This is a genomic window from Actinacidiphila sp. bgisy144 (genome assembly GCF_057708105.1).
The window spans coordinates 54,920-112,590 of sequence record NZ_JBYIRM010000009.1; the positions used below are offsets into that span (position 1 = coordinate 54,920).

The window sequence follows — 57,671 nt, forward strand, 5'->3', positions numbered from 1 at the left end:
GACGGCGGCCCCGAGGGCGGCCCGGGCGGCGACGGCCCCGGCGGGGGCGGCGGGGTGCCGCCGCAGCGCGAGGACACCGCGGGCCCCGAGGCCGGCGACTCGGCCCCCGACACCGGCGCCGAACCCGCATCCCCGCAGCCCGGCGCGGGCGCGGGCGCGGCGGCAGGTGCCGAGCAGCCGCCGTCCGCCGCCGGTGAGCCGTACCGGACCCGGGCGCTGACCGTGCCCGGGCTCGGCGAGGGCGCGGCCGGGCGGCGCTCGCGGGCCCGCACCGCGCAGGGGCGGACGACGGGCGCGGAGCTGCCGCACGGCCGGCTCGCGGCGCTGCACCTGACGGCGACGCTGCGCGCGGCGGCGCCGCACCAGCGGGCGCGGGGGCGGGCGGGCGCCGGGCTGGTGGTGCGCCGGGCGGATCTGCGGCAGGCGGTGCGGGAGGGCCGGGAGGGCAACCTCGTGCTGTTCGTGGTCGACGCGTCGGGCTCGATGGCCGCGCGGAAGCGGATGGTGGCGGTGAAGGGCGCGGTGCTGTCGCTGCTGCTCGACGCCTACCAGCGGCGGGACAAGGTCGGCCTGGTCACGTTCCGGGGCGCCGGCGCGGAGTTGGCGCTGCCGCCGACGTCGTCGGTGGACGCGGGCGCGGCGCGGCTGGAGAAGCTGCCGACCGGGGGCCGCACCCCGCTGGCGGCGGGGCTGCTGCGGGCGCACGAGGTGCTGCGGGTGGAGCGGCTGCGGGACGCCTCGCGGCGGCCGCTGCTGGTGGTGGTGACCGACGGGCGCGCCACCGGCGGGCCCGAGCCGCTGCCGCGGGCGGCGCGGGCGGCCCGGCTGCTGGCCGCGTCCGGGGTCGCGTCGGTGGTGGTGGACTGCGAGACGGGCCCGGTCCGGCTGGGCCTGGCCGGGACGCTCGCCCGGGATCTGGGCGCCGCCGCGGTGACATTGGAGGAGCTGCGGGCCGACACGGTGTCCGCGCTGGTCAAGGACGTACGGAGGGCCGCGTAATGCCGCAGGGACAGCCGAGTGTGGTGCCGGACGACGGGCTGACCACGCGCCAGCGCCGCAACCGGCCGCTGACGATCGTGCACACCGGGCCGGGCAAGGGGAAGTCCACGGCCGCCTTCGGGATGGCGCTGCGGGCCTGGAACCAGGGCTGGCCGGTGGGGGTGTTCCAGTTCGTGAAGTCCGCGAAGTGGAAGGTCGGCGAGGAGCGGGCGCTGAAGGTGCTGGGCGCCTCCGGCGAGGGCGGCGAGGTCGTCTGGCACAAGATGGGCGAGGGCTGGTCCTGGGTGCAGCGCGACCCCGCCTCCAGCGAGGAGGCCGCCCGGGAGGGCTGGGAGCAGGTCAAGCGGGACCTGGCGGCCCAGACCTACCGGCTCTACGTGCTGGACGAGTTCGCGTACCCGATGCACTGGGGATGGGTGCCGGTGGCGGAGGTCGTCGAGGTGCTGCGGGACCGCCCGGGCAGCCAGCACGTGGTGGTCACCGGGCGCAACGCGCCGGCCGAACTCCTGGACTTCGCGGACCTGGTGACGGAGATGGCGAAGGTCAAGCACCCGATGGACACCGGGCAGAAGGGGCAGCGGGGGATCGAGTGGTGAGTCCGGCCACCGGTACGGGCGCGGTGCCCGAGCCGCGGGAGACGGTGCCGCAGGGCGCGGTGCCGCGGCTCGCGGTGCCGCGGTTCGTGGTCGCCGCGCCGTCCTCGCGCAGCGGCAAGACGACGGTCGCCACCGGGCTGATGGCCGCGTTCGCCGCGCGCGGCCTGGCCGTCTCCCCGCACAAGGTCGGCCCGGACTACATCGACCCGGGCTACCACGCGCTGGCCACCGGCCGGCCCGGCCGCAACCTCGACCCGTACCTGTGCGGGGTGGAGCGGATGGTGCCGCTGTTCCTGCACGGCGCCGCCGGGGCCGGGCTGGCCGTCGTGGAGGGGGTGATGGGCCTGTTCGACGGCGCCACCGGGCACGGCGAGCTGGCCTCGACCGCGCAGGTCGCCAAGGTGCTGGCCGCGCCCGTGGTGCTGGTGGTGGACGCGTCCGCGCAGGCCCGGTCGGTCGCCGCGCTGGTGCACGGCTTCGCGTCCTTCGACCCGGGGGTGCGGCTGGGCGGCGTGGTGCTCAACAAGGTCGGGTCGGCCCGGCACGAGGAGATCCTGCGCACGGCCCTGGAGGAGGTCGGTATGCCGGTGCTGGGCGCGCTGGGCCGCTCCGACGTGCTGGCGGTGCCGGCCCGCCACCTCGGGCTGGTGCCGGCGGCCGAGCGGCGGGCGGAGGCGCTGGCGTGGGTGCGGGCGGTGGCCGGAAAGGTCGCCGCGGGCTGCGACATGGACGCGCTGTTCGCGCTGGCGCGCACCGCTCCCCCGCTGGCCGGCCCCGCGTGGGACCCGGCCGCCGAAGTCGCCGCCGAAGTGGCCGTCGGCGCCCCCGCCGTACGCGCCGGCCGTACGGCCGCCCGGCCCGTGGTCGCGGTGGCCCGCGGCGCCGCCTTCACCTTCGCCTACCCCGAGCACGAAGAGCTGCTGGCCGCCGCGGGCGCCGACGTCGTCGGCTTCGACCCGCTGACCGACGAGGCGCTGCCGCCCGGCACCCGGGGGGTCGTGATCGGCGGCGGCTTCCCCGAGATGTACGGGCCCGAGCTGTCCGCCAACGGCGCGCTGCGCCGCGAGGTCGCGCGCTTCTCCGGCCCGGTGGCCGCCGAGTGCGCCGGACTGCTGTACCTGGTACGGGAGTTGGACGGGCATCCGATGTGCGGGGTGCTCGACGCGAAGGCGTGGATGGGCGAGCGGCTGACCCTCGGCTACCGCGAGGCGGTGGCCGTCGGCGACAGCGTGCTGGCCGCCGCCGGCACCCGGGTGCGCGGCCACGAGTTCCACCGCACCCGGGTCGAGCCGGGCGCCGGGCCGGCCCCGGCGTGGGGCTTCGTCCGCCCCGAGCGCCGCGTCGAGGGCTTCGCCCACGGCCGGCTGCACGCCTCCTACCTGCACACGCACTGGGCCGCGGCGCCCGCCCTGGCCCGGCGGCTGGTCACCTCCTGCGCGGCCGGGCCGCCCCGGTGACCGCACGGCCGTACCACGTCGGGGTGGGCGCGAGCCGCGCCGCGGACCCGGCCGAGGTGCTGGCACTGGTCCGCGCGGCGCTGGCGGAGGCGGCCGCACTGGCGGAGTCCCCCGGGCCGGTCGCGGCAGCGGGGCCCGCCGCCGCACCAGGGTTGGCGCGCATCGCCACCGTGGCCGGGAAGGAGGGCGCGCCCGCGATCGCCGGTGCGGCGGCCGAACTCGGCGTGGCGGTGGCCGGGTTCGGCCCGGCGGAGCTGGCGCGGGTGGCGGTCCCGACGCCGTCGCCGGTGGTGCTCGGCGCGCTCGGCACCCCGTCGGTGGCCGAGGCCGCGGCGCTCCTGTCCGCCGGTCCAGGCGCCGAACTCGCCCTGCCCAAACGGAAGTCGGCGCACGCCACGGTGGCGGTCGCCCGTGTCCCCCCTGGAGCCGACGACGTGTATCCCGACGGCCACGACCTGCGGCACCACGGCGACGCGGAGGTGGGTGAGGGGCTGGTCGACCTGGCGGTGAACGTCCGCGCGGGCACGCCCCCGGACTGGCTGGTCGAGGTGGTCGGCGCCACGCTGACCGGGCTGGCGGCCTATCCGGACGGGCGGGCGGCACGGCACGCGGTGGCGGTGCGGCACGGGCGGGCGGACGCGGAGGTGCTGCTGACCGCGGGCGCGGCCGAGGCGTTCGTCCTGCTGGCGCGGGTGCTGCGGCCGCGGCGCGCGGTGGTGGTGCACCCGCAGTTCACGGAGCCGGAGGCGGCACTGCGGGCGGCCGGGCACCTGGTCGAGCGAGTACTGCTGGACGCCTCCGACGGCTTCCGGCTCGACCCGGGCAAGGTGCCCGCCGACGCGGACCTGGTGGTGGTCGGCAACCCGACGAACCCCACCTCGGTGCTCCATCCGGCGGCGCTGCTGCGGGAGTTGGCCCGGCCGGGGCGCACCCTGGTGGTGGACGAGGCGTTCATGGACGCGGTGCCGGGCGAGCGGGAGTCCCTGGCGGACGGCGGCGGCGCGGTGCCCGGCCTGGTGGTGCTGCGCAGCCTGACCAAGACCTGGGGCCTGGCCGGCCTGCGGATCGGATACGTGCTGGGCGCTCCGGAGTTGGTGGCCGCGCTGGCCGCCGCGCAGCCGCTGTGGGCGGTGTCGTCACCCGCGCTGGCGGCCGCCGAGGCGTGCGTGTCGCCGGCCGCGGTCGCCGAGGCCGCCGAGGCCGCCCGGCAGGTCGCGGCCGACCGGGCCCACCTGCTGGCGCGGCTGGCCGAGTTGCCGCGGGTCGAGGTCGCCGGGCCGGCCCCCGCGGCGCCGTTCGTCCTGCTGTCCACGCCGGGGGCGGCGGACGTGCGCGCGGCGCTGCGGGCGTCCGGTTACGCGGTGCGCCGCGGCGACACGTTCCCCGGCCTCGGCCCGGACTGGCTGCGGGTGGCGGTACGCGACCGCCGTACCACCGACCGCTTCGCCGACGCGCTGGCCGAGGTGCTCACTTCACGCCCAGCGCGCTGAGGTCGATCTGGCCGAGTACCTGCTGCTGGTAGACGTTGGTCAGCCGCGGGCCGCGGTAGACCAGGTGGCGGTCGTAGACGACGGGCACCGTGGCGGCGTCGGAGAGCACCTGGGCGTCGATCTTCGTCCACGCCTTCTGCGCGGCCGAGGCGCTGGTGAGCGCGTCGGCCTGGTCGACCATGCTGTTCAGGGTGCTGTCGTCGAGGCCCGCGTAGTTGGTCTCCGAGCCGGGGGCGACGAGTTGGCGCAGGAAGCCGCCGCCGGTCGGGTAGTCGGCGACCCAACCGGTGTACACCATGCCCCACTTGGCCGCCTTGAGCTTCGCCGAGGAGAAGAGGGTGTCGTAGAAGTCGGTGCTGTCCACGACCTTGACGGTGACCTTGATGCCGACCTTCGCCAGGGCCGCCTGCATCGCCTCCATCGCCTGCTGGCCCCGGGAGGCGCCGGACAGGCCCACCAGGGTGGTGCTGAAGCCGCCGGGCTTGCCGCACTGGCTCAGTTCGGTCTTGGCGTAGCTGTCCACCGCTCCCCCGGTGGTGGAGGCGTACATGTTCGCCTTCGGGTCGTAGCTGATGTTGGTGGGCGGCAGCATCGTGGTGGCGACGTCACCGCCTTCGTACTGCCCGCCGAGCGCGGCCCGCACCTGCTCGCGGTCGATCGCGTAGGCGACGGCCCGGCGGCAGGCGACGTTGTCGAAAGGCGCCACGTCGGTGCGCAGGCTCAGGTAGCGGGTGGCGCCGGTGTAGGCGAGGTCGGCGTTGGCCTTGTTGGACGGGTCGTTGATGACCTTCGTCTCGGTGTCGTCGTCGAGCAGCGACTCGGTGAAGTCCAGGTCGGCGCTGCCGTCGAGGAGCGCCTGCTCGACGGCCTGCTGGGTGTCGTAGGACTTCAGCTGGTAGCCGGCGGGCAGTTGGGAGCGCACCGGGTCGGTGCTCGCCTGCCACTCGGTGTTGCGCACCAGGTGGAGCGACTTGCCGGGGGTGTAGTCGGCCACCTTGTACGGGCCGCTGGCCACCGGGTGCGCTTCGTAGTCCTTGCCGCCGCCGGTGTCGGCGCTCGGCGGGACCACGGCGCCGTCGGCCATCGCGAGGATGTACGGGAAGTCGGTGTAGGGCTTGGCGAGGGAGAAGACCACGGTGCTGTCGTCGGGGGTGGTGACCGACTTCAGGCCCATCTTGTCCGGGTCGCTGTCGTCGTACGGGCCCGGGTAGTGCTGGCCCTGGTCGAGCAGGTCGGACAGGTAGGTGGAGCCGTTGGGGTGCACCGTCAGGTCGAAGGTGCGCTCGACGCCGTACTTGACGTCCTTGGAGGTGATCGCCGAGCCGTCCTGGAAGCGCAGCCCCTTCTTCAGGTGGAAGGTCCAGGTCCGGCCGTTGTCGCTGACGTCGCCGGTGGTGGTGGCGAGGTCGGGCAGGAGCCGGCGGCCCTTGTCGCCGGGCGCGGGCGCGTAGCTGACCAGGCTGCGGTAGAGCAGCCGCTGGATGTTCCAGGCGCCGGGGTCGTAGGTGTTGGCCGGGTCCAGCAGCGCGTCGGGGAAGTTGGAGGTGGCCAGCTGCACGGTGCCGCCGGTCTGGGTGGAGGGGCGGACGACGCCGTCGTTGCCGCCGTTGAACCCGCTGCCCTCCTTGCCGCCGTGCCGTTTGAGGGCGGCCTGCGTGCCGACGACCGGTCCCGAGGTCGTCGGGTGCGGGTCGGGCGAGGGGCCCGGCTTGCCGCCGCCGCTGAGGGCCCCGGTGGCCAGCACGACCGAGACGGTGATGCCGGCGACGGCGAGTCCGGCCACGCCGGTGAGGACCTTGCGGCGGGTGTTCCAGCGCGGCCCGGGGACCTGCGCCAGGCCGGGGGCGGACGGCGGCGGGGTGCCGTTATTCGCGGGCGGCGGGGTGCCCGGTTGATACGGCGGGGGCAGCGGGACCTGCGGGCTGCGGGAGTAGGCGGGGTGCTCCGGCGGCGGGGTCGGGGACGGCTGCGGGCCGGCCGCGGCGGGCTGGTAGGGGCCGGGTATCTGCGGCGGGGGCGTGCCCTGGCCGGGCGGCGCGGGAAGGACGGGCAGGGCGCCGCCGACGCCGAAGGTGGCGCGCGGGTCGGCGCCGGCCGGCGGCTGGGCGGACGCGGCCGGGTTCGGGGTGGAGGCGGGGCCCGGAGTGGAGGCGGGGGTGGGGGCCGGGTTCGGGGTGGACGCCGGGCCGCTTCTCGGGGCGGGCTTCGCCAGGCCGAAGTCGGCGGTCGGCATCGTGGCCGGGCCGTTCACGGCCGCGGAGCGGGCGGCGGTCAGCCAGGCCCACAGCCGGGCCCGGTAGATCCCGGCGTCGGCCGGGCGGTCCGCGGGCGCCTTCGCGAGCGCGGCCATCACCAGTTCGTCGAGCTCCGGTGTCACCCGCGGGTTGCGGGTGGAGGGCGCGGGCGGCTCGGCGTGGACGTGCCAGTACATCAGGCTCAGCGGGTTGCCGTCGTGGAACGGCGGCTTGCCGGTGAGCAGTTCGGTGAGCACGCAGCCGACCGCGTAGATGTCGCTGCGGGCGTCCACGTCGCTGCCGTTGATCTGCTCGGGCGACATGTAGCTGGGGGTGCCGACGGAGGAGCCGGCGGTGGTCAGCCGCGTGTCGGTGTCCAGCACGCGGGCGATGCCGAAGTCGGCGACCTTGACCGCGCCTTCCTCGGTGACCATGACGTTGGCGGGCTTCACGTCGCGGTGCACGGTGCCGTGGCTGTGCGCGTGGGCGAGCGCGTCGAGGATGTCGCAGACGATCCGCACCGCCCGCTCCGGCTCGAACGGGGCCTGCTCGCGGACGAGTTGGGACAGGGTGCCGCCGCGGACGTACTCCATGACGAGGTACGGCACCACGGTGTCGCCGTCCCGGTACTCGTCCTGGTCGTGCACGGTGACGATGCCGGGGTGGTTCAGCCCGCCCGCGGCGTGCGCCTCGCGGGCGAACCGGCGGCGGGCGTCGGGGTCGAGCGCCAGTTCCGGCATGAGGGTCTTGATCGCCACGATCCGGCCCATCCGGGTGTCACGGGCGCGGTGCACCCGTGCCATGCCGCCGGAGCCGAGCAGCTCCGCGAGTTCGTATCTGCCCGCGAAAAGCCCGTCGCTCATACCTGCCCGCCCTGTCGCCCCACCGTGTCAGTGCCCATGCGGCGATCGTCAGCCGTCCCCGGGCGTGGGGACAGCCTACGGGGGCGGCGCCGGTGCCGGTGCCGCCCCCCGGGCTTGTTACCGCCTTGTGCCGGTCACGCGCCGCCGGTGGACGAACCGGCCGCCTTGCGGCGGCGGTTGGTGACCACGAAGGTGAGCGCGCCCGCGGCCACCAGCGCCGCGGCGCCGCCGGCGAGGTACGGGGTGCTGGAACTGGCGCCGGTCTCGGCGAGGTTGCCGGTGGACGCGGTGTCGGCGACGGTCTGGGTGCGGACCCCGGAGCCGGACGAGCCCGCCGAACCCGACGCGCCGGACGAACCCGCGGAGCCGGAGGAGCCCGACGAACCGGAGGAGCCCGCCGAACCGGCGGACCCGCCGCTGCTGCTCGAACCGCCGTTCGCGGCGCCGCCGTTGCCGGAGCCGCCCGAGGAGTGGCCGCCGGACGTACCGCCGTTGTCCGCGCCGGTGGAGGAACCGCCCGTCGACGAACCGCCGTTGGACGAACCCCCGGTGGAGGAGGTGCTGCCGCCCTTGGGAGTGCGGCAGGTGGCCCGGGCGAGGGTGATGTCCCCGGTGACGTGGGCGACGCCGAGGTTCAGCGGGTCGATGTCGACCCTGAGGTGCAGCGCGGTGGCCGCCGCGGTGCTGGAGGTGGTGACGGCGTCGGTCAGTTGGAGGTCCACCTCGCCGACGCCGGGGACGGCGACCTTGGTGGTGCCGACCGCCGACAGCTCGGTCCGCCGGCCGAGCACGGTCAGGCCGACCAGGTGCGAGGAGGCGGTCGGGCGGTGCCCGACCTGGCAGGTCGCGGTGGACGTCACCGCGTCCAGCTTGACCGCGGACAGCAGCGGCAGGCCGGGCACGTGCAGGTCGGCCCCCGCGATCCGGGCCACGCCCTCGGCCTTGTCCGGGCCGGTGGTGGCGTTCGCGGTGGCGGCGGTGGCGCGCAGCAGGTCGACGGCGCGGCCGGACTCGACGCCGTGGCCGACGGTGACGGTCAGCGCGGTCTTCCTGGCGTCGGCCGGGGCCTGCACGTCGTTGAGCGAGACGTTCAGCGGGACGTCCACGGCGCGGCCCAGCAGGGCCACGTCCAGGCTCGCGCGCAGGTCGGCGGCCGTGGCGGCGCCGGGGTCGTGCGCGGTCGCGGGCGCCGCCTGCACGGTCGGTGCGACGGCGAGCACGGCCACGGCCGCCACCGCCGTCGCGGCGCCGAGAGCGGCGGCCGAACGGCGTGCGGGCAGGCGGAAGTTGATGGTGCGGTACACGGTTGGGAAACCCCCACGTACGGGATGGCGCCCCCGGCGCGCGCTGATTGGGGACAGCCGCCGGGGACATCGACCCGGCAATATTTACGCACTGAGCGTCAACACACGGCTACACGCAGCCAGTTCACTCAGAAGGGTGGTTTCCGCGCGTGTCTTCGATTTCCGGCGTACGGCCGTTCCGTACGGTTCACCGCCGCGGGCGAGCGCGCGCCCTTCCGGGAGCGCGCCGGCGCGCTCCCGGCCTCAGGCGACGGTGCGCCCGCGCAGCACCACCCGGCGCGGCGCGGCCAGGACGCGGACGTCCGCGCGCGGGTCCGCCTCGTAGACGACCAGGTCGGCCGGCGCGCCCTCGGTCAGGCCGTCGCGGCCCAGCCAGCGCCGGGCGCCCCAGGTCGCGGCGGACAGCGCGGCCGTGGCCGGCAGCCCGGCGGCCACCAGCTCGGCCACCTCCGCGGCGACCAGCCCGTGCGGGAGGCTGCCACCCGCGTCGGTGCCCGCGTAGACGGGGACACCGGCGTCGTACGCGTCCCGTACGGTCTGGTAGCGGCGTGCGTGCAGCCGTTCCAGGTGGGCGGACCAGCGGGGGAACTTGGCGGCGCCGCCGGCCGCGAGCCGCGGGAAGGTGGCGATGTTGACCAGGGTGGGCACGATGGCCACGCCCCGCTCGGCGAAGAGCGGGACCGTCTCGGCGGTCAGGCCGGTGGCGTGCTCGACGCAGTCGATCCCGGCGGCCACCAGGTCCGTCAGGGAGTCCTCGGCGAAGCAGTGCGCGGTGACCCGGGCGCCCTCCTCGTGGGCGGCCGCGATCGCCTCGCGCAGCGCGTCCCGCGGCCAGCACGGCGCGAGGTCGCCGATGCCGCGGTCGATCCAGTCGCCGACCAGCTTCACCCAGCCGTCGCCCCGGCGCGCCTCGCGGCGCACGTAGGCGGTGAGGTCGCCGGGCTCGATCTCGTGGGCGTAGTTGCGGATGTAGCGGCGGGTGCGGGCGATGTGGCGGCCGGCGCGGATGATCCGGGGCAGGTCCGCGCGGTCGTCGATCCAGCGGGTGTCGGCAGGGGTGCCGGCGTCGCGCAGCAGCAGGGCGCCCGCCTCGCGCTCGGTCAGCGCCTGCTTCTCGGTGGTGGCCTCGTCCACGGCGCCGTGCGCGTCGAGGCCGACGTGGCAGTGCGCGTCCACCAGCCCGGGCAGCACCCAGCCGGTGGCGGTCGCGGTGACCTCGGCGGCGGGCCGCCGGTAGGTGATCCGGCCGCCGACCACCCAGAGTTCGTCCCTGACCTCCGCGTCGTCCGGGCCGGCCAGCACCCGGCCCCGCACGTGCAGCACCTCGTTCGCTCCGGCTCCCATACGGGCACTGTACGGCCCCGGGCGGCCCCGGCGTCAGGGCGTCACGACGTGAGACGCCAGGGCGTCAGGAGACCGCGTCAGGAGACCAGGGAGGACAGGTCGACGGCGTCGGCCATCGCCAGCATCCCCGCGTCATTGGGGTGCAGGTGGTCGCCGGAGTCGTACGCGGGGGCGAGGGCGCCGGGGTTCGACGGGTCGCGGAGGGCCTGGTCGAAGTCGGCCACCGCGTCGAACGCGCCGCTGGTCCTGATCCACCGGTTGACCTGCTCGCGGATCGCGTTCATCGCGGGGCTGAGCTTGCTGTAGGGCAGGATCGTCGCGCCGATCATCCGGACCCCGGCGGCGTGACCGCTCGCGATGAGGGTGCGATAGCCGTCGATGAGGTCGCGCGCGGTCAGCGGGCCGCCGGTGCTGTTGATGTCGTTGCTCAGGTCGTTGACGCCCTCGAGCACGATGACGTCCTTGACGCCGGGCACGCCGAGCGCGTCGTGGTCGAAGCGCTGGACGCCGCTGGGGCCGCGGTGGATCTGCGGGGCGACGCTCAGCAGGCGGTTGCCCGCGATGCCCGCGTCGGTGACGCCGAGCCGCTGCCCGCCGGGGGCGCTGGACAGCCGCCGGGCGAGCTGGTCGGGCCAGCGGCGGTTGGCGCCCGCGGTCGAGTGGTAGCCGTCGGTGATCGAGTCGCCGAAGGCGACCACGGTCGCGTGCGCGGTCGGCGAGACCACGTCGAGGCCGGACAGGTAGTACCAGGAGCCGCGGGTACGGGCGTAGCCCGCGGCGGAGTCGTCGGCGGCGTGGTCGACGCCGTCGGTGGAGACGTACGTCGTCTCGTACGCCTCGCGGTGGAAGGTGGAGGGGCCGGTCGGGCCCGGCAGGTAGAGGCTGACCAGCAGGTTCTGGTCGGCGTTCACCCGCATCGGGATGACGTCGCTGTAGCGCTCGCCGCCCGCGGCCACCGTGGTGGAGCGCGAGCCGCCGAACGTGACGCGGTGGTGGCTGCCCGCCACGGCGCGGCCGCCGTCGTACTGCTCGGCGACGTCGGCGGCGCCCACCGTCAGCGGGCGGCCGCTGCGCAGGTCGGAGACCTTGATCCGCAGCCCGGAGCCGCCGACGCTGGTGTGCACCACCATCCGGACCGTCTGGCGGCGGAAGGACGGCCCGCCGGCGCTCATGGCGCTCTCCCAGGCGCCGACCCGGCCGGGGTAGGTCGCGGCGCTCTGCCGGCTGCTGGTGGCGGTCGCGGTGGCGGTGGCCTGGCCGCGGCCGTCGTCGTGGCGGCCGCCGTGCGCGTTGGAGACCAGCAGCGCGCCGACCGTGGCGGCGGCGACCACGCCGGCCGCGGGGGCCAGCACCGAGCGGCGCAGCGACCGGCCGCGTGTGCGGAGGCGGGGGGCGCGGCGGGCGGGGGACATGCGGGTTACTCCCAAGGTGGTCGCGTGCGGCCTGCGGTCTGGCGGGTCGGACGCCCCGTGCCGGGCGGCGGAGTTCCGTCGCATGTCTACAGCCCTTCCGAAAGCATATGCGGAGAACTGGTCACGACCACATCAGCGTCCCATGTGCTCAGGCCCTTCACAGCTCCGCACACCCGCACCCGGGGTGCGGCCGTCTCCGTCACCCGTACGGGGACGCGCCGGAGGTCTGTTCCGGTTCCGCCGGCAGTTCCGGCGCGGGCAGCCGCGTGAAGGTGGCGCGGTAGTCGGAGGGGGTGAGCCCCACCCTGCGGACCAGGTGCTGGCGCAGGGAGTCGGCGGTGCCCAGTCCGCTGGCGCGGGCGACCTGGTCGACCGGCAGGGTGGTGGTCTCCAGCAACTCCCGGGCGCGCTCCAGCCGTTGGTGCAGCAGCCACTGCAATGGGCTGAGGCCGGTCTCGGCGTGGAAGCGGCGGCTGAGGGTGCGCACGCTCACGGCGGCGTGCCGCGCGAGGTCGGTGAGGGTCAGCGGGCGGTCGAGCCGGGTCATCGCCCAGGCGCGGGTCCCCGCCAGCGAGGTACCGGTCTCGGCGGGCAGCGGGGTGTCGGTGAACTGCGCCTGGCCGCCCGGCCGTACGGGGGCGACCAGCGCGAGGCGGGAGACGGTGTTGGCGACCGCGGCGCCGTAGTCGGTGCGCACCAGGTGCAGGCACAGGTCGATGCCGGCCGCGTAGCCGGAGGAGGTGAGGATGTGCTCGTCCTGCACGTAGAGCACGTCGGGCTGGATGACCACGTCGGGGTACTTCTCGGCGAACTGCCGGGTGTAGGCCCAGTACGTGGTGGCGTTGCGGCCGTCGAGCAGCCCGGCCTCGGCGAGCAGGAAGGCGCCGGTGCAGATGGAGGCGATCCGCTTGCCGTCCCGCCCGGCCGCCCGCAGGGCGCTCAGCACACGCGGGTCGGGGTGCTCGGCCGCGCCGGTGCCGGCCACGATCACGGTGTCGGCGCGGTCGACCGCGTCCAGGCCGCTGCGGATCACCAGGTCGGCGCCGCCGCTGGTGGTGACGGTGCCGGGGTCGGGCGTGCACATCTCGACCTCGTAGCCGGGCCGGCCGTCCAACTGGACCTTCAGCAGGAGCAGTTCGGGCACGGCGAGGTTGAACAGCGAGACGGGCTCGGAGGCGATGACGGCGACGCGGTGCGGGCGGTGGGAGGTGAAGGGTCCGGCGGCGGGCCGGCGCGCCGCGCCCGCGGGGCCGGGCGCCTCCGGGTCGGCGGTCTCGGGGTGCTCGGCGGCCTCGGGGCGGTCCGCCGTCTCGGGGTGGTCCGCGGTCTTCGGGTGGTCGGCCGTCTCCGGCCCCGCGATCGTCATGGCCAGAACCTCCGGGAGTATGGCATTCAGGCCACTACTGTAGGCGGGCCGCGCTCGGCACGCTGAACGCATGCCACAGGAACGCGTCACCCCCGAGCCGCACCTCCCGTCCTGCCGGGAGCAACCGCTCCCGTCCCCCGCGGCGGCACCCGCCGGCGCGGACCCGTCGCCGGCCGGCTCCTCCCCCCGTCTGACCCTGGTCGCGGCGGTGATCGGGTTCTTCCTGGTCACCCTCGACACGTCCGTGGTCAATGTCGCCCTGCCGGCCATGGGCCGCGAACTGCACGGCGGCCTGTCCGCCCTGCAATGGGTCGTGGACGGCTACACGCTCGCGTTCGCGTCGCTGATGCTGTCCACCGGTGCCCTGTCGGACCGGGTCGGCGCGAGCCGCGCGTTCGCGGTCGGGGCCGCGGTGTTCACCGCCGCGTCCGTGGCGTGCGGCCTGGCGCCGGACCTGGCGCTGCTGGTGGCCGCGCGGGTGGTTCAGGGCAGCGCGGCGGCCGTGGTGCTGCCCTCGTCGCTGGCGCTGGTGCGCCAGGCGTTCCCCGACGCGCGCCGGCGGGCGCGGGCGATCGCGGTGTGGGCGGCGGGCGGGTCGATCGCGGTGGCGCTCGGCCCGGTGGCCGGCGGCGCGCTGACCACGGCGTGGAGCTGGCGGGCGGTCTTCTTCGTCAACCTGCCGGTGGGCGCGGCCGCGCTGGCGCTGTCCACGCGGGTGGCCCGCTCCCCGCGGCGCCCGGCGCCGCTGGACCTGCCGGGGCAGGCCACGGCGGTGGTGGCGCTGGCCGCGCTGACCTACGCGGTGATCGAGGGCGGCGCGGCGGGCGCGGTGGCGGGCGCCGTCGGGGTGCTGGCGCTGGCCGCGTTCCTGCGGGTCGAGGCCCGGCACCCGCACCCGGTGGTGCCGCTCGGGCTGTTCCGGAACGGCGCCGCGGCGACGGCGATCGCCTCGGGCGCGGCGGTGACGTTCGGGTTCTTCGGCGGGGTCTTCGTGCTCAGCTTGTTCTTCCAGCAGGTGCGCGGCGAGTCGGCGCTGACCGCGGGGCTGATGTTCCTGCCGATGACGCTGGTGATCTCGGTGATGAATGTGCTCTCGGGCCGGATCACCGACCGCCACGGGCCCGGGGCGCCGATGCTGGTCGGGCAGGGCGGGGCGGTGGTCGGGCTGCTGGTGCTGCTGCCGGTGGGCGCGGGCACGCCCGCGGTGCTGACCGCGGTCGCGATGGTGCCGCTCAGCCTCGGCGCCGCGCTGGCGGTGCCGGCGTTGACGGCCGCGGCGATGGGGGCGGTGCCGGGTGAGCGGGCCGGGATGGCGGCGGGCGTGCTCAACGCCGGGCGCCAGGTGGCGGGCGCGTTCAGCGTGGCGGTCTTCGGCGCGCTGGTCGGCGACGGCACGCACTTCGTGGCCGGGATGCGCCGGGGGCTGCTGATCGCGGCGGTGCTGCTGGCGGCCGCCGCCCTGGCCACCGCGTACGGGCTGCGCGGCGCGCGGGGCGAGACGTCCGCGGCGGGAGGACGCAAGCTGGGAGGGGGGAGGGAATGAGGCCGGCCGGGCAGCAGGCTTTCGGCCGGGGGTTTCCACCGAGGCCGAGGAGGTCCGCCATGGCGTCCGGCAAGGGGTTCAAGGTGCGCCGGGTCTACGACCCGCCCGAGAAGGACGACGGGGTACGGGTCCTGGTCGACCGGCTGTGGCCGCGCGGGGTGTCCAAGGACGCGGCCGGCATCGACGAGTGGCCGAAATCGGTGACCCCCTCCGCCGACCTGCGCAAGTGGTTCCACGCCCACGAGGACCGGTACGGCGAGTTCACCGACCGCTACCGCGCGGAACTGAGCGCCCCGGACCTGGCGGACGACCTCGCCCACCTGCGCGACCTGGCCGCCTCCCGGCCGGTGACCCTGCTGACGGCGGTCAAGCACCCCGACCACAGCCACGTCCCCGTCCTCCTGGACTCCCTGCGCGACGGCGACGCGTCGTAGCGGCAGGGAGCGGGATCGTACGGGGGCGCGGCTGCCGCGGCGGTCAGGGGCGGCCGGTGACGCGCTGCGGGACGCGGTGGGGGTTGTCGTCACGCAGTTCGGGCGGGAGCAGCGCGGGCGGGGTGTCCTGGTAGGCGACCGGGCGCAGCCAGCGCTCGATGGCGGTGGCGCCGACGGAGGTGGACGTGGAGGTGGTGGCCGGGTAGGGGCCGCCGTGGTGCTGGGCGCCGGTGACTGCGACGCCGGTGGGCCAGCCGTTGACCAGGACCCGGCCGGCCAGTGCGGTCAGCCGGGTGAGCAGTGCGGCAGCCGGGCCGTCGGGGTCGGCCGCCTCGTCGGCGCCGAGGTGCGCGGTGGCGGTGAGGTTGCCCGGCAGGCGGTCGAGCACCGCGTCGAGCTGGCCGGCGCCGTCGTAGCGGACGACCACGGTGAGCGGGCCGAAGCACTCCTCCAGCAGCAGGTCGTACGCGCCGGGGGCGGCGAGTTCCGCGGCGTCGGCCACGACGTAGCCGGGGCGGACGGCGAGCGGGTCGGCGGCGCCGCCCGCGGCGACCGGTGCGGTGACGGCGGGCAGCGCGGCGCGGGCGGCGGTGCCCTTGAGGAAGTTCTCCCGCATCCGCCCGTCGAGCAGGACCCCGGCGGGGGCGCTGTCCGCGGCGGCGGTGAGCGCGGCGACCAGCCGGTCCCCGTCGGCGCCGGCGGGGGTGAGCACCAGGCCGGGCTTGGTGCAGAACTGCCCGCTGCCGAGGGTGAAGGAGCCGGCCAGGCCCGTGCCGATCTGCTCGGCCCGCTCGGCCGCAGCGGCGGGGGTGACCACCACCGGGTTGAGGCTGCCCAGTTCGCCGTGGAAGGGGATCGGGCGGGGGCGGGCGGCGGCCGCGTCGAACAGCGCCCGGCCGCCGCCGACCGACCCGGTGAAGCCGGCCGCGGCCACCAGCGGGTGCTGGACCAGTTCGACGCCGGCGGTGAAGCCGTGCAGCAGCACGACGGTGTCGGCGGGCAGCCCGGCCGCGACCGCGGCCTCGCGCAGCAGCCCCGCGGTCAGCTCGGAGGTGGCCGGGTGGTCCGGGTGGGCCTTGACCACGACCGGGCAGCCCGCGGCGAGCGCGCTCGCGGTGTCGCCGCCGGGGACGGAGAAGGCGAGCGGGAAGTTGCTGGCCGCGTAGACCGCCACCACGCCGAGCGGGATCTTGTAGCGGCGCAGGTCCGGCCGCGGGATGGGCTTGGCGTCCGGGTCCGGGTGGTCGATGATCACGTCGAGGAACGCGCCTTCGTCCACGACGTCGGCGAAGGTGCGCAACTGGAAGGCGGTGCGGGCCAGTTCGCCGGTGAGGCGGGGTGTGCCGAGGGCGGTCTCGGCGTCGGCGGCGGCGATCACCCGCTCGGCGTCGCGCTCCAGCAGGCCGGCGGCCGTCCGCAGCAGCCGGGCCCGTGCGCTACGGTCGGCGAGGCCGGGGAGCGCGGTGGCGGCGGCGCGTACGGCGGCGTCGACGTCGTCGGCCGTGGCCTCGACGGCGACCTGCTCGCGCTGCTTCCCGGTTCGGGGGTCCACGCTCCAGACTGGTACTGCTGCCACCGGATCTCCACCTCCGTGTGTGCGGGCCGGCCGGCTGCCGGGCGAGCCGATCGCCCGCCGGTGCGCCCGGGTTGTTCCCCGGCGCCCGTTGTCCCGACCCGCTCGTTCTCTATACTGAACAACGTCTTCACATGTGAATCTACGCCCGGAGCCTACGTCCACGCGGCCCGGCCGAACAAGAGGGGTCAGACGCGATGGCTGCTGCCGAGGGGGCCGGTTCCCAGGTCAAGTCCGCGGTCCGCACGGTCGAACTGCTGGAGTTCTTCGCGGGCCGCCCCGGCATGCACAGCCTGGCCGCCGTCCAGGAGTCCGTCGGCTACCCCAAGTCGAGCCTGTACATGCTGCTGCGCACCCTGGTCGAGCTGGGGTGGATCGAGACCGACGCGACCGGCACGCGGTACGGCATCGGGGTGCGCGCGCTGCTGGTCGGCACGTCGTACATCGACGGCGACGAGGTGGTGGCCGCCGCCCGGCCCACCCTGGACCGGCTCTCCGACGAGACCAGCGAGACCATCCACATGGCCCGGCTCGACGGCACCAACGTGGTCTACCTCGCCACCCGCCAGTCCCAGCACTACCTGCGGCCCTTCACCCGCGTCGGCCGCCGCCTGCCCGCGCACTCCACCTCGCTGGGCAAGGCGCTGCTGGCCACCTACACCGACGAGCAGGTGCGGGGGCTGCTCCCGGAGACGCTGGAGCCGCTCACCGAACACACCCACACCGACCGCGAGAAGCTGATCGAGGAGCTGGCGGCCATCCGCGAGCAGGGGTACGCGGTGGACCGCGAGGAGAACACCCTCGGGCTGCGCTGCTTCGGCATCGCCATCCCCTACCGCACCCCCGCGCGGGACGCGGTCAGCTGCTCGGTGCCGGTGGCCCGGCTCACCCCCGGGCACGAGCAGATGATCAAGGACACCCTCTTCGACGCCCGCGACCGCCTCCTGCTGGCCACCCGCCGCCTCTGAGGGCCCCGTTGCGGCCCGCAGTCCCCGCAGCGAGGGCGCATCGCCACAGAACTTGCCCCGGTGCACGCGCGATTGCCCGGCGGGGCACGTACGCTACCCGCACGAACGTCCGGCGCGCTCCCGCGTTTCTTGCCGTACCGCGCGCCGGCGGCCGTCCGTGTGACGCACCGAAGGAGTGAGTACGTGCAGGAGCGAAAGCAGGCTGCGAGCGCCGAGCGACACCAGGGAGCCGTACCGCGCAAGCCCACTGCCCTGCCGTCCGCCGAGGGACTGGGGAGGGCCGCCGCCGCTGCCGCCGGGCAGCTGCCGGGCGGGCACTCACCGGCGTCCGTCATCGCCTTGCAGCGCTCGGTCGGCAACGCCCGCGTCGCCCACCTGCTGGAGACCCAGCGCCACACGCACGGCCCGTCCTGCGCGCACCAGCAGGCGGCGCCGGAACCCGAAGGCGGCCCGGTACAGCGGCGGACGGCCGCGCACGACGTGCTGGGCCGTGCCGGGCAGCCGCTGCCGGAGCCTGAACTGCACGACATGCAGGCACGGTTCGGCGGCGCGGACTTCAGCGACGTACGCATCCACGACGACGCGGTGGCCAAGCGGTCGGCGCAGGAGATCGGCGCCCTCGCCTACACCTCCGGCAGCCACATCGTCATCGGCGAGGGCGGCGGGGACCGCCACACGCTCGCCCACGAACTCACGCACGTCCTCCAGCAGCGGCAGGGCCCCGTCGCGGGGACGGACCACGGCAACGGGATGAGGATCTCCGACCCGTCCGACCGCTTCGAGGTCGCCGCCGAGGAGAACGCCCGGCGCGTCATGTCCGGCAGCGCCCCCGCCGCCGAACCGGCCGCCCAGGACGCGACGGCCGGCGACGGGGCCGCGCCCGCCCTGCAACGCCGCAAGCCCTCCGCCGCCGCGCCCACGGAGCACTTCGCGGACCGGGCCCAGGAACACCCCGAATGGGCGGTGTTCCAGAAGATGATGAAGGCCGGCGGCTTCCCCGCGGACGTGATCGAGAGCGCCTGGCAGCTGCTGCTGGGCGGCATCGCCGAGCAGGAGGTGCTGAACCGCAAGTCCGCCGACCCGTCGATCGACTCCGCGGAGCGCCGCAAGATCCGGGCCTCGAACACCTGGTTCCGCGAGCTGGTCAACCTCGTCGGCGACCACCTGCGGATCACCACCCCGACGCTGGCGCTGTGGTCGGGCGGCTTCGACGTGAGCGTCTACGCCCACGGCAAGGGCCACACCTCGCTGGAGTTCACCCGGCTCGGCAAGGTCGTCGACCAACTGGAGCTGCACGCCAACTGGAAGCTCCAGGCGCCCTTGTGGAACGTGCTGTCCACCGCGTTCGTCGAGCGCGCCACGGGCCCGGTGCACGTCTTCCTGCGGGCCTACAACCCCGACAGCGTCCTGATCGCGCAGGAGATCCCCCAACTGCGGATGATCCAGCGGCTCAACCCGGCGGTCACCCTGATGTGGCACCCGCTCTACACCACGCCCGACGGGAAGATCAGGGAGATCTCCGAGCGCCTGGAACTCACCGACAACGCGGAGTACCGCAGCCGCGACAAGTGCGTCGCCGTGATGTACCACTACCTGCTGCGTTTCCACGACGAGAGCAACAGCAAGGCGTCCGTGGCCCATGCGGAGATGAACGAGCTCCTCGCGAAGAACGTCAACCCGAAGGCACCCGCCGTCTAGGACGGGAGCGGTCAGTCGCCCGCCCGGGGGAGCCGGACTCCGGGCGGGGCGCCGTAGATTCGGGGGATGGCTGACGTGAACGCGGGCGGGACCCGCACGGAAGACACCGGCGGCATCGACAAGTTCTCCCCGGAGACGATCGGCAGATTCGCCTCGTCCTTCGGCGCGGCGGCGGCCGCGTACTCCCGGCACCGGCCCGACTACCCGGCCAACGGCGTGCGCTGGGCGCTCCAGCCCGCGCTGGACGCCGGGCTCGGGGCGGCCGACCGCACCCTGGACGTCCTCGACCTCGGCGCGGGCACCGGCAAGCTGAGCGCGGTGCTCGCCGGACTCGGCCACCGGGTGACCGCGGTGGAGCCCGACGGGCAGATGCTCGCCGAACTGCGCGGCTACGCACCCGGGGTGAGGGCGCTCCAGGGCGGCGCGGAGGAGATCCCGCTGCCGGACGCCTCGGTGGACGCGGTGCTCGCCGGGCAGGCCCTGCACTGGTTCGACCAGACCAGGGCGCTGCCGGAGATCGCCCGGGTGCTGCGGCCCGGCGGCGTGCTGGGCGCGCTGTGGAACACCGACGACGAACGGGTCGACTGGGTCGCGGGCCTGGGCACGGTCCTGGCGAGCCGGCTGGGCTTTCGCACCTGGTCCCGGGACCGCTCGATCGGGTCCCACCCCGAGCTGTTCCCGGTCGAGGAGGCGTACTTCCCGCACACCCAGCGGCGTACCGCCGACTCGCTGGCCGCGACGATCGGCACCCACTCGCACGCGCTGACCCGCGAACCGGCCGAGCGGGAGGCGCTGGTCGAGCGGGTGCGCTCGTATCTGGCCGCGCGCCCGGAGACCGCGGAGGGCGAGTTCGAACTGGCCCTGATCACCGTCGTGCAGCGCTCGGTACGGCGGTAAGTCGGCGCTCCCGGCCTCTGCCGCCGGCCCGGACCCCGCTGCTACGCTCGCGCCGCGCCGTAGCGCGGAGGTCCGGGCAGGAAGAGGTGACCGTGGGCATGTCCGTCGAGCACGGCGCCGAGGCCGACGACGCGGCCGCCTTCCACGCGTTCTTCGAACAGCACTACGCCGAACTCGCCCGCCTCGCCCACCTGTTGACGGGTGAGGCGGACACCGCGGACGACCTCGCGGCGGACGCGCTGGTGGCGCTGTGGCGGCACTGGGACCGGGTGCGGGCGGCCGAGCACCCGGTGGCGTACGCGCGGGGGGTGGTGGCCAACCTGGCCCGCTCGCGCATCCGCAGCGCGGTCCGGGAGCGGCGCAGGGTCGCCCTGTTCTGGTCGCAGCGGGCCGAACGGGTCACGGAGCAGCCGGACGTGCCCGCGGTGCTGGACCTGCGGGAGGCGTTGCAGCGGCTGCCGTTCCGCAAGCGGGCGTGCGTGGTGCTGCGGCACGCGTTCGACCTGTCGGAGAAGGACACCGCGGAGGCGTTGGGCATCTCCGTGGGCACCGTGAAGAGCCAGACCTCGCGCGGGGTGGCGGAGTTGGAGCGGCTGCTCGCCCAGCCGGCCGAGCCGCCCCGGACGCCCCGCCCGGCGCCGGCGCCGGCACAGGCACCGGTTGCGACCGCGACCGCCGTACGGGCGGCGCCCGCCCTGGCCAAGGCTCCCGCGCCCGCCCCGGCGCGTCCCCAGGAGGGCGCGAACGCCGTGGACACCGTTGCACGCGCTACCCTCCTTGCGGCGCAACGCCCCACGCAGACCGCCGAGTTGGCGGCTCCCTGCACCGGCGACCGGGGCGGGGAGCCCGAGCCGGAAGGCGACGGCGAGGGCGCCGAGACAGGGCGGCAGGCACGGACGGGGGACAGTACGCCGGTCCGCGGGAGCGCTCCCGCGGCGGGGACCGGCGCAGAACCAGGCGCGGCGGCACCGTTACCGGGATCGGAGCGTCCCACGGCACGCCCGCGTACGCACACCGGACGGGAACTGCGATGACCGAACTGCCGCATCTGCCACGACAACTGCGTGAGGCGGCCGACGCGCACCGCCCGGACCGGGAGCGGATGCTCGCCCGGGTGGAACGTGCGATCGCCGCCCCGGAGTGCGGGCCGGCGCACGCTGCCGCCCCGGACGCGGCGCCCCGGGAGCACTCCCCCGCCCCCTGGATGCGGGTCAGCGCGGCAGCCGCGGCCGTGGCCGCCGCGATCGCCATCGGCGGCCTCGCGGTCGGCGAGGTCAGCGGCGACGGCGGCGCCCCCGGGCACGGCGCGGTGACGTCCGGCGCCGCCAGCGCCACAGCGCCGCGGCCCGCGCCGTCGGACGCCTCCGGGGGCGCGGCCCGGTCCGGCCCGGTCGAGCAGCACAGCGCCCCGCACCCGGGCCGTACGACGCCGAGCGCGCACCCCACCACCCGCGGCCAGGGGAAGGCGCCGACCCGCACACCGTCCGCGGGCGGGGTGGCCGCGGCACCCGACGGCACCGGGCCGTCCACGCCCGCCACCGGGACCGGGACCGGCCACGCGAACGGCGGGGTCACCTCCGGCGGCAGCGTCGACCCGAACAGCAACGCCTACTGGACCGAGGACGACGTCAAGGTGACCAGTACGGTGGCGCTGGCCTCGCTCACCGTGGAACTGCGCGTGTCCGGGCGGTCGGGCGAGGTCGACAGCAACAGCAGCTACACCTCGGCGAGCGGGGTCACCACCTCGGTCTCGACCAGCGGCGGCGACCTGCTCTACCGCTGGACGCTCAACCCGGGCCAGACGCTGCCGCCGGGCACGTACACCTTCGCCGGCCAGTTCGACCACGCCGCCCGCGACCGCGCCACCTCCGCCGACCGCTACACCGTCACCGCCGACGGGCCGGCCGGACCGGCCACCTGCACCGGCGGGTTCTGACCGCGGGCGGGGCAACCGGGCGGGACAACCGGGCAGGACAGCCGACCGGGGCAGCCGACCGGGGTGCCCTCAGCCGCCGGGCGCCGAACCGCCGCCGCTGCCCTCGCCGGTGCCCTCGTCGATGCCGTGGGCGCGCCGCAGCTCCGCGGCTTCCCGTGTGCGGCCGAGCCCGTCCAGCACCCGCGCGGCGGCGCGGACGGCGTTGCGCAGCCGGTCGTCGAACGCGCCCGGGGTCTCCTCGGTCAGCCGCCGGTAGCGGGCGACCGCCTCCTCGGCGGCCCGCAGCGCGTCGTCCTGCTCCCGGCCCGCGCCCGCCCTTACCTGGGCGAAGAGGGTGAGGGCCGCGCCGAGTTCGGGCTCGACGGCGGCCGGGCTCCTGGCACCGGCCGCCCGGTACCACTCCACCGCCTCCCTGGTCACCGCCAGGGCCTGCGCCTCCTGGTCGGTGTCCGCCAGCGCGAGGCCGTGGTTGTGCAGGGCCCGCGCGAGGCCGTCCTCGAAGGCGTGCGGGTTGCTCGCGGCCAGCCGCCGGTACAGCGCGACGGCCTCCTCGGACGGGCCCAGCGCCTCCCGTGCCCGGTCGGCATAGATGAGGTGCAGGGCGAAGTTGCTGAGGAAGGACGCGAAGTTGGGTTCGTACGCCTGCGGGTCGCGCGCGGCCAGCCGCCGGTAGACGTCCACCGCCTCCTGGGCCGGCCCCAGCGCCTCTTCGCCCCGGCCCACCCCGGACAGGTAGATGCCGAGGTTGGCGAGGGAGTCGGCCAGGTCCTCGTCGGCGGCCGCGGGGTCGAACGCGGCCAGCCGGCGGCGCACCGCCACCGCTTCCTCGGTGACCGTCAGGGCCTCCTCCTCACGGCCCACCTCGGCCAGCCGGCTGCCCAGGCTGAGCAGGCAGGTGGCGAGGTCGGCGTCGTAGGGGCCCGGGCGCCGCGAGCGCAGCAGCCGGGCCAGCGCACCGCGGGCGGTGCGGCGCCGGTAGACCGCCACCGCCTGCTCCGTCGCGGCCAGGCCCTCCCGGAGCTGTCCCATCCGCCCGAGGACGTGGCCGTGGTTGTGCAGGGCCCGGGCGAGAGCGATCTCGTAGCCGGCCGGGTCCGTGCCGGCCAGGCGCTCGTAGAGGCGCACCGCCTCCTGCGACGCCGCCAGCGCCTCCTGGTGCAGACCGGCGTCGTTGAGCCGGTAGACCAGGGTGAAGTGGGCGTCCGCGCGGGCGTGCGGGTGGGTCGTCGCCGGGTAGCGCCGGGCCAGGGCCGCCGCGACGGAGGCGATGCCGGTGTCGAGGTCGACATGGCGGTCGGGGAAGCGCGCGGCCAGCGCTTCGAGCAGTCCGGTGTCCAGGTCGAGGCCGGCGAGGGCGGTCAGCGCCGGGCCGCCCGCCTCCAGCGCCAGTCCGGGGTCCGCTGCCAGGATCTGGGACAGGTGGGCCGTCACATGGGGCCAGCGCCCGGCTGCCGCCGTCAGGAAGGTGATGGTGCGGCCGATGTGGCCGGGCGGCGAGCCGTCGGGGGCGGCCCGGCCGAGGGCCTGGGCGACGGGGAACGCCCAGGACCGGGCGGGGTGGCTGGTCGTGGTGTGGCCGGGCAGGGAGAGGGCGATGAAGTCCTCGGCGAGCCGGTCCGGGTACAGCGGCTCCAGGGCCGCGCCGGGCTCGGCGGGCGGGTAGCAGGCGGCGTGGTCGTCGAGCACCCGGCCCGGGGGGAGTTCCAGGTCGAGGCCGCGCACGATGTCCTTGGCCCGCGGCCGGGCAGTGGGACCGGTGAGCGCCGCGGCGAACACCACCCGCGCCATGTCCTCGGGCGGGGTGCGGAAGTCCAGGCCCTCGACCTGGTTCTCGAAGAGCTGGGTCCAGCGGCGCAGTTCGCGGTCCAGGAGGTAGGCGGACAGGCCCGCGGGGTCGGTCGGGGGCCGGCCGCCCCGGACGTGGGAGTCGACGGCGGCCAGCGCGGCCATGTGCAGCGTGAGGACGAGGCCGAAGTCGGCGTGCCGCAGCGGGCCGGGCGGTTCGACGGCCGTCGGGTCGCGGACGCCGTAGCGGTGGGCGAAGCAGTCGCGCGCCACCGTGAACATCCGGCGCCGGGCGGCGTCCGCGGCGGCGCCGGTGCCGCTGCCGCCGGGGCCGCCGTCGTAGCCACTGTCGCTGCCGCCGGGGCCGCCGTCGTAGCCACTGTCGCTGTTGCCACGGCCGCCGTCGCCACTGTCGCCGATGGGCCGGAGCAGGCAGGCGTCGGTGCGGGCCTGGAGCTCGGTCAACGCGGCGCGGATCGGCGGCCACGGGTGGAGCGAGCGGGCGAGGAGCAGCAACCGGGTCGGGAGGTCGCGGTGCAGCAGTTTGTTGCTGAACAGCCAGGTCAGGTGAGTCAGCGGCCAGCGGTCGGCGTAGTCGACGACCAGCAGGATGCCGGGGGCGGCGCCAGGTTCCAGGGCGTGGCTGCCCGGGGGTGGCGCGGCCGTGCCGGGGCCGTGCGTCACACTGACGACCTTCCACCCGGCGGCCGCGCTCTGCTCGGCGAACTCGGCGGCCAGCCGCGTCTTGCCCTGGCCGCCGGGCCCGTGCAGCCACCGGGCCGCCAGCCGCGGCCCGTCCGCGTCGCGCCAGGCCGCCAACTCGGCCTGCTCCCGCGCCCGTCCGGTGAACTCCACCAGCCGGAAGCGGGCGTTGAGCAGCCGGCTGGGCTGGGCCAGCAGCCAGTGCGGGTCCGGCTGCGCGGTGGCGCGGTGCTCACCGAGCAGGTAGACCGGGCCCCGGTCCGGTAAGACGTGCAGGTCGGCACCGACCACGCCGTAGCCGAAGCCGCTTTCGACCTGGACGACCTGGCGGTCGCCCCCGGTGTCAGGGGGCGGGGTCGCCGGCGGTGCCACCGCCGGTCACCGCCGATCCGCTGCGGGGCCGGCGCCGGGCCCGGGTGCGCCCGGCGGGTTCTCCGGCGCCTGGTGCACGATGACGTCGCCGCCCTGGGCGGCGAACACCCGGCCGTTGTCGCGGGCGACGTTCATCTGGACCTGGGCCCGCCGGTCCTCGGGCAGCGCGGAGCGGATCTCGCTCAGCAGGACGCGCAACTCGTCCGCGGCCTCGGGGTGTTCGCGCAGGAAGCCCTCCAAGTGCAGCTGCCACACCGGGACCAGGGCCGCCCGCACGCGCTCGGCGTCCTCGGCCTGCGCCACAAGGGCCGCGTTTCCCTCCAACTGGGCGTCGAGGGATGCCTGCTGGGCGCCGCCGGAGCGTCCGAACAGCCGGGCCAGCCGGTCACGGGCGCCCGCCCACGCGTCGGTCGCCATCGCCGCCACCACGGTCGTCGCGCCCGACAGGGCCAGGTCCGCGGCTGCTTCCAGCATGCATCCTCCTCGAGGTCCGGGGCTGCGGCGCTCCTTTCGCGTGTGTCCATCATGCCGCGCCGGCCGGCCCGCGTCAGGGGAAGCGCGTAGGCCGGCCGGCGTGCCGGGCGCCGGCGCCGCAGGGCCATCGGCACCCTCTTCCGGCGGCTTCGGGAAATATTTGCGCCGCCACGGCAACCCCTCGCGCCCCGGTGGCGACATGGGTACGCACCGACCCTCCCGCCCCGGCGGGGGCGGAGGAGCCGGGGCGCGGCGGTACCCCCATGATCGCCGCGCCCCGGGGTGCTCCGGCAGGAGAGGGCCTGCGGCGCCTGGGGGAAGCTTTCGCTCGCTGCGCCCGCCGCCGCTTGCCGAGGACCACGCCGGGGTCGGCCGGCGGGCGGGGAACCGGGTGGCTGGGGGCGGGGTGGCCGAAGGGGCCGGCGTCACCGGGCTGCCGGGCCGGAGGTGAAGAACGCGACCATGTGCTCCAGGCCCCGCTCGCCGAACATGCTGTCCAGGCTGGCGGCGGACTCGGCGGCGGACGCCTCGCTGCGCGGGAACAGCGCCTCCTCGTACGCGGCCAGAGCGGCCTCGGTGTCGCCGGGATGCGCGGCGACGGCCAGGGCGAGTTCGGCGCCGTCGAACATGGCCAGGTTGGCGCCCTCCCCGGCGAAGGGGGACATCAGGTGGGCGGCGTCACCGAGCAGCGTCACACCCGGGGTGCGGTCCCAGCGGTGCCCGACGGGCAGGGCGTGGATACGGCGCGGGGTGATCGTGTCCGCGTCGGCGACCAGGGCGCGCAGGCCCTCGTCCCAGCCCTCGAAGCGGGCGAGGACCGCGGCCTTGGCGGCGGCGTGGTCGGTGAAGTCGACCGTGTCCAGCCAGTCTTCGCCGGCCTTGAGCGCCGTGTAGACGTGGAGGCTGCCGTCGCTCTCCCGGTGCGCGAGGACACCTCGCTCGCCTCCCAGCGCGATGAAGAACCCGCCGCCGACGACCTCGGCGCTGCATGGGTGGCGGGTGGCGGCGTCGAACAGGTCGGTCTCGACGAACGAGATGCCGGTGTAGGCGGGACGGGCGCTGGAGACCAGCGGCCGGATGCGGGACCAGGCGCCGTCCGCGCCGATCAGGAGATCGGTGGTGATGGCCGAGCCGTCGGCGAACGTCACCTCGTGGCGCCCGTCGTCCAGCGCCCGGGCCCCGGTGGCCTTCCGTCCCCAGTGGATGGTGCCGTCGGGCAGGGAGCCCAGCAGCAGGTCCCGCAGGTCACCGCGGTCCACCTCCGGCCGGCCGCCGGTGCCGTCGTCCTCCTCGGCCACGCGCACCGTGCCGTCGGGGCCGAGCAGGCGCATGGCCTGACCGCCCTCGTGGACGATCTTGAGGAAGCCGTCGTGGAGGCCGGCGGCGCGCAGGGCCTTCTGCCCGTCGTCCTCGTGGATGTCGAGCATCCCGCCCTGCGTACGGGCCGCCGCCGACGCCTCCCGTTCGAAGATCGCCGAACCGATGCCGTTGACGTGCAGGACACGGGCGGCGGTCAGGCCGCCGAGGCCCGCGCCGATGATCGCGATCGGGACGTGGCTGGTGCTCATGGGGCCTCCGAAAGCAGTAAGGGAACACCTCGGTGCGCGGGTCGTCAGCGCACGGCTGCTCGCACGGGCGGTTGCGCGGCGAGGAGGAGGGATGCCGCGTTCACTCCGTCCACGGTAACGAACATGTTCGTTGCGAACAAGTTCGACTCGCCGCGGCAAGAGACGGCGGGGAGGCTGCCGCGTCCCGGCGACCTCGTCGCCGGAGCCGGTCACCCCGCCCGGGATCAGTCCCCTGCTTCCGGCAGCGGTGTGCGCGTGATGCCGTTGACGAGGACGTCGAAGCTCCAGCGCATCCTGGCCGGCACCGAGCCGCCGATCAGCGCGGGCATGTGCGCGGCGATCGCCGGATGCGTCGCGCCGTCCACGGCGTGCAGCGCACGCGCCGTGGCGTTCCACTCGTCCGCGGAGGAAGGGTCGTGCTCACGCGTCGCGTGCTCGGCAGCGGTGGCCGTCGCGTCCTGGAGCAGCTTGTCCACCCCCCAGGCGACCTGCTCGCGACCGGCGCCGCTGTGCGAGAGGAGATCGAGGACGCGCTCCAACAGCCGCAGGTAGTGCTCGCCGCTCGGACGGGCGACGAGCGCGGCCCGCGCCAACTGCGGGTACGCGAACAGCACCCGGGTGTAGGACGCCATGACGGCACGAAGCTGCTCGCGCCAGTCCTCACCGCCGTCCCGCCCGGTCAGGTCGACCTCGCCGAGCAGGGAGTCCAGCACGGCCGCGTGCAGTTCGGCGGTGTTGGCGATGTAGACGTACAGCGACGCCGGGCCGGTATCCAACTCCTGCGCCAGGCGGCGCATCGTGACCTTTCCCAGGCCCTCTTCCCGCATGATCCGCACGGCGGTGTCCACGATCCAGCGCCGGGACAGGGCGGGCTTCGCCGGACGCTCCCGGCGGCTGATCGGCTCTCTTCTCGCGGTCATCACCCGATCGTAACGAACATGTTCGGGCCGCACCGGCGGGTCGTCCGGCCCCCTCTCGTCCCCGCCGCGAACGACGGTTGCCGCGAACGATCCGTTGGCGGAGCGGGATCGGCGAGGGGCCGCCGGACCCGCGTCGGTCTCGTTTCGGCCGCAGGCACCATGGCCAGCCCCCGGCGGAGGCCCGCCCCCACGCCGAAGAGCGGGCCCGCGCCGTCGGCGGGGACGTCCTCCGGGCCGCATGGCGGGGGGAGGGGCTTTGCGGAGGCGGCTATGGGCGCAGGGCGGTGCGGAGGGCGGCGAGGTCGGCGTCGCTCGCCAGGCCCGCGTGGTAGAGGCGCAGTTCGGTGGCGCCGAGGGCGGCGGCGTGGGCCGCGTCGGCGGCGAGGGTGCCGGGGCTGCCGCCCATGCCGGACACGACCGTGAAGTTCGCGGCGAGCACGGTGCCGTCGCGGCGGTGCGCGGCGAGCGGCGCGAGGACCGCCTCGCGGACGGCCGATCCGCCGGTGCAGGGCAGCACCAGGCCGTCGGCGTGGCCGAGGATGTGCGCGGGGTCCACCCCGGCGTTCGCGCCGCAGCGGTAGGGCAGCGGGTCGGCGTGCATGAGCACCTGGAACCCGGGGGCGGCCGCGGCCCGGACCGCGGCGATCGCCTCGGCCTGGAGCGAACCGGCGGTGCGGGTGCGCCAGTCGAAGGTCAGGGCGGTCGCTTCCGCGCCGAGCAGCCGCTCGATGCCGTCGCGGCCCGCCGCCCGCTCCCCGCCGCCCGCGGCGCCGGCCCAGACGGGTCCGAGGGCGGCGCGCACGTCGGCGGCGAGGCGGTCGGGGTCGGCGCCGAGCCCGGCGTAGCCCGCGCGGCAGTGCGGGCAGAAGCAGAGCGACATCAGGTAGGTGGCGGCGTCGCCGAGCGGCACCCCGCCGATCTTGTCGTGGGCGTGCAGGTGGGCCAGGCCGTACCAGCCGAGGGACTCCAACTCGGTGCCGAGGGCGCCGGGTCGGGGGGCGGCTTCGGCGGCCAGCTCCACCAGGTGGGCGCGGACGGCGGGTTGGGCGATGCACGGCGCCCACGGGTAGCGGTCGCCGTAGGCGTTGACCACGCTGGTGTCCGGATGCTCGGCGCCCATCCGGGAGTTGTGGGCGAGCACCACCCAGCTGTGCACGTCCAGGCCCGCGGCGGCGAGCGCTGCCGCGGCCGTACCGTAGGCGTCGGGGTCGCCGCCGGTCCAGGCGCCCGCGGGGTAGGGGCGCAGGGCATGCGGCTGCCAGCGGGCGGGGTCGGGCGGGTAGAGGACGGCGGCGTACTCGGCGGTGACCACGCGGCGGGCGGGGTGGCGCGGGGTCAGCGCGCGGGTGGAGTGGTAGGCGGCGGCGAGGGTGACCTGCTGCACGCCGAGGGCGGCGACGCGGTCGGCGGCCGCGGGGTCGCCGAGGACGTCCCAGGGGTAGAGGAAGGCGGAGGTCCGCAGGGGGGCGGGTGCGCCGGAGACGTCTGCGCCGGAAGGCCGGCCGGTGGCCATGTCAGCGCCCGCCGGCCAGCGCGAGGCCGCGCTCGATGAGTTCGCCGAGCTCCTTGACGTGGGCCGCGGTGGGCTCCGACAGCGGCGGCCGCACCTCGCCGACGTCCAGCCCGCGCAGCCGCACCCCGGCCTTGACCAGCGAGACGGCGTAACCGCGGCCCTGGTTGCGGAGGTTGACCAGCGGGAGGTAGAAGCCGTCGAGCAGTGCGCGCACGGTGTCGTCGTCGCCGGCGGTGAGCGCGCGGTGGAAGGCGAGCGCGATCTCGGGCGAGAAGGCGTACACCGCCGAGGAGTAGAGGGTGACGCCGATGCCGCGGTAGGCGAGGCCGGTGAGTTCGGCGGTGGGCAGGCCGTTGAAGTACAGGAAGGGGTGGCCGGGCAGTTCGGCGCGGACGGTGCTGATGATCCGCTGCATGAGGTCGAGGTCGCCGACGCCGTCCTTGAGGCCGATGATGTTCGGCACCTTCGCCAGGGCGACGACCGTCTCGGGGGTGAAGACGGCGTTGTCGCGCTGGTAGACGATGACGTCCAGGCCGGTGCCCGCGGCGAGCGCGGTGTAGTGGCGCAGCAGGCCCTGCTGGTCGGCGACCACGAGGTAGGGGGGCATGGCGAGCAGGCCGTCGGCGCCCGCCCGTTCGGCCACGGCGGCGTACTGGAGGGCGAGCGCGGTGCCGTATCCGGCGCCTGCCACCACCGGGACCCGGCCGGCCGCCTCCTCGACGGCCGCGGCCACGCACGCGCCGAACTCCTCGGGGGTCAGCGCGTGGAACTCGCCGGTGCCGCAGCAGACGAACGCGGCCGCGGCGCCGGCCTCGATGCCCCGCCGGACGTGCGTGCGGAAGGCGTCGAGGTCGAGCGCGCCGTCGGAGTCGAACGCCGTCACGGGAAAGAACAGCAGACCGTCAAGTCGCTCGGCGAGCGCGGGCGAGGTCATCGGGTGTCCCCCTCGGAGCTGTGCGGCGCGTCGTGCGCCCTTGTGATTCACGTCCATACTTATGAACGCTGCCACGCTAGGCGAGGCCCCGGGCACGGGTCAAGCGGACGGACTTTCCCCGGCGCCCCCGGCGCCCCCTCCCCATTGTCCATGTATCTGAATACGCTGCGGGTCTGCATACGCTGCACGGGCCCACTCGGCCGTCGAACCAGTCGAACCCGTCGAACCAGGAGGCATCTCCATGACCGCTCCTCGCACCGTCCTGCTCACCGGCGCCGCCGGCGGGCTGGGCACCTTGATGCGCGGGCTGCTGCCGTCGTACGGATACGACCTGCGGCTGCTGGACGTACGGCCGGTCGAGCCGCTGCCGGGCGAGGCGGACCGCGACCCGGCCGGCGCACCCGAGGCGATCACCGCCGACCTCGCCGACCGGGACGCGCTGCGCGAGGCGGTCCGCGGAGTGGACGCGGTGCTGCACCTGGCGGGCATCTCCGTGGAGTCCACCTTCGACAAGATCCTCGCGGCCAACATCCAGGGCACCTACCACCTTTACGAGGCGGTCCGCGAGGAGGGCGTCCGCACCGGGGGCGCGCCCCCGCGGGTGGTCTTCGCCTCCAGCAACCACGCGGTCGGCTTCACCCCGCGCCCGCAGGGCGACGACCCGCTGATCCCGATCGGCACCCCGCACCGCCCCGACACCTTCTACGGGCTGTCCAAGGGCTTCGGGGAGGACCTGGCGCAGTTCTACGCCGACAAGCACGGGGTCGACACCGTCTCGGTCCGGATCGGCTCCTGCTTCCCCGAGCCGTCGAACGTGCGGATGCTGTCGGTCTGGATGAGCCCCGCCGACGGCGCCCAGCTCTTCCACGCCGCGCTGAGCGCGGGCACCACCGGGCACACCGTCGTCTACGGCTCCTCCGCGAACACCCGGCTGTGGTGGGACCTCACCTCGGCGCGGGCGCTGGGCTACGAACCGCAGGACGACTCCGAGGTGTTCGCCGCACAACTGATCGCCGAGCAGGGCGAGTTGGACCCGGACAACCCCGCCCACGCGAACCTCGGCGGCGCGTTCTGCACCGACCCGCCGATCTGGCCGTACTGACGGACAGCACGTGTCGACAGCCGGACGGCAGTCGTACGGCGGGGGCGGGCGCACGGCGGGAAGGGCGGCGGGCGGGCCGGGGCGAAGGCGGCGGAAAGGGCGCGGACAGGCCGCGGACAGGCTGTGTCGCCAGCCGGACAGGCCCGGGCGAAGGGACGGCGCGTTTGGTTAGGCTCACCTAACTTGCCGACGTCGAAGGAGCCCCGCCCGTGAACGCCCGCCCCCGCACCACCGCCAAGGCCCCTGTCCCCGCCTCGCGGCGCGGCGTCCTGTTCGCGGGGGCCGCGCTGGCCTCGGGCGCCGCCCTGACGCTGACGGGCTGCGGCTCCGACACGAAGAACGCCCCGAAGGACAGCGCCAAGAGCAGCACGGGCACGGCCGGCGGCTTCCCGGTGACGGTGCCGGGCCAACCCGGCCCGCTCACCGTGAAGTCGGCGCCGAAGCGCGTGGTGGCGTACGGCAACGGCCGCGACACCGACCTCGCGCTCGCACTCGGCGCGAGCCTGGTCCTCGCCAACCGCAACGGCAGCTTCGCCGACGGGCGTTCACCCTGGGCCCGCCCCGGCAGCGACGTCACCCTCGTCGACAGCACCGCCGGGCTGCCGCTGGAGAAGATCGCCGCCGCCCGCCCCGACCTGATCCTGGCCGCCGACGACTACGCCCTCCAGGACGACTTCGCGAAGCTCAAGGCGATCGCCCCCACGCTCGGCGTCAAGTCGGGCATCGGCAAGGACACCTGGGACGTGATGGCGCAACGCGCCGGGCAGGCGCTGGGGCAGAAGGCGAAGGCGGACCACCTGGTCGCCCAGGTCAAGGCGAAGATCGCCGGGGTCCGCACCGACCACCCCGAACTCGCCGGCAAGACCTTCACGTTCGGCCCGGTCACGGCCGGCCAGGTCTACACGATCAGCAGCCCCACCGACGCCTCGGCGGTCTTCTTCAGCCAGATCGGCATGGAACTCGCCCCGCAGGTCACCAAGTTGCCCGCGAGCAGCACCCCGGGCCGCTCCCAGATCTCCGCCGAGCGGCTGGACCTGCTGGAGGCCGACGTACTGATCCTCACCTACCCCACCCCCAAGGACCAGGCCGCCTTCGAGAAGGGCGCGCTCTTCCGCAACCTCAAGGCGGTCAAGCGCGGCTCGTACATCGCCCTGGACTTCAAGACCGCGATCGCCGTCGCCTTCCCGTCCGTGCTGAGCATCCCCTACGGGCTGGACAGCACGGTGCCGCAGCTCGTCAAGGCCGTGGCGGCCGCCTGATGCGCCGGACACAGCGGCAGGGCGGGACGCAGGACGCGGCGAAGGCGGCGCAGGAGACGCGGGAGGCCGAGGCGCGGGCCGACCTCGCGGACATCCAGCGGCCGGTACGGGGGCGGGTGACGGCCGCCGCCGTCATGGAGGCGCTGGCGGCCGCACTCGCGGTGGCGCCGATGGTGGCCGTCGTCGAGCTGGCCCGGCGGCTGCTCGCCGGGGTGGACGCGCACGGCCGGTGGAGCGGCGACGCCGGCGGGCTGTGGACGGTCACCTGGTGGGCGGCCGGGCTGCTCGCCGCGCGGCTGGTGCTGTCGCTGCTGGCCGCGCTGGTCAGCCACCTCGCCGACGCGGACCTGGCGATCGCGCTGCGCCGCGCGCTCGAAGACCACCTCGCGGTGCTGCCGCTGCGCTGGTTCGCCGGCGGGGTCTCGGCACAGGTCAAGACCGTGGTGCAGGACGACGTGGCCGCGCTGCACCACGCCGTGGCCCACGCCAGGGGCGACCTCGCGGCCGCCGTCGCGGGCCCGGCCGTCATCGTCGGCTACCTGCTGTGGGCGGACTGGCGGCTGGCGCTGCTCACCGTGGCGCTGGTCGGCGGCGCGCAGACGATCCGGATGCGGCTGGCCGCGAAGACCGCGGAGCCGCTGCGGCGGATCGGCGCCGCCCGGCTCGAACTGTCCGCCGCCACCATCGAGTTGGTGCGCGGCATCGCGGTCGCGAAAGCGTTCGGCGGGCAGGGCGCGCCGCGCCGCTTCACCGCGGCCGCGGCGGAGTACGCCGACGCGGGCGAGGCGGCGCAGGCCGGGTTCGCCAAGCAGCGCGGCCTGACCCGGGCGACGGTCGCCCCGACCACGGTGCTGCTGCTCGTCACCGGGTGCGGCATCGCGCTGGTCGGCGCGGGCTGGACCGACCCGGTGCGGGTGATCGCGTTCGTCCTGCTGGGCCTGGGCCTGTTCGAGCAGCTCACCCCGATCTACGCCGCCCGCGACCAGGCCCGCCGGGCCCGTGCGGCCGCGCACCGCGTCGCGGGGCTGCTGCGCGAACCGGCCGAGGCGGTGCCCGAGCACCCCGCGGTGCTCGCGCCCGCCCCCGGTACGGCGCCCACGCTCACCTTCGACGCGGTGCGCTTCGGCTACACCGAGGACCGCGAGGTGCTGCACGGTGTGGACGCGGTGCTGCGGCCCGGCACCGTCACGGCCGTGGTCGGACCGTCGGGCGCGGGCAAGTCCACGCTGGGGATGCTGCCCGCCCGCTTCCATGACGTGACCGGCGGCGCGGTACGGCTGGACGGCGTCGACATCCGCGAGTTGGACCGGGCCGAACTCCACCGCCACGTCGGGTTCGTCTTCCAGGACGTGGTGCTGCTGCGGCAGTCCGTCCGCGACAACATCGCGCTCGGCGACCCCGGGGCGAGCCGGGAGCGGGTCGAGGCCGCCGCCCGCGCCGCAGCGATCCACGACCGCGTCTGCCGGCTGCCGCGCGGCTACGACTCGGTGGTGGGCGAGGACGCGCGGCTGTCCGGCGGCGAGGCGCAGCGGGTCTCCATCGCCCGCGCGCTGCTCGCCGACACCTCGATCGTGGTCCTGGACGAGGCGAGCGCCTTCGCCGACCCCGAGTCCGAGGCCGCCGTCCAGGACGCCGTGGCCCGCCTGGCCGCCGGCCGCACCCTCCTGGTCATCGCGCACCGGCTGCGCACCGTCGTGGACGCCGACCAGATCCTCGTCCTCGACGCCGGCGAGATCGTCGAACGCGGCACCCACGAAGCGCTGTTGGCCGCCGACGGACCCTACGCCCGCATGTGGCGCGCCCAGCACCCGCCCGCCCCGAAGGCCGAGGCCGCCGCGGCCTCACCGGCGAAGTCCTCCGCCAACTCCGGGGCGGTGGCGGCAGGTTCGGCCGCCGGGACGAGGGGCGTGACCGCCCCGATCCCCCCGAACGGCGACGAGCCAGCCGCCGACCCGGCCCCCTCCGACCGCCCTGACGCTTCCAACGCCCTTGCACCGGCGAGCGGTTCGGCCCCTGAGGCGAGGACCGCGACCGCGACCGGCACCGCGGCGCCCATCGCACCGACCGATAGCACCACCACCGACACGCCACACACCGACCGCCCTGACCACACCAACGCCCCCACACCGGCGAGCAGTTCGGCTCCCGAGGCGAAACCCGCGACCGCCACCCCGGCCAACGACACCGCCTCCGCCATCGCACCGCCCCGGCACACCGCTGCCGCCGGCACGGCAGCCTCTGGCCGTCCGGCCGGAAAAGCCGCCCCGCAGGGGCTTCTGGGGATGTTGGGGCGGGTGCTGGGCGACGGGCGGCGGCGGCTGGTCGCGGGGCACCTGGCGGCCACCGCGGTGTACGCGGTGAGCGAGGGCGCCGCGTTCGGCCTGCTCGTACCGCTGCTGACCGCGCTGCTGTCCGGGGACGCGGGCCGGGCCGCGCTGTGGCTGCCGGCCGAGGCCGCGGCGGTGGTGGTCGGCTGGTTCGCGCACTACGCGATGGAGATGCGCGCGCTGCGGCTGTCGGCGGCCTGGCAGCGCGGCCTGTACGCGAAGCTCGGCGCGCACGTGGTGCGGCTGCCGCTGGGCTGGTTCGACGAGCGCAGGACGGGCGAGCTCCCCCGGCTGATCGGCCCCGGCGTGGAGACGGTGACGCTCGGCGTGCGGCTCGCGCAGGTGCTGGTCGGCGCACTGCTGACGCCGGCCGTGATCTTCCTTTTCCTGCTCTGCTACGACTGGCGGATCGCGCTGTCGGTGCTGGTCACCGTCCCGGTGGTGCTCGCGGTGTTCGCGGTCGCCCGGCGGGTGACGGACCGTACGGAGGCCGAGCACGACGCGGCGGCGGCCGAGGCGGGCACGCGGCTGGTGGAGTTCGCGGGCGCGCAGCCGGTCCTGCGGGCGTACGGGCGCGGCGCGGCCGGCCGCGGGCTGCTGGGCGGGGCGCTGGAGGCGCAGCACCGGGCGGCGCGGCGCGAGGTGCTGGGCGCCCTGCCCGGCCAGAACCTCGGCCGGCTGGCGATCCAACTCGCCTTCACCGCCGTGCTGGTGGTGGGGATGCGGCTGGCGACCGGCGGGGACGTGGGGGCGGCGCGGCTGGTGGCGCTGCTGGTGCTGGGTGTGCACTTCCTCCAGCCGTTCTCGGTGGTGGCGGGCGCCGCGAGCGGGCTGCGCGCCTGCCGGGCGGCGGTCGCGCGGGTGGCCGCCGTCCTGGACACGGCGCCGCTGCCGGAGCCGGCGCAGCCCGCGCCGCTGCGGGCGGCGGACCGCCCGGGCCCGCCCTCGGTCCGGCTGTCCGGTGTCCGCTTCGGCTACGGCGACGCCTCCGCGCCGGGGTACCGGCCGGTGCTCGACGGCGTGGACCTGGAGGTGCCGGCCGGCCGCACCGTGGCGCTGGTGGGGCCGTCGGGCGCGGGCAAGACCACCGTCACCAAGCTGGTCGCGCGCTTCTTCGACGTGGACGGCGGCCGGGTGGAGGTCGGCGGCCTCGACGTGCGGGACGTGGCGTCGGCGGAGCTGACCAGGGCGGTGTCGCTGGTCTTCCAGGACGTGTACCTCACCGACGGCACGATCGAGGAGAACATCCGGCTCGGGCGGCCCGACGCGACCGGCGAGGAGGTGCGGGCCGCTGCTCGGCGGGGCCGGGTGGAGCCGATCGCGGAGCGGCTGCCGGACGGCTGGGCGAGCCGGGTCGGCGAGGGCGGGCGCCTGCTGTCGGGCGGTGAGCGGCAGCGGGTGGCGATCGCGCGGGCGCTGCTGAAGGACGCGCCGATCGTGCTGCTGGACGAGGCGACCTCGGCGCTCGACGCGGAGAACGAGGCGGCGGTCCACGAGGCGCTGGCCGAACTCGGCGCCGGGCGCACCCTGTTGATGGTCGCGCACCGCCTGACCACGGTCGCGGGCGCCGATCTGATCGCGGTGCTGGACGGCGGCCGGGTGGTGGAGAGCGGTACGCACCCGGAGCTGCTGGCGCGCGGGGGACGCTACGCGGAGCTGTGGGCGCAGTACGAGCGGGCGCGGGGGTGGCGGATCGCCGCGGTCCCGGCGCCGGCCCCGGAAGCGGGCGCGGACGCCACGCCGGACCCGAAGGCAGGGCCGGATGCCACGCCGAACCCGGAAGCAGGCCCGGACGCCACGCCGGACCCGAAGGCAGGCTCGGGCTCCGACGCCGACTCGGCCTCCGGCTCGGGTGCCGGCCCGGCCGGGGGTACCGCCGCCGATACCCCTGCGGCCGCTGGTGCGGGTGGACCGGCGGCCCGGTCCGTGCCCCGCGGGGTGGAACCGTGACGCCCGATCTGTCGTTACCTACAGCATGACCGCAATGACGCCTGGCTCGAATGTGCCGCTCTCCGTACCCCGAGTGGTGGTCGACGTCACCGCCCCGGTGCGGCTCGACGTGTCGGGCCTGCTCCTCACCGCCGACGGCAAGGTGCGCTCCGACGACGACTTCGTCTTCTACAACCAGCCGCAGGGCCCCGGGGTGAGCCACCACTCCGGCGGCCGGTCGGCGCCGGACTCGATCGAGGTGGACACCGCGGCGGTGCCCGCCGAGATCGACAAGATCGTGGTGACCGCCAGCATCGACGGCGGCGGCGTCTTCGCCGGCACCACCCCGACCGCGACCCTCCGCGGCACCGACGGCTCGGTGGTCGCCACCTTCGCGCCCGCCGGGCTCGGGCCGGAGACGGCGCTGGTGGTCGTGGAGATCTACCGGCGGGGCGGCGCGTGGAAGGTCCGCGCGGTCGGGCAGGGGTACGCCAACGGGCTGGCCGGGATCGCCACCGACTTCGGGGTGAGCGTCGAGGAGCCCGCGGCCCCGGCCGCGCCGCCGGTGGCGCCGCCCGCGGCCACGCCTCCGCCGCCTCCGGCCCCGCCCGCCGCTCCCCCGGCGGCGCCGTTCTCGGCGCCCCCGTCCGGGCCGCCGGCCACGCACCTGCCGCCGCCCCCGCAGGGCGCACCCGCCGCGCAGTTCCCGCCGCCCCCGGCCGCGGCCGCGCCCGGCACCGGCACCGGCACCGGCACCGGCACCGGCACCGGCACCGGCAAGATCAGCCTCGACAAGGGCCGGGTGAACCTCCAGAAGAACCAGACGGTCTCGCTCGTCAAGGGCGGCCGCCCGGTGCTGACCCGGGTGAAGATGGGCCTGGGCTGGGAGCCCGCCTGGGGCGGCCGCTCGATCGACCTGGACGCCTCGGTTCTGGTCTACGGGCCGCAGCGCGAGCACATCACCAGCTGCTACTTCGGCCGGCTCACCGTGCTCAACGGAGCGATCCAGCACTCCGGCGACAACCTGACCGGGGCCGGCTCGGGCGACGACGAGGTCATCACCATCGACCTCGGCGCCCTCCCGCCGAACGCCACCGGCCTGGTCTTCACCGTCAACTCCTACAGCGGCCAGAAGCTGAACAAGGTCGCCAAGGCGTACTGCCGGCTCTTCGACGCGAGCACCAACGAGGAGATGGTCCGCTTCGACCTCACCAACGGCGAGGCCAAGCGCGGTGTCCTGATGGCGAAACTGATCCGCCAGAACTCCGGCGAGTGGGACATGACCGCCCTGGGTACCTTCGCCGACGGCCGCACCGCGCGCGACATGGTCAACCCGGGCGCCGCCGCCCTCTGACCCGCCCGCCACCCGCCGCCCGTTCGAACAAGCGGCCCGGTTCCCGTACGGGACCGGGCCGTTGGCATGCCGACACCGAACAAAATGTCATGGTCACCTAAAATTTACCGTTGACTGTCTACCCGCATAGACCTGAGGACGGGACGCTGGACGGGCAACCCCCCGACACCTTCCGACCCTCTAGTCACGGGAGCGCTCAGCCATGCCCAAAACCCGTCTCCTGCGCGGCCTCTGCGCGTCAGCCGGGGCAGCCCTGCTCACGGCCACCCTCCTGCTCACCAGCAGCGGTACGGCCCAGGCCGCGCTGCCCACACCCATCGCCGCCTCCACCGCGCGGACGTACCTCTCGGGGATGACCGCGACGCCCGAGACGCACGCGTCCACCTACGACCGGGACCTGTTCCCGACCTGGATCACGATCTCCGGGACCTGCGACACCCGCGAGTACGTCATCAAGCGGGACGGCTCGAACGTCGTCACCGACAGCTCCTGCAAGGCGACTTCGGGGAGCTGGACCAGCCCGTACGACGGCGTCACCACCACCGACCCGTCGACCTTCGACATCGACCACCTGGTGCCGCTCTCCGAGGCGTGGGACTCCGGCGCGTGGGCGTGGACCACCGCGCAGCGCCAGGCGTTCGCCAACGACACCACCCGGCCCCAGCTCCTCGCGGTCTCCGCGCACTCCAACCGCTCCAAGGGTGACGACGACCCGGCGGAGTGGCTGCCCCAGGCGTCCTACCAGTGCACCTACGCGCGTGCCTACGTGCAGGTCAAGCACTACTACGGTCTGACCGTGGACAGCGCCGAGAAGTCCGCGCTCAGCTCGGTGCTGAGCGGCTGCTAGCGGAAACGATCCCTCGCCGGAAAGCGGCGCCCCGGCCCCGGGTGGGCGGCCCCCTTCGCCGCCCACCCGCGCCGCGTCGCACGGTCAGGGGCGGGAGCGGGCCTTGAAGGCGGCTTTGCGGGAGGCCTTGGCGGTGGGGCGGTCGGGGTGGAGGCGGCCGATGGCTTCGAGGACCGCGGCGGTGGCCGGGTGGTCGACGCGCCAGGCGTCGGCGAAGAACTCCTCGTGGCGCGCGACGAGTTCGGTGACGAGGGAGGCGAGTTCGTCGCTGTCGCCGTCGGCGGCGAGCTGGGCCGCGATGGTGTCGATGGTCAGCCAGTACACCATGTCGGTGGTGGGCGCGGGCACGTCGGACGCGCCGCGCTCGGTGAGCCAGACACGGGCGAGCCCGCCGAGCCGGGGGTCGTCGAGGACGTCGCGCACCGCGGTCTCCGCCTGGGCGCCGATCAGCGCCAGCACCTGCTGGCAGACCAGCCGCCGGGTCGGCCCGTCGGCGCCGTCGTCCTGCGCGGCGGCGAGCAACTCCGCAGCTGCCTTGGCCGGTTCGCGCCGGTCGAGCCACAACTCCGCCTCGGCCCGCAGCCCGTGGTCGGGGTAGCCGCCGAGCGCGCCGAGCAGGTCGTCCGCGCTCACCCCGGCGAGGTCGCCGAGCACCGGCGCGTACGCCCCGGCGTCCGTCAGCCGCTCGCGGACGCCGTACGTACCCAGCGCGGTGAGCCGGACCGCGCCGTAGCGGGCGATCTCGTCGTCGTCCGGCTCGTCGGGGCCGCCGCCGAGCGCGGCCACCTCGTCGTCGGTCTCCTCGATCAGCGCGTCGTCCATCGGCGTGTACGCGACCAGGCCGGTGCCTTCCAGCAGCCGGAAGTGCCCGTCCAGCCGGAGCATCACGGCGGTGACCTCCTCGAGGACCTCCTCGCTCGGCTGCTCCGCCTCCTCCTCGGGCAGCACCAGGGAGGCGGCGAGCACCGGCAGCGGGACCGCCGGGCCGCCGCCGTCCGCTTCCTGCTCCGCTGCGCCGGCCGCCGCCTCGCCGTCCTCCATCGCGGACAGCGCGTACAGGTTGACCAGCGCCGCGTCGAGGAGCTCGGCCTCCGCCTCGGCCTCCCGGTCCGCCTCCTCGACGCTCACCGGAAGGCCGTCGCCGCCCAGGTCACCAGCCAAGTCGCCGTCCAGGTCGCCCGGCAGGTTGTCGAAGTCCGGCGCGGTGGACTCGGCGAGCGCGCACTCCAGCATGCCCAGCCACAGGTCGAGCACGTCGTGCGGATCGGCCCCCGCGGCGCCCTCGGCCCCTCCCGCGCCCTCCGCGGCGGCGACGCCGGCGCCGATCCGCGCGTACAGCTCGCCGGGGACCGCCCGCCCGGCCGCCTCGCCGGGCGGCGTGGACTCCTCGGCCTCCTCCTCGATCTCCAGCACGAGCAGCCCGGTGTCCACCGCGATGCCCCACGCCTGCGCGGCGTCGGCCTGCCCCTCGCCACCGGTCAGGCCCAACTCCTCGGCCGCGGCCACGAGTTCGTCGTCCAGCAGCTCGCCCATGCCGTCGACGCGCCGTTCCTGTCCGGCCCATCGGGTCAGCCGCAGCGCGCGGTCGAGCAGCGGCGCGGCCAGCGCCCGCCCGGCGAGCACGTCCACGGACAGCAGCCGTACCGGCGGCAGGGCAAGGGGACTTGCGGACATGGTGCGGGCTCCCATTCGGCTTCAGGAGGCGAGGATACGGTCAAGGCGGCGGCTCCACGGACCGCCGCAGCCGCCCGCGGCGGCGGCCACCGGCGCCCGGTGGCAGCGACGGCGGCGCACAACGGCCGCTGCGGACCAGCCTATTGCCGTCGCGGCACATCCCCGGAGCCACCACCCGGCGGATCGGGTGCGGCCCGCAGTATTCATCCATCCGCAGGACGCCGTTCACTCCGCGCCGCGCGCCCCGGCGCGTACGCTACGTGCCGCCCCGGGGTAGGAAGTCCGCACGGGCGGGCCCGGGAGAGGGCGGCCGGCGGCGGACGGGGCGGGTGACATGAGCGAGGACGGCGGCATGGACGGCGACGGCGTGCACGGGTCGACCGGACCGGACGGACTGGACGTGCTGGACGGATCGACCGGGCTGGACGGGCCGAACGGGCCGGACGCGTCGGTAATGGCGGCCGGCACCGGGCTGGCGGTCGCGGCCCACGGCGTGGGTCGGCGGGTGCGGGGCGGCCGGGACATCCTCAGCGGCATCCATCTGGCCGTCGCTCCGGGCGAGTTGCTGGCGCTGGCCGGCGGCAGCGGCTCGGGCAAGACCACCCTGCTGGAGATCCTCGCCGGGGTCCGGCCGCCCTCGCGCGGCCGGGTGCTGCATGACGGCGCCGACCCGGCCGGGCTGCGGTCCGCGCTGGGCTACCTGCCGCACGGCAACCTGATGCACGAGGACCTCCCGCTGGTGCGGGCGCTGTCCTACGCGGCGCGGCTGCGGATGCCCGCGGGCACCGGCAGGGAGCGGCGGGCCGCCGCGGTGGACGGCGCGATGGCCGCGGTCGGGCTGTCCGCGCGGGCCACCCAGCGGGTGCGCACCCTCAGCGAGGGCGAGCGGCGCCGGGCGTGCATCGCGGTGGAGCTGCTGACCCGGCCGCGGGTGCTGTTCCTCGACGAGCCGACCACCGGGCTCGACCCGGCCACCGGCGCCGGGCTCATGCGGACCCTGCGGGACCTGGCCGGCGAGGGGGTGACGGTGGTGCTCACGACGCACGCGCCCGCCGACCTCGCCCGCTGCGACCGGGTGCTCTTCCTCACCCCGGACGGCCGCCCCGGCTACCTCGGCCGCCCGAAGGACCTGACCACGGCGTTCGCGGTGCCGAGCGTCGAGGAAGTGTACGCGGCGGTGGCCTGCCGGGGCGCCCGCGACCTTCCGGAACTGCCCGAGCCCGACCCGACGCCGGCCCCGGCGCCGGAAGTGGCACCGGACGTGGCACCGGACGGTCCGGAGCGTCAAAGCATCTCCCCGCAGCGGCCGTTGGGCGCGGTCGGCCAGTGGTGGCTGCTCACCCGCCGCAGCACCGAGTTGATGCTGCGCAGCCGGCTGACCGCGGCCGTCGTGGTCGGCTCGCCGGTGGTGATCGCCGCGATGTTCGCGCTGCTCTTCCGCCCGGGCGCCTTCGACCCGGCCGCGCCCAGCCCGGGTTCGGCGGCGATGATCCTGTTCTGGATCGCGTTCGGCGGCTTCTTCTTCGGGCTGACCTACGGCCTGCTCCAGGTCAGCGCCGAACTGCCGGTGGTGCGCCGGGAGCGGCTGACCGCGCTGCGGCTGGGCCCTTACCTGCTGTCGAAGGCGGCGCTGCTGCTGCCGGTGCTGGCCGGGGCGGACGCGCTGCTGCTCGCGGTGCTGCGCGGCCTGGACCGGCTGCCGGCCGCCGGGTGGGGCACGTACGGGTCGCTGTTCACCACGGTGCTGCTGGCGTCGGCGGCGGCGCTGGCCCTGGGGCTGCTGGCGTCCTCGTCGGTGGCCGAGCCGCAGCAGGCGACGCTGATGCTGCCGCTGCTGTGCTTCCCGCAGGTGCTCTTCTCCGGTGCGTTCGTGCCGGTGCCGCAGATGGCGTGGGCGGGGCGGGTGCTGAGCGCGGCGATGACCAACCGGTGGGCGTTCGAGGCGCTGGGCGGCGGGATCGGGCTGCCCCGGCTGTGGGCGCACGGCGCCTCGCCGCTGGGGCCGCCGCTGCTGGCGTCCTACGGCGACTCGTTCGGGCGGGCGGTGTGGGTGGACTGGCTGCTGCTGGCGGGGTTCGCCGCGCTGTTCCTCGCGGCGGCGTGGGCGGTGCTGGCCGGGCGGTGCCGTACGGTCGGCCGGCCCGCGCGGAGCACCGGGGCCGGGGCCGGGAAGGGCGCCCGGGCGGCAGCGGTCAGCACACCAGCCGCGGGCTGAGCCCGGCCGGGTCCGGGGTGCGGTCGCGGTAGGTGGCGGCCGCGAAGTCCAGGAAGGCGGTGACGTCGGCGCGGTTGGAGGGCAGGCCGAGGGAGACCCGGACCGCGCCGCCGGAGGGCAGGCCGAGGCGGCCCAGGTAGTCGTCGATGGTGCCGGTGGCGGTGCGCACCGCGCCGTCCAGGGTGCGCCGGTCGATCGCGAAGGCGGCCTCTCCGGTGCCCGGGTTGCAGAAGCAGCCGGTGCGCAGCGAGATGGTGCGGGCGGCGCTGTCGCGCGCGACGATCCGCTCGTCGATGACGGCGCCGGACGGGTCGAGCAGGTTGAGTGCCACGGTGCCGCCGCGGCCGTCGGTGCCGGGCGGGCCGTAGACGCGGGCCAGCGGCGCGCCCGAGGAGTGCCGCAGCCCGGCCAGTCCGGTGAGCAACTGGTCGGTGAGCGCGGTGACATGGCGGTGTATCGCGTCGATGCCGACCGACTCGACCCAGTCCAGGCCGACTTCGACGTCGGGGATGCTCAGGTAGTTGACGGTGCCGTCCTCGAACGCGGCTTCCCCGTCGGCCATGTGGTGCCACTGGCCCTGGGCGCTGGCGACGTGGATGGTGCCGCCGGAGAACCAGGGGCGGCGCAGCCGGGCCAGTGCGTCCCGGCGGGCGAGCAGGCAGCCGACGCCGGTCGGGTAGCCGAACACCTTGTACCAGCTCACCGCCACGAAGTCCGGTCGCAGCTCGGACAGTTCGAGCCGGTTGGCCGGCACGTAGGCGGCCGCGTCCAGCAGCACGTCCCACCCGGCCGCCTTCGCCCGGGTGATCCACGCGAGCGAGTGGCGTACGCCGCTGAAGTTGCTCTGCGCCGGGTAGGCCAGCAGGCCGCCGCCCGGCGGCGGGTCGGCCAGCACCGCGTCCATCGCGTCCTCGTCCACGCCGAGCAGGGGCGCGCGCAGCGGTACGTACACGGTGTCGGCGCCGCGGCTCCTGGCGTACTCCCGCAGGCCGTTGACGGAGTTGTGGTTGTCCAGGGTGAGGACCAGCCGGGTGCCCGGCGCGAAGGGGTACGCCTCGCCGACGAGCCGGCAGGCGCCGGTGGCGTTGGCGGTGAACACCACCGCGTACTGCGCCGGGTCGGCGTCGAAGTGGGCGAGCACCCGGCGGCGGGCGCGCTCCACCAGCTCGCCCGAGGCCGCGGAGGCGGGGCTGACGGAGTGCGGGTTGCCGTAGCAGCCGGCGGTCACGCGCGCGGCGTGCGCCCGCAGTTGGGCCCTCGCGGGCAGTCCCGCGCCGGTGAAGTCGAGGTAGACGTGGCCGCCCTCGTCCAGGTAGCGGTATCCGTCCGCCGCGGCGCGCAGTGCGTCGATGGTCCGCATCCCAGGCTCACCGCCCTTCGCTCCCCCGAGCAGTTCCTCCCCCAGCATGCCCCCGGGCCCGTGACGCGCGGAAGGGTGGCGCCTGTTCGGGGTCGTGTTCGTCCGGCCGCCCGTCCCCGCAGCGCGATTTCACGTCCGCGGATGTGGTTATCACGTGCGGATATCACCAGGGGGGCGCCGGCGACAAGAGGGCGTCAGGCGGGTGGTTCGGGTGTTCGAGGCCCCCGTGGAGGCGGCCGTACGCGGCTATTGACACCCGTCACAGGGGGATCATAGTCTCCACGCCACAGAATGGCCGTTAGTTTTCACATCCACGATGATCGTCTTCACGCGTCAGATGGTGTGGAAGGAGGACGTGCCGGTGACCGCACTGCGGCCGTACGCCCTGCGGTGCGACCACCGCACCACTCCCCTCGGCATCGACGACGGCGCCCCGCTGCTGTCCTGGCGCCTCGCGTCGGACCTGCGCGGCGACGCCCCGGCCGCCTACCGGGTGGTGGTCGCCGAACAGCCCCTGGACGACGAGCGGAACGGCGAGCAGCCGGACCCGGCGGGCGCCCCGCAATGGGACAGCGGCCGGGTCGAGGACGCGGGCGCGATCGCCGCGGTGTACGCGGGCGGGCCGCTGCGCGCACGGACCCGCTACCACTGGCGCGTGCAGGTGTGGGCGGCGGCGGGCGGGCCGCCGGCGGCCGCGTCCTCCTGGTTCGAGACGGGCATGGCGATGCGCCCGCCCGGCGGCGCGCCCGGGTCGGGCCCGCCGCAGTGGCGCGCCTCCTGGATCACCCACGACCCGAACCCGGTCGACGTCATGGACGCGCCCACCGAGGGCGAACTCGCGCTGGACGACTACGGGTTGTCGCCCTGTCCGCTGCTGCGCCGCGCCTTCCCCGGCCCGGCCGGCACCCCGGGCGCCTCCCCGCTCGCCCGCGCCCGCCTGTACGTCACCGCCCGCGGCCTGTACGAGGTGCACCTCAACGGCACCCGGGTCGGCGACGCCCAACTGGACCCCGGTTGGACCGACTACACCCGCCGCGTCCAGTACCGGACCTACGACGTCACGGAGCTGGTCGTCCCCGGCGAGAACGTCCTGGCCGCCACCCTCGCCGACGGCTGGTGGAGCGGCTTCGTCGGCTTCGAGCCGCGCCGGGCCGGCGCGCACTACGGCACCCGCCCGCAGTTCCTCGCCGAACTGCACCTCACCGCCGCCGACGGCACCGTGCGCACCGTGGTCACCGACCGCACATGGCGCACCCGCACCGGCGCGATCCGGTACGCCGACCTGCTCAAGGGCGAGTGCCACGACCTGCGGCGGGCCGCGGACGGCTGGGAGCTGCCGGGCTACGACGCGGGCCGCTGGGCGCCGGCCCTGGTGGTGGACGCCGACCACCGCACCCTGGTCGCCGCCGTCGACGAACCCGTGCGGGCCATGGCGGAGCTGCCGCCGGCCGCCATCACCCGGGTCGGACCGGACACCCACATCGTGGACTTCGGGCAGAACCTCGCCGGGCGGGTCCGGCTGACCGTCAACCGCCTCGCCGAAGGCGCCCGGTTGGTCGTCCGGCACGCCGAAGTCCTCGATGGGCAGCGCCTGTACACCGCCAACCTGCGCACGGCCGCGGCCACCGACGTCCTGGTCGGCGACGGCCGCGACCGGGTCGAGTTCGAGCCGCGCTTCACCTACCACGGCTTCCGCTACGCCGAGATCAGCGGCCTGCCGGAGCTGTCGGCGACCGACGTGGTGGCCGTCGCCCTGCACAGCGACACCGCCTGGTCGGGCTCCTTCGACTGCTCCGACCCGGAGGTGCGCCGGCTGCACTCCTGCGTCGAGTGGGGCCAGCGCTCCAACTTCGTGAGCGTGCCCACCGACTGCCCGCAGCGCGACGAGCGGCTGGGCTGGACCGCCGACGCGCAGGTCTTCCTGCCCACGGCGGCGCTCAACGCGGATGTCGCGGCCTTCTTCACCAAGTGGCTGGACGACGTCGCCGACGCCCGCACCCCCGACGGCGGGTTCCCCAACGTGGCGCCGCGGCTGGCCGGCGTCGCCGACGAGGGCGCGCCCGGCTGGGCCGACGCGGGCGTCATCGTGCCCTGGCACCTGTACCGGACGTACGGCGACCGGCGGTTCCTGAGCCGGGCGCTGGACGCGATGCGGGCCTGGGTCGCCCTCGTCCACCGGCACAACCCCGACCTGGTGTGGCGCAACCGGGTGGGCCCGCACTTCGCGGACTGGCTCGCGCCCGGCACGCCGACCCCGCGCGAGGTCGTCGCCACCGCGTACTTCGCGCACAGCGCCCACCTCACCGCGCTGGCCGCGCAGGAGCTGGGCCGGCACGACGTCGCCGCCGAGCACCACGGGCTGGCCGCCGCCGTACGAGCCGCGTTCACCGCCCGCTTCGTCACCACGGAACCGCACGGCGGCGCTGACGGCGGCATCGCCCACGACAGCGACGGCGGCGGCCCGCGGCAGGTGCGGATCGCGGGCGACACCCAGACCGGCTACCTGCTGGCACTCGCCTTCGGCCTGCTGCCCGCGCGCCTCGCGGCCCCCGCCGCCCGCCGGCTCGCCGAACTCGTCGAGGCGGCCGGGCCCGCCCTGCACACCGGCTTCCTCGGGGTGGCGCTCGCCGCGCCCGTCCTCGACGCGTACGGCCGCGCCGACCTCGCCCACGCGCTGCTGCGCCGCACCGACGTCCCGTCCTGGCGCTATCCGCTGCGGCACGGCGCCACCACGATCTGGGAGCGCTGGGACGGCTGGACCCCCGAGGCGGGCTTCCGGGCACCGGCGATGAACTCCTTCAACCACTACGCGCTCGGCTCCGTCGGGGAGTGGCTCTACCGCGGTGTCGCGGGCCTGGACCAGCACCCGGACTCCGTGGCGTACCGGCGGCTGCTGGTCCGGCCCCGCCCGGGCGCCTTCGACCACGCCGGCGCCCGGTACGAGTCCGCGCGCGGCACCGTCGACGTGCGGTGGCGGCGCGAGGGCGGCCGGATCAGCCTGCGCGTGCAGGTGCCGCCGGGCGCCACCGCCGACGTGTACGTGCCCACCACCGATCCGGACTCGGTCCGCGAGAGCGCCGAGCCGTCCCGCACGCCGGGCCGCCGCCCGGAACCCGTACCCGTACCCGCAGCCGGGCCCGGGTCCGCGCCGGCCCCGCCACCCGCACCCGGGCCCAGCCCCGCACCCGACCCCTCCCCCGTCCCCGGTCACGTCCACCGCCACGTCGCCTCCGGCACCTACCACTTCACCGCCGTGTACCGCCCGGCGGCGGCACTCCCGCCCGCCGGCCACCCTGAGGAGGACACAGCATGAGCACGGGTTCCCGCAGCCTGCCCGGCCAGGGCGCAGTCAGCCGCCGAGGACTGCTGCGGACCGGTGGCGGTGTCGCGGCCGCGGCCGCGCTGTCCCCGGTCCTTGCGGCCTGCTCCGGGTCGGGCGGCTCGGGCGGCAAGGTGCGGGTCGTCGGGGTGGCCGACGAGCAGCAGCCGGTCACCGAGCTGATCGCCGCCTACCGCAAGAGCCGCCCGGGTGTCTCCTTCAGCACCTCCTTCGCGCCCACCGACCAGGTGCAGACGGTGGTCCGCACCCAGCTCGCCGGCGGCAACGCCCCCGACGTGCATGTGCTCTACCCCGGCAGCGGCAGCGCGATGTCCATGGTGGAGCTGGCCAAGGCGGGGCTGCTGGCGGACCTGGACGACCAGGCGTGGACCAAGACCATCCCGAAGAACTTCGACGCCGCCTACCGCAGGGACGGCCACACGTACCTGTACTCGGCGGGCAGCAGCGTCATCGGCGCCATCTACAACAAGCAGGCGTTCGCCGACGCCGGGGTGGAGCCGCCCGGCACCTGGTCCGAACTGCTGGACGTGTGCGGCAAGTTGAAGGCCAAGGGCACGATCCCGATCGCCCTCGGCGCGCAGACGCCCTGGGTCACCCAGCTCATCACCTACGCGCTGGTGCCCAACGCCGTGTACGCGAAGGACCCGCACTTCGACGACGAGATGGCCGCGGGGAAGGCGACGTTCGCCGGCTCGGGCTGGGCCGACGCGATGGGCCGCTACCTGGAGCTGCAGAAGCGCGGCTTCTTCAACGACCACCCCGACGGCACCACGTACGAGCAGCAGACCTCGATGGTGGCAACCGGCAAGGCGGCCATGGCCGTTCAGGTCACCTCGGTGCTCGCCAACTTCCGGCAGGCCGCGAAGTCCCCCGACGACCTCGGCATGTTCCCCTTCCCCGGCGGCGACGACGCGTCGAAGCTGTGGATACCGGCGGGCATCGTCGTCGGGCTCGGGGTCTCCGCGCGGGCGAGGAACGCCGCCAAGGCCAAGCAGTTCGTCGCGTTCCTCGGCGAGCAGAAGAACCTCAACGCCTGGGCGTCGGCGGTGTCCGCCATCCCCTTCTCGCGGGACGCGACCACCAAGCTCGACCCGGTGCTGTCGCCGTTCCTGCCGATCATCGACGCGGGGCGCGCCGTGCCGTTCATGGACCAGCGCTGGCCCAACGCCGAGGTGCAGCCCGCCCACTTCGCCGCCGTGCAGGACCTGCTCGCCGGCCGCACCGACGTCAAGGGCGCGCTGGCGCAGATGGACAAGGCGTACAGGAAGGCGTCGTGAAGCGGGCGGCCGCCGTGAAGCCCGCCGTCCGGCTGCGCCGGCGCGACCCCACGGTGCCGCCGTGGGTCTTCGTGCTGCCCGCGCTGGCGGTGTACGCGCTCGTGGTGCTGTACCCGAGCGTGGCGGGCGTGGTCTACGCGTTCACCGACTGGTCGGGCATCGGGTCGTTCTCCTTCGTCGGCCTGGCCAACTTCCACACCCTGCTGCACAACGACCGGGCCGTGCAGTCGATCGGCAACACGCTGCTGCTCACCGTGGCGATCGTGGTGGTGCAGAACCTCGTCGGGCTGCTGCTGGCGCTCGGTGTCAACGCCAACATCCGCTCCAGGACGCTGCTGCGGGTGGTCTTCTTCGCGCCCGCCGTGGTCAGCCCGGTGATGGTGGCGTTCCTGTGGAAGTACGTCTACAACCCCGACAGCGGCGCCGGGCTCAACGGCGTGCTCGGCGCGGTCGGGCTCGGCGGGCTGCGGCAGGACTGGCTGGGCGACCCGTCGCTGACGCTGTGGTCGGTGGCGGCGATGGTGGTCTGGCAGTACGCCGGCTACTCGATGGTGATCTTCCTGGCCGGGCTCCAGGACGTGCCGCCCGAGCTCCAGGAGGCGGCGCGGATCGACGGCGCCGGGACCTGGCAGCGGTTCCGCTACGTCACCTGGCCGCTGCTGGCGCCCGCGCTGACGGTGAACCTGATGCTGTCGACCATCGGCGGCCTCAAGCTCTTCGACCAGGTGTACGCCGCGACCGACGGCGGTCCCGGCACGTCGAGCGAGACGCTGTCCACGGTGCTGTACAAGGAGGCGTTCGTGTACGGGAAGTTCGGCTACAGCACGGCAGTGGCGCTGGTGCTCGCGCTGTTCGTGGCCGCGGTCTCCCTGGTCCAGCTGCACTACCTGCGGGCCCGGGAGGTCGCCGCGTGACCGCCGCGACGGCCGGACCGGTCGGCGCGGACGCCGGCGGCGCCGGGCGCCCGGTGGCCGCGCCCGGCCGCCGGCGCCGACGGCCGGGCTACGGGCGCTACCTGCTGGAGCTGGCGATGGTCGCGGCCGCCGTCGCGTTCCTCTTCCCGGTGTACGCCCTGGTGACGCTGGCGCTGAAGAACCCGCAGCAGATCGCCGACTCGCCGCTGTCGCCGCCGACGTCGCCGACATTCGGCAACTTCGGCGACGCCTGGTCGTCGGCGTCGCTCGGCTCGGCGCTGGTCAACAGCGCGGTCATCACCGCGGCGAGCCTGGTGCTGCTGGTCGTCGTCGGCTCCACCGGCGCCTACTACCTCGCGCGGTGCGCGAGCGGCCTCGGCTACGGGCTGTACGTGCTGTTCCTGCTCGGGATCGTGCTGCCCTTCCAGCTCGGCATGATCCCGCTGTACAAGCTGGTCGACGACCTCGGCTGGCTCGGCACCTACCAGGGCATGATCCTCTTCTACACCGGCATCCAGATGCCGTTCACCGTCTTCCTCTACACCGGCTTCATCCGGGCGCTGCCCCGGGACTACGCGCAGGCCGCGCTGATCGACGGCTGCGACCACCGGCAGGCGTTCACCCGGGTCGTCTTCCCGCTGCTGCGGCCGGTCACCGGCACCGTGATCATCCTCAACGCGGTCTTCGTCTGGAACGACTTCTTCACCCCGCTGCTGTACCTGGGCGGTTCGGGCAAGCAGACCGTGCCGGTGGCGGTCTTCTCCTTCGTCGGGCAGTACGTCTCCGACTACGGCCTGGTCTTCGCCGGACTGGTCCTCGCCGCGCTGCCGGTGCTCGTGGTCTTCCTGCTGCTCCAGCGCTACGTGATCAAGGGGTTCGCCGGTGGCCTCAAGGGCTGACGGCCCGCCCGCCGGGCCCGCGGTCCCCGCGGAGATCGCCGCGGTCATGGCCGACCCGCCGCGCGCCTTCTCGCCGGCCGCGCTGTGGTGGTGGAGCGGGGAGCGGCTGGAGCGGGCCCGGCTGCGGGCGCAGCTCGAACGCTTCGCCGAGGGCGGGGTGTTCCACCTCGTCATCCTCAACCTGGCACCGTCCGGGCCGCTGTTCGGGTCCGACGCCGACGACCCGCCCTTCATGTCGGCCGCCTGGTGGGAACTGCTCGACGGGGTGTGCGAGGACGCCGCCGCCCTGGGCGTCTTCCTGTGGTTCTACGACCAGTTGGGCTTCTCCGGCGCCGACCTCCAGGCCCGGCTGGTCGACGAGCGGCCGGACTACGGCGGACGCGCGCTGGAACGCGTCCGCGCCGACGTGGACGGCACCGGTGTGCTGCGCTGCCCCGCGCACGGGCAGCCCGTCGCCGGCCACGCCGTACCGCTGTCCGCCGCCGGCCGCCCGGCCGGTCCCGCGGTGTACCTCCCCGTCGACGGCCGGGCGGTGCGGCCGCCGGGCCCGGGGCGCTGGCGGCTGACGCTCCACCACCATGTGGCGCGCGGCTTCGACTACCTCGGCGCGCAGGCGTGCGCGGCGCTCCTGGACCGGGTGCACGGCGCGTTCGAGCGGCACCTCGGCGACCGGCTCGGCAGCGTGGTCGTCGGCTCCTTCCAGGACGAACTGCCGTCCCTGCCCACCTGGTCGGCGGACTTCGCCGAGGAGTTCGCGCGCCGGCGCGGGTACGACCTGCGGCCGCATCTGCCCGCCCTGTACGACGACGGCGGCACCCCTCGTACGAGCGCCGGCCCCACTGCCGCAGATCCCGCCGGCACCGGCCCGGGCGTCGCCCAGGTGCGGCACGACTACCAGCTCACCCGGGCGGAGCTGGCCGAGGCCGCGTTCTTCCGCCCGCTCGCCGCCTGGCACGAACGGCACGGGCTGCTCGTCGGCTGCGACCAGCAGGACCCGGCCCGCGCCGGCCACCCCGTCGGCGGCGTCCAGCTCTACGCCGACTACGCCCGCACCCACCGCTGGTTCTCCGCGCCGGGCAGCGACCACCACGGCGACGCCCGCGTGCACTCCTCGCTCGCCCACCTCTACGGCCGCCGCCGCACCTGGATCGAGGCGTTCCACTCCACCGGGTGGGGCGGCACCCTGGAGGAGACCTACGACTGGCTGCTGCCGTGGCTGCGCGCCGGCGCGACGCTGTACAACCCGCACGCGGTGTACAGCACCACCAAGGGCGGCTGGTGGGAGTGGGCGCCGCCGGGCACCGACTGGCGCCAGCCGTACTGGCGCCACTACCGGGTCTTCGCCGCCGCCGTCACCCGGCTGTGCGCGGTGCTCGGCCTGGGCCGCCACCTGTGCGACACCGCGGTGCTCGCGCCCACCACCACCGCGCAGGCCGGCACCGCGCTGGACGGCGTCTCGGCGGCAGCGGCCCGCGCCCAGGAGACGTATCTCGAACTCGTCGGCGACATGGCCTGGTTCCGCACCCGGCCCGGCGTGCTCGACCGGCTCGGCCGCGACGCCGACGTGATCGACGACGACTCCCTGGCGCGGGCGGAGGTACACGGCGGCGCGCCCGCGGACGGATCGTCGGCCGGTTCGGGCGGCGGATCGGGGGACGGATCGGGGGACGGGCCGCGGCTGTGCGTCGCCGAGGAGCGCTACGCGACGGTCCTGCTGCCCGCGTGCACCGTCCTCACCGCGGACACCGCCCGCCGGCTGGCGCAGTTCGCGACCGCCGGCGGCCGGGTCGTCGCGGTGGGCGCGCTGCCCGAGGAGGCGGTCGGCGCGGACGGCGCCGAGGCCCTCGGCGCGCTGCGGGCGTGCTTCTCCGACGGGCGGGCCGCCTTCGTCGCCTCGGCCGGCCGGCTGACGGACGCCACCGCCGGACCGCGGCCGCGCGTCGAGGCGACGGTGCCCGCGCTCGTCCGGCAGGTCGCCGACACCACGGTCGTGTTCCTGACGGCGGCCTCCCCCCGCGCGACCCGCGCCCGCGTCGCCGCCCCCGACGCGCGCGGCGCCGCCCTCGGCTGGCTCGACGCCCGCTACGACTTCGACCCGGCCCGCTACGCCCCCACCGCCCGCGTGCGCGTACGCACCGGGCCCGCGCCCGGCCCCGCCCTCCTCCTCGACCCGTTCGGCGCCGCCCCCCGCACCCTGACCCCCACCCCCGCCCCGGACTCCCCCGGACACCACGACATCGAGGTCCCCTTCGACGCCGGCCCCGCCGCGCTCCTGCTCCTCCTCCCGCCGGCCGCCGGTGCGGACCCGGTGGGCGGCCCCGCGCGGTACAGCATCCCCGCCGCCCCCGTCCACGTGACCACGCTGCCTCCCGGCACCGCGTGGGAGTCGGTGCTGGTGCCGACCGCCGACAACTCCTGGGGCGACTTCGACCGTCCGGCAGGCAATCGGCCCGAACAGCCCGGGCTGGTCCGCACCGAGGTGCACACGTTCCGGCACCGGGTGGAGGCGGCCGGGGAGGACGGCGTGCGGGACGGATGGGCCGAGGCAGGCAGCGGCGCGGTGCCGGACGCGGTGGGCGTGCACGCCACGTTCGGGCCGCACGCGGTGCTGCGGGGCGCGGCCGGGGAGGCGGTGCGGGTGCTGGAGTGGTCGCAAACGCGCGGCATCCGGAAGGACCCGGTGCACCGGGCGGTGCTCGGCCCGAAGGGCCACGTGCCGGAGGAGTTCGTGCACGTCGGTCCGACGCCCGCGGGCACGACCCGGCGGGTGGCCGCGGACCTGCTGCTTCCGGCGCCGTTCGAGGGGCACCTCGCGGTCGGCGCCGCCGCGGCGAAGGCGGTGCGGCTGGCCGGGCGGCCGGTCGAGTTGGCGGACGGCGGCCATCTCGCCCTCGGCCGGGTGCGGTTGGCACCCGGCCGTATCCCGCTGGAGCTGGACCTGACGCCGGATCAGGACACGGACCTGCGGGTGCACATGGCGCTGGTCCGGGACGCGGCACGCTACCGCCGCCCGGAGTGGATCACCGCGACTCCCCCGCCTGATGAGGCTGTTGAAGGAGCCGTACGTGTGGGAACCTCCGTGACGTTGGCGCGGCGGCCCGCGCGCGCCGTGGTGCAGGTCGCCGCCCTCGGCCGGTGCGTGCTGCGGGTCAACGGCGAAGTGGTCGGCCGCCAGGGCGGGTTCGACCCGTACGTGGAGCACGCGGTGCCGCGGGTGCGGCGGCACGAGGTGGCCGCGGCGCTGCGGGCGGGCCGCAACGAGATCGTGGTGGAGGGCGCGGGCGGCGACGGCCTGGCGGTGCTGGTGGACGCGCGCTGCCACGACGCCGCCGGAGCCGTGGCCGCGGCCTTCCACAGCGACGGCCGCTGGTGGGCGGAGCGCGGCGGCGTACGGGTGCCGCCGGTGGTGCGGCGCGCGCCCGAGGGCGACCCGGCGGCCCTCCACCTGTGGCGGCGGCCGCACCCGCTGCCGGGCGCGGCCTGGCTGGACCCGGACGCCGACGACGGCACCGTGCTGCCCGCGGGGTTCGCGGTGCCGGGGCGGGCCCGGCCCCGGGTGGAGTGGCTGTGGTGCGAACTGCCGCCCGGCGCCGTACGGGTGGCGGTCGACGTGTACGGCGGCGGCACGCTGTTCGTCGACGGCGAGGAGCGCGGCCGTACGCCCGGCGCCCGCGGACGGCAGACGTTGTCCGCGTGCCTGGCCGCCGGAGCGGACCTGCCGGGTGTGCGCCGGGCCGCGCTGCGGCTGGTCCCGGAGCCGGGGTGCGAGGGCGGCGCCGCCCTGGCCGGGCCGCTGCGCTGCGAGGTCGGCCCGGGCCGGATCGCGGTCGGCGACTGGGAGGACCGCGGCCTGGCCGGGTACAGCGGCGGGGTCCGCTACCGGCGGGTCTTCCACGTGCCGGCCGCGGCCGGGCGGGTGCGTCTGGACCTCGGCCGGGTCCGCGGCACCGCGGAGGTGGCGGTCGGCGGTGTCCCGGCGGGGGTGCGGATCTGCGGCCCGTACGTCTTCGACCTGACCGGGCTGGTGGCGCCGGGCCCGAACACGGTGGACGTCACGGTGTTCGGCACCCTCGCGCCGTGGCTGGACGCCACCAGCCCCACGCACTTCGTCTTCCCCGGCCAGCGCGTCTCGGGCCTGCTCGGCCCGGTCCGGCTGCTCACCGACGCCCCGCCGCCCTCCGCCGGTGGCGGCTGCCGCGGCGCCTGACCCGCCCCGGCGCGTGCCGCGCCCACCGCACGGGGCGACACCTCGCCGACCGCACGCCAGGGCCGTGGCGTGCGGCTCAGGGGCGGCTGGACTGCGGGCCCCGCCAGCGGTCCCGGGCGCAGCCGACCCTGAACAGGTAGTCGGCGTAGCCCTGTTCGTAGTGGGCGACGGCGGCGGGGTCGGGGTCGACCACGGCCTCGGGCGCGGTCCAGGCGGCCGTGTCCACCGCCCGTCCGATCGCGGCGCCGTGGGCGGCCAGGCCGGCCAGCACCGCGCCGCGCGCGCCGGGCTCGGGGCCGCGCGCGACCCGCAGCGGGCGGCCCAGCACATCGGCGAAGAGCCGCAGCCACCCGGAGTTGCGGGCGCCGCCGCCGCAGACCGCCAACTGCCCGGTGAGCCCCGCCGCTTCGAGGCAGTGCCGGGCGGCGAACGCGATCGCCTCGCACATCGCGCGGACCACGTCCGCGGAGGTGGACCGCAGGTCGAGCCCGGTGAACTCCGCGCGCGCGGCCGGGTCGACGAAGGGCGCGCGCTCGCCCGACGGCGACAGGTAGGGCAGCGCGGCCACGCCGCGGGCCCCGGGCGGGGAGGCGTCGAGCAGGTCGGAGAGCTGGTCGTGGGTCGTGCCGGTCAGCCCGAGCACCCACTCCAGCGCCGCGGTCCCGGTCATCGCCGGCAGCGCCCGCAGGTGGCGGTCGGGGCGGGCCGTGGCGAGGTGGAAGCCCACCGGGTCGCCGTCGAGGTCGACGTCCGCCACGACCACCTGGCAGGCGAGCGTGGTGCCCACGATGAGCAGCCCGTCACCGGGTTCGGTGACCCCGGCGCCCGTCGCGCAGGCCGGCAGGTCGTAGGGGCCGCCGGTGACGGGGGTGCCGTCCGGCAGGCCCGCGGTGCCCGCCCGGGCCTGCCCGTACGGCAGGGTGGCGGCGATCGGCGGCAGCAGCCCGGCGCGGTGGGCGACGCCGAGCGCGGCGAGCGCGTCGGGGGCGTAGGTGCGGGTGCGCGGGTCGAGGAAGGGCACCGACGCGTCGGACAGGTCGGTGCCGCGTTCGCCGGTCAGCCGCAGGTGGATGACGTCCTTGCAGCAGGCGGCGGTGGCCGCCGCGTCCAGGGCGTGCGGTTCGTGGCGGTCCAGCCAGGCGAGCAGCGGCCCGGGCGAGCCGGGGAAGAGCACGTTGCCCGTGCGGTGGTAGAGCCGGTCGGCGGTGCCGTCGGCCATCCACTCGGCGACGAGGCCGCCGGCCCGCCCGTCCATCCACGACATCGCCGGGCGCACCGCCCGGCCCCGGTCGTCCACCAGCCACAGGCCGTCGCCCTGGCCGGTGACGGCGACCAGCGCGGGCCGCTGCCCGCCCGTGACCGCGCCGATCACGGCGGTCGCGGCGCGCGCGACCTCCTCGACGTCCTGCTCGACGGCCTCGCCGTGCCCGCCGGGCGCGATCGGCACCGACTCCACGCGCAGGGTCGTGCCGTCCTCGGCGAAGGCCGCCGCCTTCGCGACGGATGTCCCCATGTCCACTCCGACGAACACCGTGCGTTCCTTCCCTCGGCTGGAAGACCTTCGGCTGAACCACGTGCACAGGGCGCGAACGCCGCTTGCGGGTGAGGCGGGAGGTACGGCGGGAGCAGGCGGCGCGCCTACGCCACGCGGTGGGCCAGCGGCTCGCCGCGCAGGAAGCGGCCGACCTCCGCCGCGGCGATCCGGGCGGCGTTGTGGGCGACGGAGGTGTTCGCGCCGGCCAGGTGCGGGGTCATGACCAGGCGCGGGGCGGTGCGCAGCCGGGAGTGCGGCGGCGGGGGCTCGACCGCGAAGACGTCGAGCGCGGCGGCGGCGAGGTGCCCGGTCTCCAGGCCGTCGCACAGGGCGTCCTCGTCCAGCAGCGCGCCGCGGGCGCAGTTGACGACGACCGCGCCGTCCGGCAGCAGCGCCAGCTCGCGGGCCCCGAGCATCCCGCGGGTCCGCGGTGTCAGCCGCGCGTGCAGGGACACCACGTCGGACTCGCGCAGCAACGCGTCGAGGTCGGCGACGGGTTCGCCGGCCGCGCGCAGCACCTGCTCGTCGGCGTACGGGTCGTACACCCGCACCCTGGCGCCGAACGCGGTCAGGGCGCGGGCCACCCTGCTGCCGACCGCGCCGCAGCCGATCAGCCCGACCCGGGCGCCGTCCAGGCCCGGGCCGCAGTTGTCGTAGGTGTAGAACTCGCCGGCCCAGCGGCCGGCGGCCAGCGCCGCGGACGTCTCGGGGACGCGGCGCATCGCGGCGAGCATCATGCCGACGGTGTACTCGGCGGTGGCGGCGGCGTTGCGGCCGGGGGTGTTGCAGACCTGGACGCCGTGCTCCCTGGCGGCCTCCAGGTTGACGTTGACCGGGCCGCCGCGGCCGACGACCACCAGCCGCAGGTCGGGGGCGCCGTCCAGGACCCTGCGGGTCACCGGGCCCATCTGGGTGACGCACACCTCCGCCCCGCCCAGTGCGGCGAGCATGGTGTCCTCGTCGCCGGACGCCTCGTCGACCTCGGCGACCGGGCCGAACGGGGTGAGCGGCCACGGCAGCCGCAGGTGCTCGACGCTGTGGCCGGCGCCGA

37 protein-coding genes and 1 pseudogene (2 of these 38 running past the window's edge) are annotated in these 57,671 nt (G+C 75.8%); 22 read left to right on the plus strand and 16 right to left on the minus strand.

From position 1 onward, the window contains the following. The 4 genes in view from AC3EVP_RS13160 to cobC are tightly spaced (at most 59 nt apart) and all read left to right on the plus strand, a layout consistent with a single transcriptional unit that may run on beyond the window. Positions 1 to 999, plus strand: the 3' end of a protein-coding gene (locus AC3EVP_RS13160; RefSeq protein WP_435129545.1) for a putative cobaltochelatase. It extends 1,107 nt beyond the left edge of the window; only the last 999 of its 2,106 coding nucleotides appear in the window; its start codon lies off the left edge, out of view; its stop codon occupies positions 997 to 999. Continuing rightward, complete coding sequence (cobO, locus tag AC3EVP_RS13165; RefSeq protein ID WP_435129548.1) at positions 999 to 1,595, plus strand: cob(I)yrinic acid a,c-diamide adenosyltransferase; 597 nt, start codon at positions 999 to 1,001, stop codon at positions 1,593 to 1,595. Before AC3EVP_RS13160 ends, cobO begins: the two co-directional genes overlap by 1 nt. 59 nt (positions 1,596 to 1,654) lie before the next feature. Beyond that, the gene (locus AC3EVP_RS13170) at positions 1,655 to 3,052 is read left to right on the plus strand and encodes a cobyrinic acid a,c-diamide synthase CobB (protein WP_435129802.1); all 1,398 of its coding nucleotides are present in this window, start codon (positions 1,655 to 1,657) and stop codon (positions 3,050 to 3,052) included. Positions 3,053 to 3,075: 23 nt separating this feature from the next. Further along, positions 3,076 to 4,542, plus strand: coding sequence for an Rv2231c family histidinol phosphate aminotransferase CobC (gene cobC / locus AC3EVP_RS13175; protein WP_435129551.1), 1,467 nt, complete (start codon positions 3,076 to 3,078; stop codon positions 4,540 to 4,542). Here cobC and AC3EVP_RS13180 read toward each other — a convergent pair. The 5 genes from AC3EVP_RS13180 to AC3EVP_RS13200 form a co-directional block, all read right to left on the minus strand. Beyond that, the gene (locus AC3EVP_RS13180) at positions 4,520 to 7,639 is read right to left on the minus strand and encodes an ABC transporter substrate-binding protein (protein ID WP_435129554.1); all 3,120 of its coding nucleotides are present in this window, start codon (positions 7,637 to 7,639) and stop codon (positions 4,520 to 4,522) included. The two genes, cobC and AC3EVP_RS13180, sit on opposite strands and share 23 nt — an antisense overlap. A gap of 134 nt (positions 7,640 to 7,773) precedes the next feature. Further along, the gene (locus tag AC3EVP_RS13185; RefSeq protein ID WP_435129557.1) at positions 7,774 to 8,943 is read right to left on the minus strand and encodes an SCO1860 family LAETG-anchored protein; all 1,170 of its coding nucleotides are present in this window, start codon (positions 8,941 to 8,943) and stop codon (positions 7,774 to 7,776) included. Positions 8,944 to 9,186: 243 nt separating this feature from the next. Continuing rightward, positions 9,187 to 10,287: an amidohydrolase family protein gene (locus AC3EVP_RS13190; RefSeq protein WP_335973300.1), complete on the minus strand. Its 1,101-nt coding sequence runs from the start codon at positions 10,285 to 10,287 to the stop codon at positions 9,187 to 9,189. 77 nt (positions 10,288 to 10,364) lie between these two features. Next, entirely contained in the window at positions 10,365 to 11,699 is a 1,335-nt protein-coding gene (locus AC3EVP_RS13195) for an SGNH/GDSL hydrolase family protein (RefSeq protein WP_435129561.1), read from the minus strand. Between the two features lie 199 nt (positions 11,700 to 11,898). Further along, on the minus strand, positions 11,899 to 13,065 hold the full coding sequence (locus AC3EVP_RS13200) for a GlxA family transcriptional regulator (RefSeq protein WP_435129564.1): 1,167 nt from the start codon (positions 13,063 to 13,065) through the stop codon (positions 11,899 to 11,901). Between the two features lie 70 nt (positions 13,066 to 13,135). On the opposite strand from AC3EVP_RS13200, the gene AC3EVP_RS13205 reads away from it, so the two are divergent. Together AC3EVP_RS13205 and AC3EVP_RS13210 are read left to right on the plus strand one after the other, a co-directional pair. Further along, positions 13,136 to 14,608 (plus strand): MFS transporter, encoded by a 1,473-nt coding sequence (locus AC3EVP_RS13205; protein WP_435129567.1) that lies wholly within the window; start codon positions 13,136 to 13,138, stop codon positions 14,606 to 14,608. 59 nt (positions 14,609 to 14,667) lie between these two features. Continuing rightward, positions 14,668 to 15,042: a DUF488 domain-containing protein gene (locus AC3EVP_RS13210; protein WP_435129570.1), complete on the plus strand. Its 375-nt coding sequence runs from the start codon at positions 14,668 to 14,670 to the stop codon at positions 15,040 to 15,042. A gap of 43 nt (positions 15,043 to 15,085) precedes the next feature. Here the strand turns inward: AC3EVP_RS13210 and AC3EVP_RS13215 are convergent, their stop codons facing one another. Further along, positions 15,086 to 16,618: an aldehyde dehydrogenase (NADP(+)) gene (locus AC3EVP_RS13215; RefSeq protein ID WP_435129573.1), complete on the minus strand. Its 1,533-nt coding sequence runs from the start codon at positions 16,616 to 16,618 to the stop codon at positions 15,086 to 15,088. A gap of 194 nt (positions 16,619 to 16,812) precedes the next feature. Between AC3EVP_RS13215 and AC3EVP_RS13220 the strand changes: the two genes are divergently transcribed. From AC3EVP_RS13220 to AC3EVP_RS13240, 5 genes and pseudogenes are all read left to right on the plus strand, one after another. Continuing rightward, a complete protein-coding gene (locus AC3EVP_RS13220; RefSeq protein WP_335973326.1) occupies positions 16,813 to 17,583 on the plus strand; it encodes an IclR family transcriptional regulator in 771 nt (256 codons plus the stop codon). A gap of 183 nt (positions 17,584 to 17,766) precedes the next feature. After that, entirely contained in the window at positions 17,767 to 19,281 is a 1,515-nt protein-coding gene (locus AC3EVP_RS13225; RefSeq protein ID WP_435129576.1) for an eCIS core domain-containing protein, read from the plus strand. Between the two features lie 66 nt (positions 19,282 to 19,347). Further along, positions 19,348 to 20,178, plus strand: a complete 831-nt coding sequence (locus AC3EVP_RS13230; protein ID WP_335973328.1) for a class I SAM-dependent methyltransferase — start codon at positions 19,348 to 19,350, stop codon at positions 20,176 to 20,178. A 98-nt stretch (positions 20,179 to 20,276) separates the two neighbouring features. Continuing rightward, a pseudogene (locus AC3EVP_RS13235) lies at positions 20,277 to 20,798 on the plus strand (SigE family RNA polymerase sigma factor); the annotation flags it as partial. A 410-nt stretch (positions 20,799 to 21,208) separates the two neighbouring features. Continuing rightward, the gene (locus tag AC3EVP_RS13240) at positions 21,209 to 22,114 is read left to right on the plus strand and encodes a hypothetical protein (protein WP_435129579.1); all 906 of its coding nucleotides are present in this window, start codon (positions 21,209 to 21,211) and stop codon (positions 22,112 to 22,114) included. A gap of 69 nt (positions 22,115 to 22,183) precedes the next feature. On the opposite strand, the gene AC3EVP_RS13245 is transcribed toward AC3EVP_RS13240, so the two are convergent. From AC3EVP_RS13245 to AC3EVP_RS13270, 6 genes are all read right to left on the minus strand, one after another. Continuing rightward, positions 22,184 to 24,973, minus strand: coding sequence for a tetratricopeptide repeat protein (locus tag AC3EVP_RS13245; protein WP_435129582.1), 2,790 nt, complete (start codon positions 24,971 to 24,973; stop codon positions 22,184 to 22,186). 6 nt (positions 24,974 to 24,979) lie between these two features. Further along, on the minus strand, positions 24,980 to 25,447 hold the full coding sequence (locus AC3EVP_RS13250; protein WP_335973340.1) for a hypothetical protein: 468 nt from the start codon (positions 25,445 to 25,447) through the stop codon (positions 24,980 to 24,982). Between the two features lie 425 nt (positions 25,448 to 25,872). After that, entirely contained in the window at positions 25,873 to 27,015 is a 1,143-nt protein-coding gene (locus AC3EVP_RS13255; RefSeq protein WP_435129586.1) for an FAD-dependent oxidoreductase, read from the minus strand. Between the two features lie 224 nt (positions 27,016 to 27,239). Continuing rightward, on the minus strand, positions 27,240 to 27,935 hold the full coding sequence (locus AC3EVP_RS13260) for a TetR/AcrR family transcriptional regulator (RefSeq protein ID WP_435129589.1): 696 nt from the start codon (positions 27,933 to 27,935) through the stop codon (positions 27,240 to 27,242). 268 nt (positions 27,936 to 28,203) lie between these two features. Further along, positions 28,204 to 29,397 (minus strand): hypothetical protein, encoded by a 1,194-nt coding sequence (locus AC3EVP_RS13265; protein WP_435129805.1) that lies wholly within the window; start codon positions 29,395 to 29,397, stop codon positions 28,204 to 28,206. A gap of 52 nt (positions 29,398 to 29,449) precedes the next feature. After that, positions 29,450 to 30,382: a 5-dehydro-4-deoxyglucarate dehydratase gene (locus AC3EVP_RS13270; protein ID WP_435129592.1), complete on the minus strand. Its 933-nt coding sequence runs from the start codon at positions 30,380 to 30,382 to the stop codon at positions 29,450 to 29,452. Between the two features lie 241 nt (positions 30,383 to 30,623). On the opposite strand from AC3EVP_RS13270, the gene AC3EVP_RS13275 reads away from it, so the two are divergent. The 5 genes from AC3EVP_RS13275 (at position 30,624) to AC3EVP_RS13295 (ending at position 39,200) form a co-directional block, all read left to right on the plus strand. Further along, the gene (locus tag AC3EVP_RS13275) at positions 30,624 to 31,484 is read left to right on the plus strand and encodes an NAD-dependent epimerase/dehydratase family protein (protein ID WP_435129595.1); all 861 of its coding nucleotides are present in this window, start codon (positions 30,624 to 30,626) and stop codon (positions 31,482 to 31,484) included. Positions 31,485 to 31,693: 209 nt separating this feature from the next. Further along, entirely contained in the window at positions 31,694 to 32,743 is a 1,050-nt protein-coding gene (locus tag AC3EVP_RS13280) for an ABC transporter substrate-binding protein (protein WP_435129598.1), read from the plus strand. Next, positions 32,743 to 37,020, plus strand: a complete 4,278-nt coding sequence (locus AC3EVP_RS13285) for an ABC transporter ATP-binding protein (RefSeq protein WP_435129601.1) — start codon at positions 32,743 to 32,745, stop codon at positions 37,018 to 37,020. Before AC3EVP_RS13280 ends, AC3EVP_RS13285 begins: the two co-directional genes overlap by 1 nt. A gap of 34 nt (positions 37,021 to 37,054) precedes the next feature. Further along, positions 37,055 to 38,353: a TerD family protein gene (locus AC3EVP_RS13290; RefSeq protein WP_435129604.1), complete on the plus strand. Its 1,299-nt coding sequence runs from the start codon at positions 37,055 to 37,057 to the stop codon at positions 38,351 to 38,353. Between the two features lie 202 nt (positions 38,354 to 38,555). Further along, positions 38,556 to 39,200: an HNH endonuclease family protein gene (locus AC3EVP_RS13295; RefSeq protein ID WP_335973364.1), complete on the plus strand. Its 645-nt coding sequence runs from the start codon at positions 38,556 to 38,558 to the stop codon at positions 39,198 to 39,200. 84 nt (positions 39,201 to 39,284) lie between these two features. Here the strand turns inward: AC3EVP_RS13295 and AC3EVP_RS13300 are convergent, their stop codons facing one another. After that, positions 39,285 to 40,874, minus strand: coding sequence for a hypothetical protein (locus AC3EVP_RS13300; RefSeq protein ID WP_435129608.1), 1,590 nt, complete (start codon positions 40,872 to 40,874; stop codon positions 39,285 to 39,287). 334 nt (positions 40,875 to 41,208) lie between these two features. Here AC3EVP_RS13300 and AC3EVP_RS13305 point away from each other — a divergent pair, with 334 nt between their 5' ends. Continuing rightward, positions 41,209 to 43,089 (plus strand): ATP-binding cassette domain-containing protein, encoded by a 1,881-nt coding sequence (locus AC3EVP_RS13305; RefSeq protein WP_435129611.1) that lies wholly within the window; start codon positions 41,209 to 41,211, stop codon positions 43,087 to 43,089. Here the strand turns inward: AC3EVP_RS13305 and AC3EVP_RS13310 are convergent. Next, positions 43,067 to 44,449 carry an aminotransferase class V-fold PLP-dependent enzyme gene (locus AC3EVP_RS13310; protein ID WP_335973372.1) on the minus strand — a complete coding sequence of 461 codons (1,383 nt, stop codon included), beginning with the start codon at positions 44,447 to 44,449 and terminating at the stop codon, positions 43,067 to 43,069. The genes AC3EVP_RS13305 and AC3EVP_RS13310 overlap by 23 nt on opposite strands. A 316-nt stretch (positions 44,450 to 44,765) precedes the next feature. Between AC3EVP_RS13310 and AC3EVP_RS13315 the strand changes: the two genes are divergently transcribed. Genes AC3EVP_RS13315 through AC3EVP_RS13335 form a run of 5 tightly spaced genes read left to right on the plus strand, consistent with a single transcriptional unit; the run spans position 44,766 to position 55,086 of the window. Then, positions 44,766 to 47,762: an alpha-L-rhamnosidase gene (locus tag AC3EVP_RS13315; RefSeq protein WP_435129615.1), complete on the plus strand. Its 2,997-nt coding sequence runs from the start codon at positions 44,766 to 44,768 to the stop codon at positions 47,760 to 47,762. Then, positions 47,759 to 49,066 (plus strand): ABC transporter substrate-binding protein, encoded by a 1,308-nt coding sequence (locus AC3EVP_RS13320; RefSeq protein WP_335973379.1) that lies wholly within the window; start codon positions 47,759 to 47,761, stop codon positions 49,064 to 49,066. The genes AC3EVP_RS13315 and AC3EVP_RS13320 overlap by 4 nt, the downstream gene beginning before the upstream one ends. Beyond that, positions 49,063 to 49,980: a carbohydrate ABC transporter permease gene (locus AC3EVP_RS13325; protein WP_435129618.1), complete on the plus strand. Its 918-nt coding sequence runs from the start codon at positions 49,063 to 49,065 to the stop codon at positions 49,978 to 49,980. The genes AC3EVP_RS13320 and AC3EVP_RS13325 overlap by 4 nt, the downstream gene beginning before the upstream one ends. Next, a complete protein-coding gene (locus AC3EVP_RS13330) occupies positions 49,977 to 50,879 on the plus strand; it encodes a carbohydrate ABC transporter permease (protein WP_435129621.1) in 903 nt (300 codons plus the stop codon). Before AC3EVP_RS13325 ends, AC3EVP_RS13330 begins: the two co-directional genes overlap by 4 nt. Continuing rightward, positions 50,863 to 55,086: a hypothetical protein gene (locus AC3EVP_RS13335; protein ID WP_435129624.1), complete on the plus strand. Its 4,224-nt coding sequence runs from the start codon at positions 50,863 to 50,865 to the stop codon at positions 55,084 to 55,086. The genes AC3EVP_RS13330 and AC3EVP_RS13335 overlap by 17 nt, the downstream gene beginning before the upstream one ends. Positions 55,087 to 55,162: 76 nt before the next feature. Here AC3EVP_RS13335 and AC3EVP_RS13340 read toward each other — a convergent pair whose 3' ends face one another. Both AC3EVP_RS13340 and AC3EVP_RS13345 read right to left on the minus strand, forming a co-directional pair. Further along, complete coding sequence (locus tag AC3EVP_RS13340) at positions 55,163 to 56,617, minus strand: FGGY family carbohydrate kinase (protein WP_435129627.1); 1,455 nt, start codon at positions 56,615 to 56,617, stop codon at positions 55,163 to 55,165. A gap of 107 nt (positions 56,618 to 56,724) precedes the next feature. Next, positions 56,725 to 57,671, minus strand: partial view of a 2-hydroxyacid dehydrogenase gene (locus tag AC3EVP_RS13345; RefSeq protein ID WP_435129630.1) — the 3' portion only. It continues 70 nt past the right edge of the window; the window shows 947 of its 1,017 coding nt (coding positions 71–1,017); its start codon lies beyond the right edge, outside the window; it ends in the stop codon at positions 56,725 to 56,727.

Bases quoted from the DNA above. Each gene is read 5' to 3' on its own strand.
- AC3EVP_RS13180 (WP_435129554.1), bottom strand. From the start codon at position 7,639: ATGAGCGACGGGCTTTTCGCGGGCAGATACGAACTCGCGGAGCTGCTC.
- AC3EVP_RS13310 (WP_335973372.1), bottom strand. From the start codon at position 44,449: ATGCGGACCATCGACGCACTGCGCGCCGCGGCGGACGGATACCGCTAC.
- AC3EVP_RS13250 (WP_335973340.1), bottom strand. From the start codon at position 25,447: ATGCTGGAAGCAGCCGCGGACCTGGCCCTGTCGGGCGCGACGACCGTG.
- AC3EVP_RS13255 (WP_435129586.1), bottom strand. From the start codon at position 27,015: ATGAGCACCAGCCACGTCCCGATCGCGATCATCGGCGCGGGCCTCGGC.
- AC3EVP_RS13260 (WP_435129589.1), bottom strand. From the start codon at position 27,935: ATGACCGCGAGAAGAGAGCCGATCAGCCGCCGGGAGCGTCCGGCGAAG.
- cobO (WP_435129548.1), top strand. From the start codon at position 999: ATGCCGCAGGGACAGCCGAGTGTGGTGCCGGACGACGGGCTGACCACG.
- AC3EVP_RS13190 (WP_335973300.1), bottom strand. From the start codon at position 10,287: ATGGGAGCCGGAGCGAACGAGGTGCTGCACGTGCGGGGCCGGGTGCTG.
- AC3EVP_RS13195 (WP_435129561.1), bottom strand. From the start codon at position 11,699: ATGTCCCCCGCCCGCCGCGCCCCCCGCCTCCGCACACGCGGCCGGTCG.
- AC3EVP_RS13320 (WP_335973379.1), top strand. From the start codon at position 47,759: ATGAGCACGGGTTCCCGCAGCCTGCCCGGCCAGGGCGCAGTCAGCCGC.
- AC3EVP_RS13275 (WP_435129595.1), top strand. From the start codon at position 30,624: ATGACCGCTCCTCGCACCGTCCTGCTCACCGGCGCCGCCGGCGGGCTG.
- AC3EVP_RS13230 (WP_335973328.1), top strand. From the start codon at position 19,348: ATGGCTGACGTGAACGCGGGCGGGACCCGCACGGAAGACACCGGCGGC.
- AC3EVP_RS13200 (WP_435129564.1), bottom strand. From the start codon at position 13,065: ATGACGATCGCGGGGCCGGAGACGGCCGACCACCCGAAGACCGCGGAC.
- AC3EVP_RS13205 (WP_435129567.1), top strand. From the start codon at position 13,136: ATGCCACAGGAACGCGTCACCCCCGAGCCGCACCTCCCGTCCTGCCGG.
- AC3EVP_RS13305 (WP_435129611.1), top strand. From the start codon at position 41,209: ATGAGCGAGGACGGCGGCATGGACGGCGACGGCGTGCACGGGTCGACC.
- AC3EVP_RS13270 (WP_435129592.1), bottom strand. From the start codon at position 30,382: ATGACCTCGCCCGCGCTCGCCGAGCGACTTGACGGTCTGCTGTTCTTT.
- AC3EVP_RS13220 (WP_335973326.1), top strand. From the start codon at position 16,813: ATGGCTGCTGCCGAGGGGGCCGGTTCCCAGGTCAAGTCCGCGGTCCGC.
- AC3EVP_RS13290 (WP_435129604.1), top strand. From the start codon at position 37,055: ATGACGCCTGGCTCGAATGTGCCGCTCTCCGTACCCCGAGTGGTGGTC.
- AC3EVP_RS13210 (WP_435129570.1), top strand. From the start codon at position 14,668: ATGGCGTCCGGCAAGGGGTTCAAGGTGCGCCGGGTCTACGACCCGCCC.
- AC3EVP_RS13295 (WP_335973364.1), top strand. From the start codon at position 38,556: ATGCCCAAAACCCGTCTCCTGCGCGGCCTCTGCGCGTCAGCCGGGGCA.
- AC3EVP_RS13240 (WP_435129579.1), top strand. From the start codon at position 21,209: ATGACCGAACTGCCGCATCTGCCACGACAACTGCGTGAGGCGGCCGAC.
- AC3EVP_RS13315 (WP_435129615.1), top strand. From the start codon at position 44,766: ATGATCGTCTTCACGCGTCAGATGGTGTGGAAGGAGGACGTGCCGGTG.
- AC3EVP_RS13300 (WP_435129608.1), bottom strand. From the start codon at position 40,874: ATGTCCGCAAGTCCCCTTGCCCTGCCGCCGGTACGGCTGCTGTCCGTG.
- AC3EVP_RS13285 (WP_435129601.1), top strand. From the start codon at position 32,743: ATGCGCCGGACACAGCGGCAGGGCGGGACGCAGGACGCGGCGAAGGCG.